The organism is Mesorhizobium sp. M0074, from assembly GCF_040322975.1.
In the GTDB taxonomy this organism is placed as follows: Bacteria; Pseudomonadota; Alphaproteobacteria; order Rhizobiales; family Rhizobiaceae; genus Mesorhizobium.
Genome location: NZ_JAMYUM010000003.1, coordinates 223,923 through 279,744 on the forward strand (window position 1 = coordinate 223,923; position 55,822 = coordinate 279,744).

The following is a 55,822-nucleotide window of genomic DNA, read 5'->3' on the forward strand; positions in this document are numbered from 1 at the left end:
ACGGCATGTATTGGCGCGGCCATCGCGGCTATCGCGAATATCGTCGCGGCTATCGCCGTCACGGCGATTTCTGGTTCCCGCTGGCTGCGTTTGCTACCGGAGCGCTGATTACCGGCGCGATCGTCAACCAGAATCGTGTCTATCGTGGCGATGCCCACGTGCAGTGGTGCTATGATCGTTATCGGAGCTATCGCGCTTCTGACAACACTTACCAGCCCAACTACGGTCCGCGCCGGCAGTGCCGGTCGCCTTACTGAGTCCCAGATTAGAGGCTGCAAGCCCGCGCCCGAAACGGCGCGGGTTTTTCATTAGTGCGAATCCCGGGGCTCGGGGCATCCCTGCCTATTGCGTACTTAGCGTCCTGCGCACAGCGTGGCGCCAACCGGCCAGCTTGGCCGCACGTGTCGAAGCATCCATGTCCGGCTTGAACCGGCGCTCGAGCGCCCAACTCCTGGCGAATTCCCGCGCCTTCGGCCAGACACCGGCCTTCGAGCCGGCCAGCCATGCCGCACCGAGTGCTGTCGTCTCGAGAATTGTCGGCCGGTCGACCGGCGCATCGAGAATGTCGGCCAGCCGCTGCATGGTCCAGTCCGACGCCACCATGCCGCCATCGACCCTGAGCACGGTCTTGGCCGAGGCGGCCTTCCAGTCCTTGCGCATGGCGTCAAGCAGGTCGCGTGTTTGGAACGCGACTGATTCCAGTGCCGCGCGGGCAAATTCCGCCGGCCCCGAGTTGCGGGTCAGCCCGAAGATGGCGCCGCGCGCTCCGGCATCCCAGTGCGGTGCCCCGAGCCCGACGAAAGCCGGCACAAGATAGACGTTCTGCGTCGGATCGGCTTCCGCTGCCAATTTGCCGCTATGCTCGGCCTTGCCGATTACCTTGATGCCGTCGCGCAGCCATTGCACGGCGGCGCCCGCGATAAAGATCGAGCCTTCCAGAGCGTAGGTGGTCTTGCCGTTCAGCCTGTAGGCGATGGTGGTCAAAAGCCGGTTCTTCGAACGCACCAGATCGCTGCCGGTGTTGAGCAGCGCGAAGCAACCGGTGCCGTAGGTGGATTTCATCATGCCTGGCTCGAAACAGGCTTGGCCGATCGCCGCCGCATGCTGGTCGCCGGCCACACCGAGGATTCTGATCTGTGCACCAAACAGGCTTTTGTCGGTGATTCCAAAATCATCGGCACAATCTTTCACCTGCGGCAGCATTCTTGCAGGTATGCCAAGAATGGCCAGCAGCTCGTCGTCCCAGGCGTTTTGTTCGATGTTGTAGACCAGTGTGCGCGAGGCGTTGGTGGCGTCAGTGGCGTGGACCTTGCCGCCGGTCAGCCGCCAAATCAGGAAACTGTCGATGGTGCCGGCCAGCAGCTCGCCCTTCTCGGCGCGTTTTCTTGCGCCCTTCACCTTGTCCAGCATCCAGGCGATCTTGGTGCCGGAGAAATACGGATCGAGCAGCAGGCCGGTCTTTTTCGTGAATTTCTTCTCCAGTCCCAGCTTCTTCAATTTCTGGCACAGCGGCGCGGTGCGGCGGTCCTGCCAGACAATCGCGTTGTGGATCGGCTTGCCGGTCTCCTTGTCCCAGATGACGACGGTTTCGCGCTGGTTGGTGATGCCGATCGCCGCGACATCCGCCGCATTGCGGCCGGCTGTCTTCAGCGCAGCCTCTACCGTTTCCACGACACTCGACCAGATCTCCTCGGGATCGTGCTCGACCCAGCCGGAGGCCGGATAATATTGCGTGAATTCCTTTTGCCCGCTGCCGACGACCATCATCTTGTCGTCGAACAGGATCGCCCGGCTCGATGTCGTCCCCTGGTCGATTGCAAGGATATATCCGGTCATTCTCTCTCCCGTCGAAGCGAATTCAAGGTGCTACGATGTCTCGACGCCAGATGGCGCGGAGCCGTTCACGCAAACAGGGGAGACGGCAACATGCCGCCTCCCCTGAGCATGGCGATGCGGGCGCGGACGCCCGCATCAAACGGTCCTATTGCTGCCAGCTCTTCACCAGCTCGTCGTAGTTGATGGTGACCGGCTTTTCCTTCTCGTTCTCGATCTTGAGCTGAGGAGCGAGATTGCCCTTCTTGACCGCGTCCGTATTCCAGTAGGCGAGGTCATGCTCTTCGGCCATCTTCGGGCCGATATCGCCCTGGACGCCCGACTTCTCGATGCGGCTCATCACCTTTTCCTGCTCGCCGCAGAGCGAGTCCATCGCTTCCTGCGCGCTCTTGGCACCCGACGAAGCATCGCCGATCGCCTGCCACCAGAGCTGTGCCAGCTTAGGATAGTCCGGCACGTTGGTGCCGGTCGGCGACCACTGGACGCGCGCCGGCGAGCGGTAGAACTCGATCAAGCCGCCGAGCTTTGGCGCACGTTCGGTGAAGCTCTTGTCGTGGATCGTGCTCTCGCGGATGAAGGTCAGGCCGACATGGCTCTTCTTCACGTCGACCGTCTTCGAGGTGACGAACTGCGCGTAGAGCCAGGCGGCCTTGGCGCGGTCGGTCGGCGTCGACTTCATCAGCGTCCAGGAACCGACGTCCTGATAGCCGAGCTTCATGCCGTCCTTCCAGTAGACGCCATGCGGCGACGGCGCCATGCGCCATTTCGGCGTGCCGTCGTCGTTCAGCACCGCCTTGGCGCTGGCGTCGACCATGCTGGCGGTGAAGGCGGTGTACCAGAAGATCTGCTGGGCAACCGCGCCCTGCGCCGGAACTGGCCCCGATTCGGAGAAGGTCATGCCTTGGGCTTCCGCCGGTGCATAGGCCTTCAGCCAATCGAGGTACTTCTGGATGGCATAGACAGAAGCCGGACCATTGGTGTCGCCGCCGCGCGCCGTGCAGGAACCGACCGGACGCGAATTCTCGTCGACCTTGATGCCCCATTCGTCGACGGGCAGACCGTTCGGAATGCCCTTGTCGCCATTGCCGGCCATCGACAGCCAGGCGTCGGTGAACCGCCAGCCGAGCGACGGGTCCTTCTTGCCATAGTCCATATGGCCGTAGACCTTCTTGCCGTCGATCTCACGCCCGGTGAAGAACGCTGCAATGTCCTCATAGGCCGACCAGTTCACCGGCACGCCGAGGTCGTAGCCGTATTTGGCCTTGAAGTCCGCCTTGTTCTTCTCGTCGTTGAACCAGTCGTAACGGAACCAGTAGAGGTTGGCGAACTGCTGGTCGGGAAGTTGGTAGAGTTTCTTGTCGGGCGCGGTGGTGAACGAAGTGCCGATGAAATCCTTCAGGTCGAGATTCGGGTTGGTGACATCCTTGCCGTCGCCTGCCATCCAGTCGGTCAGGTTGCGCACCTGCTGGTAGCGCCAGTGCGTGCCGATCAGATCGGAATCGTTGACCCAGCCGTCATAGAGGTTCTGGCCGGTCTGCATCTGGGTCTGGATCTTCTCGACGACGTCGCCTTCCTGGATGACGTCATGCGTAACCTTGATGCCGGTGATGGCCGTAAAGGCCGGCGCCAGCACCTGCGATTCATACTGATGCGTGGCGATGGTTTCGGAAACCACCTTGATATCCATGCCGGCGAAAGGTTTCGCGGCATCGATGAACCATTGCATCTCGGCTTCCTGGTCGGCGCGCGAAAGCGTCGAAAGGGGCCCGATTTCCTTATCGAGGAAGGCCTTGGCCTCGTCCATTCCGGCATAGGCATTGCTTGCCCCGAGCAACAGGACAAGCGCAGTTGTTGATGTCAAGAATTGCCGTCGCATGTATTTCCTCCACTGTTAAAGTTCAAAGTGCGATCTGGATCGGCGGCCGGCACGCCGCCGTTCCAACAGTTTCCCCCTCTATACGTAGCGGAACACGCCGACGGCGTAGACCACGGAGAGAGCGAGAGCCCACCACAGATTGGGTCCGACTAGACCCAGCCAAGCGAGATGGATAAAGGCGCTGCCAAGCAGCGACAGGAACAGGCGGTCGCCACGCGTCGTTTCGAACCGCAGCACGCCGACGCGCGGATTGCCGCCCGGCGAGACGTATTCCCACACCGCCATGCCGCAAAGCAGCAGAAAGATGGTTCCAAAGAAGGCCGCGGTCGGCCACGTCCAGGCCATCCACGAAAAATCGAGGTTGGACGAGAGGTTAAATCCCCACAGTCGGATATTAGCCGGATCGCTGAAGCCTACCGTTATTGCCACGAAATCGATTTGAAGTGCCACCCAGGCCACGACGACCAGGGCGAGAAGCAGCACGGCCCACCACCATGGGCTTCTGTCGACCTGCTCCATCATACCCTCCCCAGGGCAAAGCCCTTGGCGATGTAGTTGCGCACAAACCAGATGACGAGCGCGCCGGGAATCAGCGTCAGCACGCCGGCTGCGGCGAGCAGCCCCCAATCCATGCCGGCGGCCGAAACGGTGCGGGTCATGGTCGCGGCGATCGGCTTGGCATCGGTTGTCGTCAGCGTACGGGCGATCAAGAGCTCCACCCACGAGAACATGAAGCAGAAGAAGCACGCGACGCCGATGCCGCTCGCAATCAGCGGCATGAAGATCTTGATGAAGAAGCGCGGGAACGAATAGCCGTCGATATAGGCGGTCTCGTCGATCTCCTTGGGTACGCCCGACATGAAGCCTTCGAGGATCCACACCGCCAGCGGCACGTTGAACAGGCAATGCGCCAGAGCCACGGCGATGTGGGTGTCGATAAGGCCGAAGGCCGAATAAAGCTGGAAGAATGGCAGCGCGAACACCGCCGGCGGCGCCATGCGGTTGGTCAGCAGCCAGAAGAACAGATGCTTGTCGCCGAGGAAGCGATAGCGCGAAAAGGCATAGGCAGCAGGCAGTGCCGCAGCCACCGAAATCACCATGTTCATAACCACATAGGTGATCGAGTTGATGTAGCCAGAGTACCAGGACGCGTCGGTGAAGATGGTGCGGTAATTCGCCAATGTCGGTGCGTGCGGGTAGAGCGTCAGCGACGAGACGATCTCGCCATTGGTCTTGAAGCTCATATTGATGAGCCAGTAGATCGGCAAAAGCAGAACGATGATGTAGAGCGTCGGCACGATCCACCACCAACGCGACTCCTCGCCGCGACGGCGCATCAGCCGTGCGATCTCGTCCTGCCGTAGCGTGCTGGCGAGCCCTTCCGAAGCTGTCGTCTCGCTCACCCTATCGGCTCTCTCTTCGGTGCGGCTCATCTCAACGCTCCGCGTCGTAATTGGTCATCACGGTGTAGAACACCCATGACAACAACAGGACGATAAGGAAGTAGACCAGCGACATCGCCGCCGCCGGGCCGAGGTCGAACTGGCCGAGCGCGGTCTTGACGAGATCGATCGAAAGAAAGGTCGTCGAGTTGCCGGGTCCGCCGCCGGTCACCACGAACGGTTCGGTGTAGATCATGAAGCTATCCATAAAGCGCAGCAGCACGGCGATCAGCAGCACGCGGTTCATCTTCGGCAGCTGGATGTAACGGAACACCGCCCAGCGCGAGGCACCGTCGATCTTGGCCGCCTGATAAAAGGCATCCGGGATCGAGACCAGGCCGGCATAGCAGAGCAGAACGACGAGGCTGGTCCAATGCCAGACGTCCATGATGATGACCGTGACCCAGGCGTCATATGGGTCTTGCACATAATTATAGTCGATGCCGAGCGCGTTGACGTAATAGCCGAGCAGGCCAATGTCGTTGCGCCCGAACACCTGCCAGATGGTGCCGACGACGTTCCACGGGATCAGCAGCGGCAACGCCATCAAAACAAGGCAAACGGGCACGCCCCAACCCTTCTTCGGCATATTGAGCGCAATGAAGATGCCGAGCGGCACTTCGATCGCCAGGATGATGAAGGAGAAGACAAGGTTGCGGATCATCGCCTGCCAGAAGCGGCTGGAGGAAAGCAGTTCCTCGAACCATTCCGTGCCGGCCCAGAAGAAGACGTTATTGCCGAAAGTGTCCTGCACCGAATAATTGACGACCGTCATCAGCGGTATGACCGCCGAGAACGCCACCAGCAGCAGCACCGGCAGCACCAGGAACCAGGCTCTGTTGTTCCAGGTCTTTTCCACTTCAGGCCCCCATCTCGATGCGCCAGGAATCGGCATAGATGTTGATGCCGGCCGGGTCGAACCGCACCTTCGGATCAGCCGGAACTGTCTCGTCCTCGCCGATGACGGCGGCGATCTCGCGTCCTTCGAGATTGGCACGGACCACCTTGTGGCGGCCGACGTCCTCGACCTTGCTGACCCGGACGGCCATGCCCTGGCTGCCCAGGCGAACATATTCGGGACGGATGCCGAGCTCGATGGCGCCGCCGCCCGCCTTGGGCACGCCCGGCAGTTCGATCTGCTGCGAGCCCAGCTTCGCTGTCTTGCCGTCGATCGCCACCGGCATGACATTCATGCCGGGCGAGCCGATGAAATAGCCGACAAAGGTGTGGCGCGGGCGCTCGAACAGCTCCGCCGGTGTGCCGATCTGCACGATTTCGCCGTCATACATGACGACCACCCTGTCGGCGAAGGTCAACGCCTCGGTCTGGTCGTGCGTGACATAGACCATGGTGTAGCCGAAGCGGCGGTGAAGCTGCTTCAACTGCGAGCGCAGCACCCATTTCATATGCGGGTCGATGACGGTCAAAGGCTCGTCGAACAGGATGGCATTGACGTCGGAGCGCACCAGCCCGCGTCCGAGCGAGATTTTCTGCTTCTGGTCGGCGGTCAGTCCGCGCGCCTTTCGTTTGGCCATATCGGCCAGCCCGGTCATCTCCAGCGTCTCGCGCACCTTGCGGTCGACGTCGGCCTCCGGCACGCCGCGATTGCGCAGCGGGAACGCCAGATTGTCGTAGACGGTCATCGTGTCGTAGATCACCGGGAACTGGAAGACCTGGGCAATGTTGCGCTCTTGGGTCGACAGATTGGTCACGTCCCTGCCGTTGAACAGCAGCTGGCCATGCGAGGGATGCAGCAATCCCGAAATGATGTTGAGCAGCGTGGTCTTGCCGCAGCCGGATGGGCCGAGCAGCGCATAAGCGCCGCCATCCTCGAACGTGTGGTGCACTTCCTTCAGCGCGAAATCGGCATCCGTGCGCGGGTTCTGCAGATAGGAGTGGCGGATATGATTGACATCGATGCGCGCCATCGCTTCCTCCTAAGCCGCCAGCTTCGGCGCGGCCACGGCGCGGCCGTGCTCGTCGAAGACCATGATGTGGCGCGGGTCGATGAACACCTCGACCTCCTCGTCCGGCTCGAAGTCGCGAATGCCGTGGGTCAGCATGACCCAGCGCGCATCGGCAAAATCGAGATGGATGAAGCTTTCCGATCCGGTGATCTCGGTGATCGTCACCTTTGCGCGCACCGGCACTGCGGCGGCGTTGGGTCGATCGAGGGACAGATGATGAGGCTGGAAGCCGATCGTATAGATCGCATCGGCAATGCCGAAGAGTTCGGCCGGCACCGGCAACTTCACGCCGCCCTCGAGCAGGAAATCCAGGCCCTTCTTGGCAAGCACGATGGTGTTGAGCGGCGGATCGGCGAAGGTTCTCGCCGTCACCAGATCGACCGGTTTGCGGAACACTTCGATGGTCGGCCCGAACTGGGTGATGCTGCCCTCGGAAAGCGTCGCCGTGTTGCCGCCGAGCAACAAGGCCTCGTGCGGCTCGGTCGTGGCATAAACAAAGATTGTACCGGCGGCCGCGAAGACTTTCGGCAGTTCCGCGCGTAATTCTTCACGCAGCTTGTAGTCGAGATTGGCGAGCGGCTCGTCGAGCAGCACGAGGCTGGCATTCTTGACGATGGCGCGGGCCAGCGCGGTGCGCTGCTGCTGGCCGCCCGACAGACTGAGAGGCGTCCGGTCGAGATAGGGCGTTAGTTTGAGAAGGGCGGCGGCATTGCGCACCTCCCTGTCGATCGTTGCCTGATCCGTGCCGGCCACCCGCAGCGGTGAGGCAATGTTTTCGTAGACCGTCATCGCCGGATAATTGATGAATTGCTGGTAGACCATGGCGACGTTGCGCTTTTGCACCGGCATGCCGGTGACATCCTTGCCATCGAACCAGACCGAGCCCGAGGTCGGCACGTCGAGGCCCGCCATCAGCCGCATCAGGCTGGTCTTGCCGGAGAGCGTCGGCCCGAGCAGGACGTTGAGCGAGCCGTGCTGAAGCGTCAGCGAGACGTCGCGGATATGTTCCGCCGCACCCACCGTCTTCGTCACGTTTCTCAGTTCAAGCATGATGCCTCCTCCCAGGCTTTCTGCATCAGTCGGCCGTTCCTATTCGGCAGCCGCTACGTGCTGCCGGCTTATTCCGCGCATGAACTCGTCGAGCACTGCCGCCTGCTCACGGCTGAGACGCAGGCCGCGCTTGGTCCGGCGCCACAATACATCCTCGGCAGTCATCGCCCATTCGTTTTCGACTAGGTAGCGCACCTCGGCTTCGTAGAGATCGGCGCCGAAGTTGCGGCCAAGATCGACGTTCGACTTGGCGAGGCCCAGCAGCTTCCTTGCGCGGGTGCCGTAGAGCCGGGTCAACCGGCGGGCCAGCCGGGCGTCGAGGAACGGGTACGCCGTTTTCAGTTTCGCCACCTCGGCATCGAAGCCGGTGACGGGAAAGTCACCGCCGGGCAGCGGCGCGTTTGCCGTCCATGGTTTGCCGCGCTTGCCGAGAAAACCCTCGATCTTCTCGAGCATCGATTCCGACAATCGGCGGTAGGTCGTGATCTTGCCGCCAAAGGCGTTGACGATCGGGGCGGCACCCTCGCCTCCATCGGCCTTCAGCACATAGTCTCGGGTGGCTTCCTGCGCCTTTGAGGCGCCATCGTCGTAGAGCGGTCGCACCGCGGAATAGGTCCAGACGATATCCGACGGCTTGACCGGCTGCGCGAAATATTCGCTTGCCGCAGCGCAGAGATAGTCGATCTCGGCGTCATTGATCCTGACGTTGTGCGGATCGCCGGGATAGTCACGGTCGGTCGTGCCGATGAGCGTGAATTCGTCCTCGTAAGGGATGGCGAAAATGATGCGCCCGTCCTTATTCTGAAAGAAATAGGCGCGTGGGTCGTCGAATTTCTTGCCCACGACGATATGGCTGCCTTGTACGAGGCGGACATTGTGCACGTCGTTCAAGCCGACGGTGGCCGACAGCACCTGATCGACCCACGGGCCGGCGGCATTGACCAGCAGCCGCGCCTTGACCTCCTCGGTATGGCCGGTCCGCACATTTTCAAGCCTGACCGTCCAGAGATTGCCTTCGCGGCGTGCGCTGACGACCTTTGTTCGGGTTCGAATGGTTGCGCCGCGCTCGGCAGCGTCGCGGGCGTTCAACACAACCAGCCGGGCATCGTTGACCCAACCGTCCGAATATTCGAACGCCTTTCGAAACAGCGGCTTCAGCGGCTTGCCGGCCGGATCCTTGGCCATGTCCAGCGTTTTCGTCGGCGGCAGCAATTTGCGCCCGCCAATATGGTCGTAGAGGAAAAGCCCGAGCCGGATGAGCCAGGCAGGACGCAGTCCCTTGGCGTATGGCAGCACGAAGCGCATCGGCCAGATGATATGCGGCGCGTTCCTCCACAGGACCTCGCGTTCCATCAGCGCTTCCCGCACCAGGCGGAATTCGTAGAATTCGAGATAGCGCAAGCCGCCATGGATCAGTTTGGTCGAGCCGGAAGAGGTCCCGCTGGCCAGATCGTTCATCTCGGCAAGAAAAACCGAAAAGCCACGTCCAACGGCATCGCGGGCGATGCCGCAGCCATTGATGCCGCCACCGATGACGAAAATGTCATGAATCGGTGATGCGCTCAAAGAATCCTCCCTCGATTTCGCATTGCAGCATTTTTGGGTTCTTGCGAAACCGTAGAGGAATTATTTCGAAATGATAACGAATGTCAAACGAAATATGATAGGCGGAAGATGCCGCTACGGCATCTCTAGGATAGCGACGTTTCGATCAGCTGAACTTCTGCCTCCTGGCAGATCTTACGCACCGACGGGATGTCGCAACGATCGGTGATAAAGGTGTTGACCTGCGACAGATGGCCGATGCGGACGGGCGCGGTGCGCTCGAATTTGGTCTGGTCCGACACCAGGATCACATGTCGGGCGTTGGCGATGATCGCCTGAGCCACCTTCACCTCGCGAAAATCGAAGTCGAGCAGTGCGCCGTCATGGTCGATGGCCGAGGCGCCGATCACCGCAAAATCGACCTTGAACTGCCTGATGAAATCGACCGCGGCCTCGCCGACCACACCGCCGTCGGAACCGCGCACGACACCGCCGGCGATCACGACCTCGATCGAAGGATATATGCGCATCCTGTTGGCAACATTGATGTTATTGGTGATGACCATCAGGCCGCTGTGATCGAGCAGCGACTTGCTGACAGCTTCCGTCGTTGTCCCGATATTGATGAACAGAGACGCGTTGTCGGGGATCAGCCGGGCTGCTGCGCGGCCGATCGCCTCCTTCTCCTCGGCGGCGATCTTGCGCCGAGCCTCATATTCCATGTTCTCGATGCCGGAGGGGAACAATGCCCCGCCATGGATGCGGGACAAAAGCCGTTGGTCGCAGAGATCGTTGAGATCCTTGCGGATCGTCTGCGGCGTCACGTTGAAATGCGTCGCCAGCTCCTCGACCAGTACGCGGCCATGGTCCTTGGCCATCTGGATGATTTCGGAATGACGCGGCGACAGATACATCTAGCAACCTCTCATTTTCGTTTTTCTCGTCTATAGCTGAAAACGAAAGCCATGAACAGGTATGGGCCGGCTAATGAAAATCGGGCGACTGCAGAGAGAAAAGCTCCGGCGCAATCTCGACGAGGGTATCAACTCAGCCCCCGCGCGATCTCAGTGATGACCTCGAAAGCAGTATCGACGTCCGCCGCAGTCGTTTCGAACTGCCCGACCTGAAAGCGGATCGCCACCTGCCCGTCCACCCGGGTCTGCGTCAGGTAAATGCGGCCGTCATCGTTGATCGCGTTGACCAGCCGCAAATTGTGCTCGTCAAGGCCGATTCCCGCAGCCGCGAGATGGCGGAATGAGAACAGCGACAGCATCGGTTGCGTGACGATCTCCAAATCCGGTTCCCGAGCCAGCCGCGCGGCGAGGCTCTCGCTCCAGGCAACATGGTTGCGGATCATGGTCCGCAGATTTTCCAAGCCATGCGCACGCAGCAGGAACCAAAGTTTCAGCGCGCGGAATCTTCGGCCGAGCGGCACCGACCATTCGGAGTAGTTGATGACCCCGTCGCGGCCATGCGTCTTGAGGAATTCGGGCTTGATCGCCAGCGTGCGGACCAGATCTTCCGGCTGGCGGATGAACTGCATCGAGCAATCGAACTGTGCCCCCAACCATTTATGCGGGTTGAAGACGATGGAATCGGCATTTTCGGCGCCGGTCCAGAAATGCCGGAACTCGGGGCAGATCATGGCGGAGCCGGCCCATGCGGCATCGACATGCAGGTAGAGCCCGTGCCGCTTCGCCACCTCGGCAACAGCCGCCACATTGTCGGTGCCGCCGGTACTTGTGCCGCCGACGCTGGCGATGATGCCCGCCGGCAGCATGCCGTTTTCGCGGTCGGTAACGATCGCGGCTTCCAGAGCCGCCGTCTGCATGGCGCGGAAGCGTCCGGCGACCGGAATGCGCACGAGGTTCGCCTCGCCGATCCCCGACACCCAGATCGCCCGGTCGATGGAAGTATGGACCTGGTCGGAAGAATAGATCCGCACGACCGGCTGCCCTTGCAAGCCGTTCTTGTTGCCTTGCCAGTCGAGCGCGCGCTCGCGCATGGTCAGCACGGCGGCAAGCGTCGCCGATGAAGCCGAATCCTGCATGACGCCGGAAAATCCCTCCGGCAAACCAAGCGCCTGCCGCATCCAGTCGACGACCCGCGTCTCGAGCTCGGTTGCCGCCGGCGAGGTCTGCCAGAGCATGCATTGCGCGGCCATCGCGGAAACCAGATACTCGGCCACGACTGAGACCGGTGCCGCATTGGCCGGGAAATATGCGAAGAAACGCGGATGCTGCCAGTGCGTCATGCCAGGCAGGATCTTTTGTTCGAAATCGGCGAAGATTGCCTGCATCGTTTCACCGTCTTCCGGCGGCGCGGCATCGACGCTTTTGAAGATTTCGCCCGGCTCGACAAGCGGCCGCACCGGTCTCTCGCGAAGGCTGTTTCTGTAGTCGACGCCCCATTCAGCCGCTCGCAGCGACCACTCGCGGAATTCGTTGCTATTCATCTTCTTCGCCTCCGTGGCGCCTCATCGAGCCGCGATCAAAGAGCACGAAAAACGAAGGTTTTCATTCGGGAAAATCAGGCAGACTGGCAAAGGCGGTCTTCAGCGCGTTCGACCAGCTATCCGAGATCGTACGATAATATTGATCGTCCTGGGTTATTCGCTTTTTGAGGCCGACCTTGAAAGTGTCCTTTTCATAGAACAGCAGGTCGAGCGGCAGGCCGACCGACAGGTTCGACTTCAGCGTCGAGTCGAACGACACTAGCAGCAATTTCACCGTCTCGGCGAAACTCATCGTCCTTTCATAAGCGCGGATAATGATCGGCTTGCCGTATTTGGTCTCACCGATCTGGAAGAACGGCGTGTCGTCGGTCGATTCGATGAAATTGCCTTCCGGATAGATCATGAACAGGCGCGGCGCGCTGCCCTTGATCTGACCGCCGAGGATGAAGGAGGCGTTGAAGTAGGAATCCGCCTTTTCGCCAGCCGGCGACGAACTGGCGATGACCTCCTTGACGGTGTCTCCGACCAACCGGACTGTCTGGTACATGGAGGGCGTTTCGAGCAGCGTGGCACGGCGCTCCGCCACTGCCTTGGTGCGTTCGTCGAGCAGGCTGACCACGGCCTGCGTCGTCGCCAGATTGCCGGCCGACATCAAAACGATGACGCGCTCGCCCGGCTCTTCCCAGACATGCATCTTCCTGAAGGTCGAGATCGAATCCATGCCGGCGTTGGTGCGCGTGTCCGACATGAACACGAGCCCGCGATCGATCTTCAGGCCGACGCAATAGGTCATCGAATCTCTTTGGCAACAATCTTGCCGGGGATTACTGCTCCACGGTGACGGTGACCGCAAGCTGTTCTTCCGCCTGTCCCAGCCGAATTCCAGATACCGGCGTGGCGTCGCGATAATCGCGGCCGGTCGCCACCTTCACATAACGCTCGTCCGGAGAAATGCCGTTGGCGACATCGAAGGCGACCCAGCCGAGGCCCGAGACATGCGCCTCGGCCCAAGCGTGGCTTGCCGCCTGCTCGATCGCCGCATCCATCATCAGGTAGCCGCTGATATAGCGGGCCGGAAAATCCATGGCACGCGCCGCGGCAACGAAGATGTGGCTGTGGTCCTGGCAAACGCCGGTCTTGAGCGCCAGGGCCTCTTCGGCCGGCGTCGTCACGTTGGTGGTGTCCGGCGTATAAGCGACGCGCTCGCCGATCACCGCCATCAACCGGTGCAGCCTTTCGATGTCGGTACCCTTGCCGACCGAGGCAGCAAGCTCGCGAATGCCGCTGCCGATCGTCGTCAGCGGCGTTTCCTGGCCGAACAGCCAGAGCGGCGCGAAACCCTGGTGCGGTCCGCAGACGCCAGCGGTGTCGCGCGTCACCACTTCGCCGGCTGCTTCGACGGTGATGAAGTCGCGCTCGCCCTCGACGCTCAACAGCCGGGTATCATTGCCGAAATGGTCGGTGAAGCGCACTTCCTCGCGTGCGCCTTCGATCTTCAGCGCCCAGGACAGTACCGTCTGGGTGCGCCCGTTCACCGGGAGCAGCCGCAAACGCTGCAACAAATAATGCACCGGCGCATCGTAGCGGTATTCCGTCCGGTGGGTGATCTTCAGCCGCATCGCACTCGTCCCTGGAGCATGAGCTTTTCCGAAAACCGGTCTCCGCTTTTTGGGGTCATGCTCAATAGAACCTGTAATCCTGCGCGATCTCGTCGCCGAGCCTGGTGTTGTCGCGGATGAAATTGGCCAGGAATTCGTGCAGGCCGGCGTCGAAAATATCCTTGATCGACCCGGCCGTCAGCATGGCCTGGGTCTTGGCAGCCGTCGCATGACAGGCGTGGCGCTCCCCATAGTCGTCACCCAGGAATTTGAGATGCTCCGTCAGGAAGCGGTAGCAAAAGGTCAGCGAGCGCGGCATGCGGACGTTGAGGATCAGATAATCGGCGATGTTGCTCGGCTTGTAGTCGGCATCATAGACCCAGCGATAGGAACGGTGCGCCGACACCGAGCGCAGGATCGATTCCCACTGGTAGTTGTCGAGCGTCGAGCCGACCCAGGAGATCGACGGCAACAGCACATAGTATTTCACATCCAGGATGCGCGCGGTGTTGTCGGCGCGTTCGACATAAGTGCCGAGCTGCGAGAAATCGAAAATCTCGTTGCGCAGCATCGTGCCGTAGAACGAGCCGCGGATCAGCGCCGTCTCGCGCTTGATTGCGTCGAGTGCGTTGGGCAGGTCGCGCTCGTCGATCGGCTTGGCCAGCATCCGCTTCAGCGACATCCAGGCTTCGTTGATGCTTTCCCAGGTTTCACGCGTCAGTGCCGTGCGCACCATGCGGGCATTGTTACGGGCCGTTTCGATAGACGACATCGTGCTCGACGGGTTCGATGTGTCGCGCAGCAGATAGTCGGCGACATTGGCGGCGGTGTAGTCGGAATATTTCTGCGTGAAGCTGGCGTCTGAACCGGCGCTGAGCAGCACCGAATTCCACTCCTCCGAAGCGTTCTGGGTACGAGTCAGCGCCATGCGCAGGCCGGCATCCACCAATCGCGCCATGTTTTCCGCCCGCTCGATGTAGCGGTTCATCCAGTAGAGCCCGTTGGCGGTGCGGCCGAGAAGCATGTCAGGCGGTCCTGTGGTGAATAGTGAAAGGTGAATGGTGAATGGTGACTATCCAGATTCCAGGGCGCGATTCCGCGCGCTTCACTTCAGGGCATTTCACCAACATCAACGACCCATATCCTTATCTATTCACTATTCACTATTCACTATTCACTATTCACCATTCGCTATTCCCTACTCGCTACTTCCACTCTAATCATCCAACACCCACGTATCCTTCGTGCCCCCGCCTTGCGAGGAATTGACGACCAGCGAGCCTTCCTTGAGCGCTACTCGGGTCAGCCCGCCGGGCACGATCTGGATACGGTCGGAAACCAGCACATAGGGGCGCAGATCGACATGGCGCGGCGCCAGCCCCTTGTCCGTCAGGATCGGACAGGTCGACAGCGCCAGCGTCGGCTGAGCAATGTAGTTCGACGGTTTTGCCGCGAGCTTTTTGGAAAAATCCTCGCATTCCTTCTTGGTCGCCGCCGGACCGACCAGCATGCCGTAACCGCCGGACCCGTGGACCTCCTTGATAACCAATTCATCGATGTGCTCGAGCACGTATTCCAGGCTGTCCGGCTCCGAGCAGCGCCAGGTCGGGATGTTGCCGAGCATCGCCTTGCGGCCGGTGTAGAATTCGACGATCTCGGGCATGTACGAATAGATCGCCTTGTCGTCGGCGATGCCGGTTCCCGGCGCATTGGCGATCGTGATGTTGCCGGCGCGGTAGACGTCCATAATGCCCGGCACGCCAAGTGCCGAGTCGGGGCGGAAGGTCAGCGGATCGAGGAACGAGTCGTCGACACGCCGGTAAAGCACGTCGATCTGCTTGTAGCCCTCGGTGGTGCGCATCGCGACATGGCCATCGACGACGCGCAGATCCTGCCCCTCGACAAGCTGCACGCCCATCTGGTCGGCAAGGAAAGCATGTTCGAAATACGCCGAGTTGAAGCTACCCGGCGTCAGCACGGCAATGGTCGGCGCGCCCTTGGTGCTTTGCGGCCGCACTGCCGCCAGGGACTGGCGCAAGAGCTGCGGGTAATTCTCAACCGGCCGCACCTTGATCTGCTGGAACAGCTCGGGGAAGAGCTGCATCATCGTCTCGCGATTCTCCAGCATGTAGGAGACGCCGGACGGCGTGCGCGCATTGTCCTCCAGCACGTAGAACTCGTTCTCGCTGATGCGTACGATGTCGACGCCGATGATGTGGGTATAGACGCCGGCCGGCGGCCGCACCCCGATCATCTCGGGCAGGAACGCCTCGTTCTTGGCGATCAACTCCTTCGGCACCCGGCCGGCGCGCAAGATCTCCTGGCGATGGTAGATGTCGTCGAGAAAGGCGTTCAGCGCCTGGACGCGCTGCTCGATGCCTTGCGTCAGCCGTCGCCATTCATTGCCCGAAATGATGCGCGGAACGATATCGAAGGGTATCAGCCGCTCCGATGCTTCCTGCTCGCCGTAGACGGCGAAAGTGATGCCTGTCTTGCGAAAGACGCGTTCGGCGTCCTGCATCTTCTCGGTAAGTCTGGCCGGGTCCTGTTCCTTCAGCCAGCGATCGTAAGCCGAATACGGTTTTCTCAGCCCGGAAACTTCCGGAAGCATTTCATCGAACGCTGCCAATCGCATACTCCCCTGTGGCGCCATTTCACTGGCCTCGCTGGAGAAAATCAAGCGCAATCGGTGATTTGTTGGGCGCCGGCGATCAGTATATCGCACTTGCCTAAAATTAAGGCAGCACCAATAGGGCCTTGATCAGGCTTTGCCTGGTGTCCGGGCAGATGCCGGATGCGGATCAAAAAGCGCGAAAGGTGACGACCGTGAACGTGTCCTTGATGCCCGGGAGAATCTGCACTTTCTCGTTGACGAAGTGGCCGATGTCTTCCTCGTCGTCGACATAGAATTTGGCGAGCAGGTCGTAGTTTCCGGCTGTCGAGTAGATTTCCGAAGCAATCTCGGCATCGGCCAGGGCGCTGGCAACGTCGTAGGCCTTGCCCAGATCGCACTTTATCTGCACGAAAAATGCCTTCATTGCCTGGTCCTGCTCACATCGCACGCTCTAGGTATAATCGAGCGGCCCTTGTGGCAGACTGCCGTTCGCCTTTCAAGCATCGGCAATCGCTCAGGCTGTTCTCGCCTCGACAATGCTTTCTCGGCTCGGACACGGACTGCCACGCCGAATGTTTGCGCTCGGCTGAAACCCTGAAGCACTGCAAAGCGTATGGTATTATGTACCTTCAGGCAGCGATTTCTCAGGGACAACGGAGACAGGCCATGCGCCGCGCGTTTTTCGCATTCGCAGTCGTTCCATTCATTTTCGCATCCCAGGCCTTTGCTGGCGACGCCGAAGTCAAAGCGGCGCAGACGGTCATCGATGGGCAGTTGAGGGCCTTCATCGCCAATGACGGAATGACGGCCTACAGCTTTGCCGCACCGAATGTGAAACGCATCTTTCCGACCGTCGATACCTTCATGAACATGGTGACAAAAGGCTATCTGCCGGTGCGCCAACCGCAGACCTACTCCTTCGGCAAGGTTCGCGAGACGAGCCCGACCTCGATCATCCAGCAAGTGCTGATCGTCGGCCCGGATGGCAAGGACTACGAGGCGGTCTACACGCTCGAACTACAGCCTGACGGCAGCTTTCGGATCACCGGCTGCAGCCTGCGTGCGTCCACGTCGCTCAGCACCTAAAGGGGTGTTTCAATCCTGTCGCCGGTAGAGCGTCCAGCTCAGGCCTGAAAACCCCCAATGCCTCGACGCATCGGCCCGTTCATAGGCCAGAGCGCATGCGGCCGTCGGTTCGACATGTTCGGCTTGTTTGTCCACGTCCCCCTCGAGGACCAGCCAGGCGGGCCGTTCGGTGCACATCCCGTCGTCTGGAACCAGCAATGCCCGACGATCCATTCGCGCCGCAAAATAGTCGACGACAATGGGGGTGCGGAAATTGCCGTCGCTGGCATAGGTGGTTGCGCCGTTCCTGGTCATTTCATCGACGATAGCGGCGTAGGAGCCGCGTCCATATTGATAGAACTGAAGCAGCGACGAAATGCTTCCACTCACCACGATCGCCAGCGCTCCCATCGCAAGTAGCCTTGCAGTCCCGCGAGCATCCAGGCCGCGGCCAATCATCTCGCCGGCCCAGAGCAGCAGCAATGTTCCGCTGATGATGAAATAGCGTGGGAACTCGAGGTTGGGCAGATGCGCCGCCGCCATGAGCAAAGGCAGTCCGATAATCCCGATCGCATAAAGGCTGGCTCGGCGACCGCGCCAGACACCGGCGGAGAGGCCGACAAGACAGCAGGCGGCAACGATGTAGGGCCCGTCACCGAACCAGGGTGGCAGCCCGAACAGAGAGCGGATCATCCCGCCATAGCCCTGCGCGAAGGCGGCAATCGAGAACGGCGAAACACCACCGACACTGAAGCCGAACAGCCTGCCGCCGACAAACACGCCGACAGCCAGCGGCAGCACGGCAAGCAAGCCCGGCAGGAAGATCGACGCCAGGTCCGCAACGACACGGCCGACCTTCGCCGTACGCTGCCAGGCGAGCCAGGCGGTCCATATTGCGAGGACCGCCACCATTCCGATCATGGTGAGGTGGCACAGGAAGCCGAAAAGGATCGCCGCTGCCAAGGCCACGCCAGACCACCGTCTACTGTCGAGCCGGCGCTCCAGAAAAATGACCGAAAGCAGCGTGAACAGCACAAGGCCGGCATAGCCGCGCGCCTCCGAGCCGTAATGGATCATTGGGTAGCTCACGGCAAACAACAGGCTTGTGGCAATCATCGCCTGTCGTCCGCGCGATGCGGCGCTCGCTGCCGCCGCACCGATCGTGGCAACACCTAATGCTATCGACAGACCTCGCTGGATCAGCGGCGAAGCATCGGGGCCAATGAGATAGAGATAGACCGAGTTGAGGAAATGATTGTTGTCGTGATTGACGCGCCAGAATATCTGGTCGATCGAGGTCAGCGGCTCGATCAGCGCAAAGCTCCAGATCTCGTCCAGCCAAAGGTCGCCGCGCGCGCCAAGTAAGCGCAAGACCAGGCCGGTCACTGCGATCGCCAGAGCGGCAAGCAACGACCCCGCCGTCCATTGCTGGACAGCCACGGAAGGCGAAGGCTCGGCGATGCCGTTCGTCCGCACCGTCGTGCCAGGAACTGAAACTTGCCCCGAAACGAACAGGTTCTTGATCCTCGCCCGATGTCGTCCGGCAATGCTTATTAGGCAGTCGTTTCAAAACAGTTCATGGAAGGGGCAACTCCTCCCTGGAGCCGGATTCCTGGCGAGCATGCCTACCGGACGGCGAGGTCACCGTTTGCCCATTGCTGCGTGATGATCTCGGCTTGTTCGGCGAACCTGCCAGCCTCGATCGCTTCACGAATGTCGCGCATCAGCTGCTGGTAATAGGACAGATTGTTCCAGGTCAGGAGCATCGCCCCAAGCGCCTCTTGCGAGCGCACCAGATGGTGCAAATAGGCCCGCGAATAGTCGCGTGCGGCCGGGCAGTCGCTTTCCTCATCGAGCGGACGCGGATCGTCGGCATGGCGGGCGTTGCGCAGATTGACCTTGCCGCGCCGTGTGTATGCAAGGCCGTGGCGCCCTGCCCGCGTCGGCATCACGCAGTCGAACATGTCGATGCCGCGCGCCACCGACTTCAAAATGTCGTCCGGGGTGCCGACGCCCATCAGGTAGCGCGGCCGGTCAGCCGGCAGCTCCGGGCAAGTGATGTCGAGCATCTCCAGCATCACCGCTTGCGGCTCGCCGACAGCCAGCCCGCCGATCGCGTAGCCCTTCAGCTCCATTGCCTTCAGCGCCTGCGCCGAGCGCAGCCGCAGATCCGGCACGTCGCCGCCTTGCACAATGCCGAACATCGCCTTGCCGGGCTGCTCGCCGAATGCCGTCTTGCAACGCTCGGCCCAGCGCAACGACAACTCCATGGCACGCTCGATCTCGTTCTGCTTGGCCGGCAGCGCTGTGCATTCGTCGAGCTGCATCTGGATGTCGGAATCGAGCAGCCCCTGGATCTCTATCGAACGCTCCGGCGACATCTCGTAGGCGCCGCCGTCGATATGCGAACGGAAGGTAACGCCGTTCTCGGTCAGTTTCCGCAGCTTCGACAGCGACATCACCTGGAAGCCGCCGCTGTCGGTCAGGATTGGATGCGGCCAGCGGGCGAATTCATGCAGGCCGCCGAGCCGCGCCACGCGCTCGGCGCCGGGTCTCAGCATCAGGTGGTAGGTGTTGCCGAGGATAATGTCCGAGCAGACGCCGCGCACCTGATCCATATACATGGCCTTCACCGTGCCGCCGGTGCCGACCGGCATGAAGGCAGGCGTGCGGATTTCGCCGCGCGGCATGGTGATTACACCACGCCGCGCCCTGCCGTCGGTCGCCAGCACCTTGAAGGTGAATGCGTTAGTCATTGAATGCGTTAGTCATTGAATTCCCTAGCCATCGAACTCTTTGTCGAATACCGGCGCGTCCGGAGCCTGCTTATCGAGTGATTGCCGGTAGCGGATGCAGCCGCGCATGAATTTCGGCCACGGTGGCACGGCAATCGCCGGCTCGGTCTTTTCGGGCAAAAGCGACCAGAGGTCGGGATGATGCCAGCACAGATCATGGCCGGTGGCGTCGCGGTGTTGGCGGATTCCGGCGCGCAGTTTCCTGACCTCGGTGATCAAGGCTTCGCGGCCGAAGGTTTCCAGGTCATCGTCCATTACTATCCTCCCTGAACAGAAGACTTGCGTCTCCATAGGAATAAAACCTGTAGCGGTTCTCGATCGCATGCGCATAGGCCGCGCGCATCGTCTGCAAACCGCAGAAGGCCGAAACCAGCATGAACAGCGTCGAACGCGGCAGATGGAAATTGGTCATCAGCATGTCTGCGGTCTTGAAGCGATAGCCGGGCGTGATGAAGATGTCGGTCGGGCCTGACCATGCTGCCAGCCTGCCGTCCTCGCCAGCCGCGCTCTCCAACAAGCGCAGCGATGTCGTGCCGACGGCGATAATGCGCCCTCCTTTTGCTTTCGCCGCATTCAGCGCCTCGGCGGTTTCCGGGCTGACCGAACCGGTTTCGGCGTGCATCTTGTGGTCGGCGGTGTCGTCCGCCTTCACCGGCAGGAACGTACCGGCGCCGACATGCAGCGTGACGAAACGGCGCTCTATGCCCTTGGCGTCGAGCGTCGCAAACAGCTCCGGCGTGAAATGCAGCCCTGCCGTCGGCGCGGCCACGGCGCCCTCCTCCTTGGCATAAATGGTCTGGTAATCGCTGCGGTCGCGTTCGTCGTCGTCACGCTTGGAAGCGATGTAGGGCGGCAGCGGGATGTGGCCGACGGCATGCAGCGCCTCGTCGAGGAACGGACCTGACAGGTCGAAGCCGAGCAGCACCTCGCCACCTTCTCCCTTCTCGATCACTGTCGCGTCGAGCTGGCCGAGAAAGCAGGAATTGGCGTCATGACCGAAATGGATGCGATCGCCGGCGGCGATGCGCTTGCCCGGACGCATGAAGGCGAGCCACCGGTCGGGCGCCATCCGCATATGCAGCGTGGCTTCGACCTGCGCTGCTGCTTCGCCGCGCCGCCTGATGCCCTTCAATTGTGCCGGAATGACCTTGGTGTCGTTGAAGACCAGCACATCACCGGCCTTGAGCAGGGCCGGCAGGTCGCGCACCGTCCGGTCTTCGAGCCCCTCACCCGGCCTGACCACCAGCATCCTGGCACTGTCGCGCGGCTCGGCTGGGCGAAGCGCGATGCGCTCCTCCGGCAGATCGAAGTCGAAAAGATCGACGCGCAAGAAATCCCCGCCTCAAGGTTCCGGGCAGGTCACCGCCCAGGCGCCGACACTGTCTATGCTCAGCGTACCGCCCATTGCGAAGCTGGACTGCTCGCTGGCCTTGACCAGCCGCAATTTGGCGACGATCGAGCTGAGGCCCTCATCAGTGAGATCGATCAGCATGCGCTCGTCGTCTTCGAATGCCTGTCCAACGATGACTTTCGTTGAGCCTGCCTGTCCGTCCGTGGTCCATGTCTTGCCGCCGGCATCCAGCCACACACGAGCCACCGCAATGACGGCCGTGTGTCCCATCAAAACATCAATCGATGCCGCGCCGCCGTCGGCGCTGCAGACGATCGATTCCGTTGCCAGCGCCGGAGTGGCCGCCGCGACGAGCACAAATGCGATGGCCGCGACAGCCCGGCCGGTCATTTCACGTCGGCCGCGACCTTGAGCGACACGATCTTGTCAGGATCCTGCACCGGTTCGCCGCGCTTGATCTTGTCGACGTTGTCCATGCCTTCGATGACCTGGCCCCATACCGTGTACTGGCGGTTGAGGAAGGCGGCATCGTCGAAGCAGATGAAGAACTGCGAATTGGCCGAGTTCGGGTTCTGCGAGCGCGCCATCGAGCAGGTGCCGCGGCCGTGGTTGGTGTTGGAGAACTCGGCCTTCAGATCGGGTTTGTCGGAACCGCCAGTGCCGGCGCGCGATGGCGCGAAAGACGGCTTGTTGGAATTGCCGAACTTCACGTCGCCGGTCTGCGCCATGAAGCCGTCGATGACGCGGTGGAAGACCACGCCGTCATAGGCGCCTTCGCGCGCCAGCTCCTTGATACGGCCGACATGGCCGGGCGCCAGATCTGGAAACAATTCGATGACGACCTTGCCCTTGGTCGTGTCCATGATAAGCGCGTTCTCGCGGTCCTTGATTTCGGCCATGTCAGAAATATCCTTTTGAACAATTGGGGTTACTTGCCGTCCGCGGCGATGCGCACCTTGATCATGCGATCGGGGTCGGTCACCGTCCCGTTCTGCGCCTCGTCGCCTTTCTTGATGTGGTCCACCAGCTCCATGCCGCTGACGACATTGCCAACGATGGTGTACTGGCCATCGAGCGGCGGTGCCGGCGCGAACATGATGAAGAATTGCGAATTGGCGGAATTCGGATCGTCGGAGCGGGCCATGCCGACCACGCCGCGCTGGTAGTGCTCGGTGCTGGAGAATTCGGCCGGCAGGTCAGGAAGATCGGAGCCGCCGGTGCCGACAGCGTCGGCATTGAAGCCGCTCTTCATGTTGCCGAACTTGACGTCGCCGGTCTGCGCCATGAAGCCGTCGATGACGCGGTGAAAGGCGACGTTGTCGTAGGCGCCCTGGCGCACCAGCTTTTTGATCTGCGCGACGTGCTTCGGCGCAAGGTCGGGCCTCAGCGCGATGGTCACGTCGCCGTCCTTCAGCGTTACGATCATGGTGTTTTCCGGATCGGCGGCAAAGGCCGACACGGATGCGGTCACAAGACCGGCAAGCACGGCAAGCAAGAAGGCAAGCTTTTTCAGCTGCATGGGATCTTTCTCCGAATATCTTCGTTCATGCATGTCGTTACCCAAAGCCGGGTTCCACTTTTGGGTGACATGCATTTATTTCGCGAATTTGGCGGTGAGCGCGCCGGCCACGGCCGCCGGCACGAAGGGGCGGATGTCGCCTCCCATCGAAGCTATCTGGCGCACAAGTGTGGCGGTAATGGTGCGCACTGAAGGGCTGGCGGGCAGGAACACGGTCTGCAGCTCCGGCGCCATGGTCTCGTTCATGCCGGCCATCTGCATCTCATAGTCAAGATCGGTGCCGTCGCGCAGGCCGCGGATGATGATCGAGGCGCCATGCTTCCTGGCCGCATCGATCACCAACCCGTCGAAGGCGACTACTTTGATACGCGCACCGTCGCTGCCGAATTCCGCCTTCGCGGCCGTTTCGATCAGGCCAATCCGTTCCTCGAAGGAAAACAACGGCTTCTTGCCGGGATGGATGCCGATCGCCGCATAGATTGTATCCGCCACGGCCAGCGACGCCTTCAGCACGTCGAGATGGCCGTTGGTCAGCGGGTCGAAAGAGCCGGCATAAAGGGCGATGCGTTCGGTCATGGCAGGTGCTTCTAGCGAGCCTCTCCCCTAAAGGCAAATCCGATCGCCAGCCCGCCCCATGAACCTTTTGGCCGACGTGAACGACAGATGAATGTGCCGCTCACAACAGCTTCACGCAGTGTTCACTAAGTTGCAGCTGCAGAAGATGAAACCAAACACCCATCTAATCGTTGTTAGGCGCAGGAGAACACGCACATGCTGATCTACATGCTCGCCACCGCAATGACCGTCGCCATGCTGATCGCTACCGTATTCGGGTTGCATCAGGAAGCACAGCGCGTCCGCGCCAAGGCCAATACCAAGCGGTTCGAAGGCTTCGGCAACCGCAAGCCTTATCGCCACTTCTAGATTGCGGGTGTCTTCACACACCGGCCCATAGGGCTGGCGCCGTCGTGGCAAACTCACTCGACGGTAGTATCAGGCTCCCTACCTTCGGCATCGGCAACAGCGCCGCTTTCAGCATCGACACTCTCTTCGATCTCTTCATCCGCTTGCGGTTCTGAAATTCGCTCCACCGAAACGACCTTCTCGCCCTCTGCGGTATTGAAGATGGTAACGCCCTTGGTGGCGCGGCTGGCGAAACGAATGCCGTTCACTGGAACACGGATAACGGTGCCGCCATCCGAAACCAGCATGATCTGATCGTCATTGCCGACCGGGAAGGTCGCCACCAGGCGGCCGATTTCGGCCGTTTTCGAGACGTCGGTGGCGCGAATACCCTTGCCGCCACGGCCAGTCAGGCGGAAATCGTAGGACGATGAACGCTTGCCGTAGCCATATTCCGTCACCGTCAACACGAACTGCTCGTGCGCCTTGAGGAATTCATAGCGGTCGTCGGAAAGCTCCGCCTCTTCGCCGACCTCTTCATTGGTGAGCTGGATTTCTTCCTCCTCGCCGGCCGCGATGTCAGCAGCGAGCCGGCGTTCGGCCACCACCCGCTTGAGGTAGGCGGCACGCTCCGCCGGCGGCGCATCGACATGCTCGATCACCGCCATCGAGATCACCCGGTCGCCATCGGCCATCGCAATGCCGCGCACGCCGACCGAATTGCGGCTCTGGAAGACGCGTACGTCGCTGACCGGAAAGCGGATGCACTGGCCGGAACTTGCCGTCAAAAGCACGTCGTCATTGTCGGTGCAGGTCTCGACGCCGAGGATCTCGTCGCCTTCCTCGTCCAGCTTCATGGCGATCTTGCCGTTGCGGTTGACCTGGACGAAGTCCGACAGCTTGTTGCGACGCACGGTGCCGCGCGTGGTGGCAAACATGACGTCGAGCTCGCCCCAACTCGTCTCATCCTCCGGCAGCGGCATGATCGTGGTGATGCGCTCGCCCTGTTCGAGCGGCAGCATATTGATCAGCGCCTTGCCGCGCGATTGCGGGTTGCCGATCGGCAGGCGCCAGACCTTTTCCTTGTAGACGATGCCGCGCGAGGAGAAGAACAGCACCGGCGTGTGCGTGTTGGCGACGAACAGCCGGGTGACGAAATCCTCTTCCTTGGTCGACATGCCGGAGCGGCCCTTGCCGCCGCGGCGCTGCGCCCGGTAGAGCGACAGCGGCACGCGCTTGATGTAGCCGGAATGGCTGACCGTGACGACCATGTCCTCGCGCTGGATCAGGTCCTCGTCTTCCATGTCCGCCCCGCCCTCGGCAAGCTCGGTGCGGCGCGGCGTGCCGAACTCGTCGCGCACGGCGATGAGCTCGTCCTTGACGATCTGCTGGACGCGGGCGCGGGACGAGAGAATGTCCAGGTAGTCCTTGATCTCGTCGCCGATCGTGTTCAGCTCGTCGGCGATCTCGTCGCGGCCGAGCGCGGTCAGGCGCTGCAGGCGCAGTTCGAGGATGGCGCGCGCCTGCTCCTCGGAGAGATTGTAGGTACCGTCCTCGTTGATGCGATGGCGCGGGTCGTCGATCAGAAGAATCAGCGATTCCACGTCGCCCGAAGGCCAGCGCCGCTCCATCAACTGCTCGCGCGCCGTCTGCGGGTCCGGAGCGCTGCGGATCAGCTTGATGACTTCATCGATGTTGGCAACAGCGATGGCAAGGCCGACCAGCACATGGGCGCGGTCGCGCGCCTTGCGCAGCAGGAATTTCGTGCGCCGGCTGATCACCTCCTCGCGGAAGGCGACGAACGCCTTCAGCATGTCGGTCAGCGTCAGCAATTCCGGCTTGCCGCCGTTCAGCGCCACCATGTTGGCACCGAAGGACGTCTGCAGCGGAGTGAAGCGGTAAAGCTGGTTGAGAATGACATCGGCGACGGCGTCGCGCTTCAGTTCGATGACGACGCGGTAGCCCTGGCGGTCGCTCTCGTCGCGAATGTCGGAAATGCCTTCGATGCGCTTGTCGCGCACCAGCTCGGCCATCTTCTCGATCATCGACGCCTTGTTCACCTGATAGGGAACCTCGGTGATGACGATCGATTCACGATCGTTGCCGCGCGCCTCGACGTTGACGCGGCCGCGCATGACGATGGAGCCGCGGCCGGTCGAATAGGCGCTGTAGATACCGGAGCGGCCGAGCACGATGCCGCCGGTCGGGAAATCCGGCCCCGGAATGATCTCCATCAGTGCCGGAAGGTCGATCGCCGGATTATCGATGAGGGCAATGGCGCCGTTGCAGACCTCGCCCAGATTGTGCGGCGGGATGTTGGTAGCCATGCCGACGGCGATACCGCCGGAGCCGTTGACCAACAGGTTCGGAAAGCGCGCCGGAAGGACTTTCGGTTCGCTGCCCGACGCATCGTAAGTGTCCTGGAAATCGACGGTGTCCTTGTCGATGTCTTCCAGCAACTCATGCGCGACCTTGGTCAGCCGCGATTCCGTGTAGCGCATCGCCGCCGGCGGATCGCCGTCGATCGAGCCGAAATTGCCCTGCCCGTCGATCAGCGGCACGCGCAGCGACCAGTCCTGCGCCATGCGCACCAAAGCGTCGTAGATAGAGGCGTCGCCATGCGGATGGTATTTACCCATCACGTCGGCGACCGGGCGTGCCGATTTCACATATTTGCGGTTCCAGTGATAGCCGCTCTCATAGGCGGCGTAGAGGATGCGGCGATGCACTGGCTTGAGGCCGTCGCGCACGTCCGGCAGCGCACGGCTGACGATCACGCTCATGGCGTAATCGAGATAGGAGCGCTGCATCTCCTCGATGATGGATATCGGCTCGATGCCGGTGGGGCCGCCGTCGGCGCCGCGCGGTGTCTTTTGGTCGGTCAAATTGGATCACAATCTAATCAGGAATCACTTGGTGCTTATATAGGAAGCCGGCCCGAAACTCCAACAATCGCGGCAGTTTTCCAGTGTGGTTTTTAGCGGCAAATTCAAAAGGATAAACCAATTGCGACGATATGGCCGTGGCACCCTTTCACGGGCGTCGCCGGCGGGCGCGATAAGTACCCGGCGCCTCGCCCATCAGCCGCCGGAAACGGCGGTTGAAGGTCGACAGATCGTTGAACCCCGCCGCAAAGGCGATCGCCGAAATCGTCTGATCTGACGTCCGCAGCCGCACGGCTGCCCTGTGCAGCCGCGCTCTCAGCAGGAACTGGTAGGGCGTCATGCCGGCGACGTGCCGGAAGGTGCGCAGGAAATGGTAAGGGCTGGTGGCGGTCTCGTCGGCGAGTTCGGCAAGGGAGATCGGCCGGTCGGCATCGACTTCGATGCGCCGCACCGCTTCGGCAACACGCTTCTGGTCAGGGCGGCTCGGCGTCCGTCCCCGATCCGTGGCGCTGCAAGCCGCTGTCACCGCGGCACCGGCAATGCGCAGGGCGAGTTCCTCGAACGCGCCGGTGTCGGCCATCTCGCGCGCCGCCTCCGCTTCGGCAAGCAGCGGCACCAGCGCCGGCAAGGGCGGCAGGCGCGGCGTGCCGAAATCGAGCGTCTTCGTGCCCGGCACGTCGGCGACGATCCGCTCCATATAGGCCGGTCCGAAATGGAAGGAGAGGCAGCGGTCGCCGGCGCCATGCTCGTGACCGCATTCATAGCATGTGCCGGGATTGCCGAGCAGGAGCGCGCCCGGCGCCAGCATCGCCGTGCCCTCGCGCGCACGATAGCGGAAGGTGCCGTTGGTTACGGCGGCAACGCAGAAATCCCGATGCTCCTCCTCGAATGGCCTGTCGGCGGCGCTGGCGGTGCAGATGACATCCGACACCTGCCAGCCTCGGCCCGACGCCAGCCTGTGCGCGCTCGTCGTCATCGCCGAAACATAGCAACTTTTCCCAAGCGCAGAACCCCTGTCGGCCTCTATGCTTGCCGGTCTCCTGACAAGATGAGAGCGAAGCCATGTCCAATTCCTTTGCCAAGGCCCTGCACAGCGATGGGCCCGTACCGGCCCTTGCCGAGAAACTGAATCTTTATGGCCGCTTCGTCGGCGCCTGGACGTTCGACGCCACGCGCCATCTCGAGGACGGTCAGGTGCTGACCGGGCGCGGCGAAGTGCATTTCGGCTGGGTGCTCGAAGGCCGCGCGATCCAGGACGTATGGATCCTGCCTGCCCGTGACGCCGGCCCCTCGCCCTCGCTCGGCAAATGGACCTTCTATGGCACGACGTTGCGCGTCTACGATCCCGGCGTTGACGCCTGGCACATCTTCTGGAGCGATCCGCGCAATCAGTACTACAGCCGCCAGCTCGGCCGTGCCGAGGGCGACACCATCATCCAGCAAGGCGCAGACGGCACCGGATCTGCTGTGCGCTGGAGCTTTTCGCGCATCACCGAAAATTCGTTCCGCTGGCTGGGCGAACGCTCACAGGACGACGGCGCCACCTGGCGTCTCGAAGTCGAGTTTCTGGCGCGCCGGGCCGTCAGCCCCTGATCCGCGCGGTTTCCACTGCCTCCGCTTTGCTCTACCAATCCCGTTATCCGGCTTTGCCGGCGGGGAGGGTCAGCATGCCGAGCTTCGACAGCCTGTTCAACGCCTTCGTCACCATACTGGTGACGATCGATCCGCCCGGCCTGGCGCCGCTCTTCCTCGCCGTGACCCGCGGCATGAACCGCGAGGAGCGCAACCAGGTCTCCGTGCGCGCGTCGGTCATCGCCTTCCTGGTAATGGCGTTGTTCGCAATCGCCGGCGCGTCGATCCTGTCAGTCTTCGGCATCACTCTGCCGGCCTTCCGCGTCGCCGGCGGCTTTCTGCTGTTCTTCATCGCCTTCGAAATGGTGTTCGAGCGCCGACAGGACCGCAAGGAGAAGATCGGCGACGTCGCCATCACCAGGGACATGATCCACAACATCGCCGCCTTTCCGCTGGCGATCCCGCTTATTGCCGGTCCCGGCGCGATTTCGGCGACCGTCCTGCTCTCAAGCTCGTTTCAGGGTTTGGGCGCGCAGACAGCCCTTGTCGGCATCATCGCCATCTGCCTCGTCATCACCTACCTGGTGTTCGTGCTGTCAGAGCGCATCGACCGTATCCTCGGCCAAACCGGCCGTTCGATCCTGACAAGGCTGCTCGGCGTCATCCTGGCGGCGCTCGCCGTACAGTTCGTCGCCGACGGCATCAAGGCGCTGATGGCGACGTAGGAACAGCCCTACTTCGCTGTCGTTTCAATGACTTCGAAGTCGTGGGTAATCTCGGCAGTCTTGGCCATCATTGCCGAGGCTGAGCAGTATTTCTCGATCGAAAGCCCGATCGCCCGCTTCACCTTGTCGTGTGATAGCGCCCGGCCCTTGACGACAAAATGCATGTGAATGCGGGTGAATACTCTGGGATCGGCTTCTGCACGGTCGGCATCGAGTTCGACTACGCAATCTTCGACCGCCTCGCGCCCCTTTTCGAGGATATGGACCACGTCATAGGCCGAGCAGCCGCCGGTGCCGATCAGCACCAGTTCCATTGGGCTCGGCCCCGGCGTCTTGCCCTCCGGCCCGAACGCAGTGCCTAGCACCAGCTTGTGCCCACTGGCGGACTCGCCAACGAAAGTGCGCTCCTCGACCCATTTGACCCTTGCCTTCACCTGATACGTCCTTTCACCGCTCAAACGCACAACGTCCCGAAAATCCAAGACAGATTTTCGGGACGCCATTTCGTGGCCAAGGTGCCGGCGCTTTTCGCCGCAAGGGCAGTCCGCCCCGAGAAATCAGAACGGGATTTCGTCGTCCAGCTCGCGCGACGAACCACCGCCGCCGCCCTTGTTGGCGCCACCGCGATTGAAACTTTCGCCCGGGCCGGACTGGCCGAAATCGGAACCGCGGCTCGCACCACCACCGGCATAGTTGCCGACCTGGCCCCCGCCCTCGCCCCGCGCATCGAGCATCTGCAGCTCGCCGCGGAATTTCTGCAACACGACTTCGGTCGTATAGCGGTCATTGCCGGTCTGGTCCTGCCATTTGCGCGTCTGCAGCTGGCCCTCGACATAGACCTTCATGCCCTTCTTCAGATACTGCTCGGCCACCTTGGCGATCTGGTCGTTGAAGATCACGACATTGTGCCACTCGGTCTTTTCCTTGCGCTCTCCGGATGTCTTGTCGCGCCAGCTTTCCGACGTCGCGATGCGGATGTTGACGACCGGGTCACCCGAATTCAAGCGGCGGATTTCAGGGTCCGCCCCGAGGTTGCCCACCAGAATGACCTTGTTGACGCTACCCGCCATGATACTTCTCCGCGCTCATCCGAAACCGAATTTTTGTCGCCGCACCTTACAGGCTATGGACAATCCCTGCCTGCCGTCGCTGCCTTTTCCCACAAGGTTTTTGTTCTCTTTTCGTTCTATAGGAGAGGCCCTGCACTGTCAATAGTTGTCAGTAAGAAGTAGTGTCTTGGCGTCGAATTTCCACAGACCATGGGATCGAGGCGAACGCATGAAGATGGTTGCGCATGACGATCAGCCGCAAGAAGAATGGCGAGCGGGAGTAAAGACCCGCATGCATGTCTCGGCCTGCAACGGCGCAACTCAACTTTGCATATTTGAACAATGGGTCGAACCCACGGTTGGCGCCCCGACACATTGGCATCCGGTCGAGGAAGTGCTTACCGTCATCGCTGGCAGGGCCGAGATGTGGATCGACGAAGAGCATCTCGTCTTGACTGCCGGACAGTCGCTTGTTGTTGCCGCGCACAGGCAACATGGCTTCCGCAACGTCGGCTCCGAATTGCTTCATATTCATGCTGTGCTCGCGTCACCAGTTTTCGAGGCGACGTTCAACGGATCCCCCGACATGGTGAGACGCTGGCTTCCAGCGAGTTTGTAAAACCTCGCCTGTCTTAAAAAACACCGCCTGTCTTAAAAAACACGGCTTGCCAAACCGATAAGTATTGACTTATGCTTTCGGCATGATCGAAGCAGACATTTTTCGGGCACTAGCGGATCCAACGCGTCGCGCCGTCTATGAGCGGCTCGCCGACGGCGAGATGACGGTATCGGAACTGCGCACTGGCATACCGGTATCGCAGCCGGCGGTATCGCAACATCTCGCAGTGCTGCGCGGCGCCGGCCTCGTGGTCGAGCGCCGAGCCGGTCGCAACGCCTATTACCGCGTCGATCCGGAGGGGCTTGCGCCACTGCTCGGCTGGATCGAACGCTACCGTGCGTTCTGGCCAGAGCGCATCGAAAGGCTCAAGACGGTTTTGAAGGACATGGACCAATGACCAGCCGAGGCAAAGAACGCGCCGAAATGGCCGCAGACAAGATCGAGTTCGAGTGCGAGCTGCCCGAACCGCCGGAAAAGGTGTGGCGGGCGCTGACGGTGCCGGACCTGCTCGCGGCCTGGATGATGCCGAACGACATCAAGCCCGAAATCGGCAACCGCTTTGCCTTTAAAGCGCCGAATGCGCCGATCGAGTGCGAAATCCTCGACGCGGATCCCGGACGGCTGCTGCGCTATTCCTGGCGGGAGCGGCCGGCGCCCGGCGATACGCAGGTGCCGCCCGGCAGCCCCCTGGACAGCGCAATGAACGACAGCCCAGTGGACAGCATCGTCACCTTTACGCTCGACCGCACCGTTTCCGGCGGCACGCATCTGCGCATCGTCCATGATGGTTTTGCTCGGGCAGCAGTGCCGGAGATCGCGATGGCAGGCGCCGGTTGCCGGCTTTCCTTTGAAGCGCGCACTCCCAGGCACAAGCAGATCGCCGCAAACGCCCCGCGCCTCTTCCTGCGCGCGGCCTGAACGACAACAGTCAACGGAGACAACCGATGAGCGGCCTTGCCAATCTGGTGCCGATGGTGATCGAGCAGTCGAGCCGCGGCGAACGTGCCTTCGACATATTTTCGCGGCTGCTGCGCGAGCGCATCGTCTTCATCAACGGGGCGATCGACGACGGCACCTCGGCGCTGGTCTGCGCCCAGCTTCTGTCGTTGGAATCCGACAATCCCGACAAGGAGGTCTCGCTCTACATCAACTCGCCGGGCGGCGTGGTGACCAGCGGTTTCGCCATCTACGATACGATGCAGTATATCAGCTGCCCGGTCTCCACGGTTTGTATGGGCTTCGCCGCCTCGATGGCCTCGTTCCTTTTGATGGCCGGCACACCGGGGCGGCGCATCGCGCTACCCAACACCAGCATCGTGCTGCATCAGCCTCTCGGCGGTTTCCAGGGCCAAGCCTCCGATATCCAGCGCCATGCCGAGGGCATCCTTCGCACCAAGCGGCGCATGACCGATCTTTACGCCCGCCATTGCGGCCGCACCTACGAAGAAGTGGAACGCACGCTCGACCGCGACTTTTTCATGACCGCGCAGGAGGCCAAGGATTGGGGCCTCGTCGACCATGTTTTCGACACTCGCAAGCAGGCCGCATGAACGAGCCGGGCCGGCGGACGGAACTGAGGCGATTGAGCGCCCGCAATTTCAGCGCCATCGGTCTGGTCTTGCCGCTATCGCGGCACTATAGTCCGGCGATGACCGCCAGCCGCTCATCCAGCCTGTTATGCCTTGCCATCGCTACCGTAGCCGGCACGAACATGCTGGTGGGTATGGCACTTGCCCAAGATAATTCGACGTCTTCGCAAAAGGGCGCCCTGCCCGGTGTGACCAGCGATTATCGCATCGCCGAGCCAGCGCCGCAGCCTGAGCCTGACGACGTGGCTCCAGGCAGCGGCAACGGCACCTTCAAGATTGGCGATACCGACGTTCGGATTTCCGGCAGCATCACCATCGATGTCGCTACCGGCGGGATCAGGCCCTCCAGCCGCTAAGTTCGCCTGGTGTGAACCACAAATATTGCGCTTCAAACGAACAGCCCCGCCATTGCGTTTGCAACTGACGGGGCTTCTTGGATCTGAAATCCAAATTGCCGGGAGTGTACTGCCGGCATTTTATTTCGGATGCTTCGCGGCATTCAGCCGACGATCCGACTAGCAGTCTCTGATTTTATGGGGATCAGCAGGTCCGTTTGGCGGGCAGCGAAAACGCCTGACCCTGGCCACTTATACCTGCCGCGGCTCCAGCGGCACGTGGAGCCTCAACGAACAATCCGGTGGAGTCATGCCTCTGCTCTCCTTCTGTTGGTTGCGACTGTCGTCGTCGAAGCGCTCATCGCATAACCCGCGGCGTCTCGCAGGCTAGCCCCAGGCCGCGAGGCCATCGAAAGACGGCCGGCTTCGTTGACGTCTGGAGTCTGCCCCCACGGTGCAGGGACGTCAACCTTGAATAGCCGATTACCGAAAAATGTGATCGCAAGACGTTTTGGGAAGCCGGCCCCACGGGCAGCTTTTGTCAGGAGCGTGTTCGGCCTTTGTTCTTTCCGCTTGCCCGTTCGCGCGAAAGGCGGTTAAACGCTTTGGTCGAGAGTTGTGGCGTCTCTCGAAAAGGCGGCGAAATTGCCTACATAGGGGGTGGTCGGGAAAACCCGCCCATCCCACGAATTCCAGATTCTGAGGCGGCGACCGGCGATGGCCGACCATAAATATCTCTCCATTCGCGGGGCACGCGAACACAATCTGAAGAATGTCGATCTCGATCTGCCGCGTGACAGCCTGATCGTTATGACCGGCCTGTCGGGATCCGGCAAGTCGTCGCTTGCCTTCGACACCATCTATGCCGAGGGCCAGCGCCGCTATGTCGAGAGCCTTTCGGCCTATGCGCGGCAATTCCTCGAAATGATGCAGAAGCCGGACGTCGACCAGATCGACGGCCTGTCGCCGGCCATCTCCATCGAGCAGAAGACCACCTCGAAGAACCCGCGCTCGACGGTCGGCACCGTCACCGAGATCTACGATTATATGCGGCTTTTGTTCGCCCGCGTCGGCATCCCCTATTCGCCGGCCACCGGCCTGCCGATCGAGAGCCAGACGGTTTCGCAGATGGTCGACCGGGTGCTTGCGGTCGAGGAAGGAACTCGGCTGTTCATCCTGGCGCCGATGGTGCGCGGCCGCAAAGGCGAGTACCGCAAGGAACTGCTTGAGCTGCAGAAGAAAGGTTTTCAGCGCGTCAAGGTCGACGGCGTCTTCTACGAGATCGCCGACGTGCCGGCGCTGGACAAGAAGTACAAGCATGACATCGACGTTGTGGTCGACCGCATCGTCGTGCGCGGCGATCTGGCGACGCGGCTCGCCGATTCCATCGAGACCGCGCTGAAGCTGGCCGACGGGCTGGCGGTGGCGGAATTTGCCGACAAGCCGCTCGACGCCAGCCAGACCGGCGAGGATTCGGTCAACAAATCGAAGAACGAGACGCATGAACGCATGCTGTTCTCGGAAAAGTTCGCCTGCCCGGTATCCGGCTTCACCATTCCCGAGATCGAGCCCAGGCTATTCTCCTTCAACAATCCGTTCGGCGCCTGCCCGACCTGCGACGGGCTCGGCAGCCAACGCGCCATTGATGCCAGCCTGGTCGTGCCCGACGAGAATGTCTCGCTGCGCGCCGGCGCCGTCAGCCCTTGGGCGAAGTCGAGCTCGCCCTACTATGCGCAGACGCTGGAAGCGCTGGGCGTTGCCTATGGCTTCAAGCTCGGCGACAAGTTCAAGGATTTGAGCGAGGAGGCAAAGCAAGCCGTCCTGCACGGCACCGGCGAGCGCGAAATCACCTTCCATTACGATGACGGCCTGCGCTCCTACAAGACGACGAAAACCTTCGAGGGCGTCATCCCCAACCTCGAGCGCCGCTGGAAGGAAACCGAATCCGCCTGGATGCGCGAGGAGATCGAGCGCTTCATGTCGGCCACGCCCTGCCCGGCCTGCCGCGGCTATCGGCTGAAGCCCGAGGCGCTCGCGGTCAAGATCGCCGGCAAGCACATTGGCGAGGTCACCGAGCTGTCCATCCGCAAGGCCGACCAGTGGTTCACCGATCTGCCCGCTTCGCTCAACGACAAGCAGAACGAGATTGCGGTGCGCGTGCTCAAGGAAATCCGAGAGCGGCTGCGCTTCCTCAACGATGTCGGTCTCGACTATCTGACGCTGTCGCGCAACTCCGGCACGCTTTCAGGCGGTGAGAGCCAGCGCATCCGTCTCGCTTCGCAGATCGGCTCCGGCCTGACCGGCGTACTTTACGTGCTGGACGAGCCGTCGATCGGTCTGCACCAGCGCGACAATGCCCGCCTGCTCGACACGCTGAAGCATCTGCGCGACATCGGCAACACGGTCATCGTCGTCGAGCACGACGAGGACGCCATCCTGCATGCCGACTACGTCGTCGATATCGGTCCGGCGGCCGGCATCCATGGCGGCCACATCATCGCCCAGGGCACGCCGCAGCAGATCATGGCGACGCCCGCTTCGATCACCGGCAAATACCTGTCGGGCGAGCTTGAAGTGGCGACGCCGGCAGCGCGGCGCGAGGCCAAGAAGAACCGCCGGCTGAAGGTCGTCGGCGCGCGCGGCAACAACCTGAAGAACGTCACCGCCGAAATCCCGCTCGGCACGTTTACCGCCGTCACCGGCGTATCCGGCGGCGGCAAGTCGACCTTCCTGATTGAGACCCTGTTCAAGGCGGCGTCGCGCCGCATCATGGGCTCGCGCGAGCATCCGGCCGAGCACGACCGCATCGAGGGGCTGGAATTCCTCGACAAGGTCATCGACATCGACCAGTCGCCGATCGGGCGCACCCCGCGCTCCAACCCTGCCACCTATACCGGCGCCTTCACGCCGATCCGCGACTGGTTCGCCGGCCTGCCGGAGGCCAAGGCGCGCGGCTACCAGCCGGGCCGCTTCTCGTTCAACGTCAAGGGCGGCCGCTGCGAGGCCTGCCAGGGCGACGGCGTCATCAAAATCGAGATGCACTTCCTGCCCGACGTCTACGTCACCTGCGACGTCTGCCACGGCAAGCGCTACAACCGCGAGACGCTCGACGTCCTGTTCAAGGGCAAATCAATCGCCGACGTTCTCGACATGACGGTCGAGGAAGGCGTCGATTCCTTCGCCGCCGTGCCCGGTGTGCGCGACAAGCTGGAGACGCTGAAACGGGTCGGCCTCGGCTACATCCATGTTGGCCAGCAGGCAACGACTTTGTCGGGCGGCGAGGCGCAGCGCATCAAGCTTGCCAAGGAACTGTCGCGCAAGGCGACCGGCAAGACGCTCTACATTCTCGATGAGCCAACCACCGGCCTGCATTTCCACGACGTCGCCAAGCTGCTTGAAGTGCTGCACGAGCTGGTCGACCAGGGCAACACGGTCGTTGTCATCGAGCACAATCTAGAGGTGATCAAGACCGCTGACTGGGTGCTCGATCTTGGCCCCGAAGGTGGTGACGGCGGCGGCGAGCTGGTAGCGTCCGGCACGCCTGAGGACATCGTTCGCGAAAAACGCAGCTATACCGGGCAGTTCCTGAGGGAATTGCTGGAGCGGCGCCCCGGAGGCAAGCGCGAAGCGGCGGAGTGATGGCAAAGAACGGTCTCATCACGGTCCAAAGCCGCTTCGGCGTGGCCGAGACGATCGATCGCCTGGTCGGGACTGTGGAAGGTGCAGGATTGCTAGTCTTCGCCCGCATTGACCACGCCGCCGGTGCGCGCAGTGTCGAAGCTTCTCTGCGTCCGACCCAGCTTCTGATTTTTGGCAACCCGAAAGGCGGCACGCCGCTGATGCAGGACCGGCAGCTTGCCGGCATCGATCTGCCGGTCAAGGCACTGGCTTGGGAGGACGAGCAAGGCAAGGTCTGGCTCTCCTACAATGACGCGCACTGGCTCGCTGAGCGCCACGGCTTGGGCGACGCCAGTCGCAATGCCGTCGCCGCGATAGCGGCCGGCATGGACAAGGTGATTGCGGCCGCTGCCGGCGCGGGCCAGTTTTGATCATGAGAGCCGCTCGGGCCGATGATCTCCCCACGGTGATCTCGCTCACCACCGACGCCTACGCGCCCTACACTGCCCTGTTCGGAGCGCCGCCGATCCCCGTCACCGAGGACTATGCGCCGCGCATAGAACGCGGCGAGGTCTGGCTTTCGGAGCAGGACGGACAGCCGGCCGGCTTGATCGTTCTGGAACGACATGCGGACCATACAATGATCTTCAGCGTCGCCGTTGCGCCCGCCTTTCAGGGCAAGGGTTTCGGCATCGGGCTGCTCGATTGGGCCGAGCAACAGACGCGCTTGTGGAGCTTGCCTGAAATCCGACTCTACACCAATGCCAGAATGGAACGGAACGTTTCGTTGTATAAGGCCTACGGCTTTCGCGAAACGGGTCGCCGGCCCAATCCATATCGGCCAGGATGGACGATCGTCGACATGGCGAAAGCCGTCGAGACGACCGCCATCGCGTGATCCTTTTCTGCAAACCGGGAGGACGACCATGACTCAATCAGGAACAATCCGCGCCGGCATGGGCGGCTGGACCTTCGAGCCGTGGGACACGTCCTTCTACCCGGACAAATTGTCGAAGGCCAAGCAACTGCATTATGCCAGCCGGCAGGTGCCCACTATCGAGGTCAACGGCACCTATTATTCGAGCTTCAAGGAGCCGACCTTCGTCAAATGGGCCAACGAGGCGCCGGATGGTTTCGTCTATTCGCTGAAGGGCAACCGCTTCGTCACCAACCGCCGCGTGCTCGGCGAGGCCGGGGAATCGATCATGCGCTTCCTCGGGTCGGGCGTCGCGACACTTGGCGACAAGCTCGGGCCGATCCTGTGGCAGTTCGCGCCGACCAAGAAATTCGACCCGGACGATTTCGAGGCCTTCCTCAAGCTGTTGCCGGAAAAGCAGGACGGCGTTGCGCTGCGCCACGCGGTCGAGGTGCGCAACGACAGCTTCGTCGTGCCGGAGTTCGCCGCCTTGGCGCGAAAGCACAAGGCCGCCATCGTTTATGCCGACCACGCCAAATATCCGGGGATTGCCGACGTTACCGGCGATTTCATCTATGCGCGGCTGCAGACCGGCAGCGACGACAATTCCGATTGCTACACGCCAAAGGCGCTCGACGAATGGGCGGCGCGCGCAAAAACCTGGGCGGAAGGCAAGGTGCCGGCCGACCTGTCGCGCGCCGATCCTTCAACCGACGCGCCGGTCAAGCCACGCGATGTGTTCGTCTACTTCATCACAGAGGGCAAGGTCCGCGCTCCATTCGGCGCCATCGCGCTGATGAAGCGGGTCGCAGGCTGACGCCCCGCTGTCGGTGGTCCGCCTGGCCGGGTCCTCAATTACCGGCTATGCGGCGCGCTCGTCCGGACGCCGATCAACCCTGACGATCTCGTTGAAAGCATCGAGATCGACATAGAAGACCTTGGTGATCTCCGCGATGAGTTCGTCGTGGTCATACCCCTGCGATTTCAGAATGTTGATGGCTGTCAGGATATCGACGCGCTCCGTGAGCCGTCGTTTCTGGTAGTCCTCGACATAGCGCTCCATCGACTGGCCCTGGCTCCCAAGCACCCGAAATGTTGGACGACAACAGATCGCTGGAAGGGCTTGCGCGCAAGCGTGCCGACGCGGGCCGCGCCTTCCCCTGATCTGCCAAGTTGAAACTGGTACGGAAAGCGGCCGACTCACCAAGGCCAAGCAAAATCTAGCACGCAATCTGCAGCGCGCCAGAGTTGCAAAATAATGGAATCAATAAGAATTCAGACAGTCAGGAATTTGCGGACGTCCGCCCGGTCGAGATCCTCGGCGGGGCCGGTATGGACGATCTGACCGCGGTCCATGATGTTGACCTCGTCGGCCAATTCCCGGCAGAAGTCGAGATATTGTTCGACCAGAAGCACGGCGATACCGGCCTGGTCGCGCAGATAGCGGATGGCGCGGCCGATGTCCTTGATGATCGACGGCTGGATGCCTTCGGTCGGCTCGTCGAGCACCAGCAGCTTCGGCCGCATCACCAGTGCCCTGCCGATGGCAAGCTGCTGCTGCTGGCCGCCGGAAAGATCGCCGCCGCGGCGCGCGAGCATCTGCTTCAGCACCGGAAACAATTCGAAGACGTGACCGGGAATGTTGCGATCGGCGCGCTTCAACGGCGCAAAACCCGATTCGAGGTTTTCCCGCACCGTAAGCAGCGGAAATATCTCCCTGCCCTGCGGCACGAATGCGATGCCCGACCGGGCGCGATCATACGCCGCGCTCCGGTCGAGCGCCTTCCCCTCGAAGGCAACGCTTCCGCTCGTCAGCCGGTGATGGCCGACGATCGATCTCATCAAACTGGTCTTGCCGACGCCGTTGCGGCCGAGCACGCAGGTGATCTTGCTGGCGCCGGCCTTCAGCGAGACGCCGCGCAGCGCCTGGGCAGCCCCGTAGTGCAGCGTGGCATTGGAGACTTCGAGCATGGTCAGCGCTTTCTCCAACGCGTGAAGAACGAAAGGTCGAAATGATGGAACGGAACGCGCCAGACCATGTTCATCTCCCCAGATAGACTTCGACGACGCGCTCGTCGGCCGAAACGAAGTCGAGACTGCCCTCGGAAAGCACCGAGCCTTCGTGCAGGCAGGTGACCTTGACGCCGAGCTCGCGCACGAAATGCATGTCGTGCTCGACGACGATGACAGAATGGTCGCGCGCGATGTCCCTGAGCAGCCGCGCGGTTTCCTCGGTCTCGGCGTCGGTCATGCCGGCAACCGGTTCGTCGACCAGCAGCAGCTTCGGATCCTGCGCCAGAAGCATGCCGATCTCGAGCCATTGCTTTTGGCCGTGGCTCAGATTGGCGGCGAGTTCGTCACGCTTGTCGCCAAGCCGAATGATGCCGAGGATGTCGTCGATCTGCCGCACGTCCGCGGCCGAGCGACGATGGAACAGTGCCGGGAAGATCGAGCGCGGGCCTTTCAGCGCCAGCATCAGATTGTCCTCGATCGTGTGGCTTTCGAAGACCGTTGGCTTCTGGAATTTACGGCCGATGCCCATCATGGCGATTTCGGCCTCGTCGTGTTTGGTTAGGTCGACCTCACCGTTGAAGAAAACTTCACCCGCGTCGGGCCGCGTCTTGCCGGTGACGATGTCCATCATCGTCGTCTTTCCGGCGCCGTTGGGGCCGATGATCGCCCGCATCTCGCCCTTGTCGAGCACCAGCGAAAGGTTGTTGATAGCGCGAAACCCGTCGAAGGAAACCGACACGCCGTCGAGATAGAGGATGGTGTTGCTCTTCGACATCAGGCCATCACTCCGCCGGCTGCGGTTCGGCGCCGGAGGCCGACCAGTCGCCCGGCCTTCTCGCCGCCGAGCGGTCGGTTTTCGGCGGCACCGGCGCATCGGGATCGATGCCGACTTCCTCGGCAACCGAGGCCGCCCGCAGCGCCTTGGCGTTGCCGCGCCAGGAATCCCACATGCCGATGATGCCCTTGGGCAGGAACAGCGTGACGGCGACAAACAGTCCGCCCAGCGCAAACAGCCAGAATTCCGGCAGCACGCCGGTGAACCAGGATTTACCGGCATTGACCAGAAGCGCGCCGATGATCGGCCCGACGATGGTGCCGCGCCCGCCGACGGCCGCCCACACCACCACCTCGATCGAATTGGACGGCTCGAATTCGCCAGGGTTGATGATGCCGACCTGCGGCACGTAAAGCGCACCGGCGATGCCGGCCATCACCGCCGACACGGTGAAGGCGAACAGTTTGACGTTCTCCGCCCGCCAGCCGAGAAAGCGCGTGCGGCTCTCGGCATCGCGCACCGCCATTAAAAGCTTGCCGTACTTGGAACCGACGATTGCCCAGGTGACGAAGACGGCAAACGCCAGCATGACGGCGCTGGCCGCGAACAGCGCCGACCGCGTCATGTCGGCCTGCACGTTGAACCCTAGAATGTCCTTGAAATCAGTTAGGCCGTTGTTGCCGCCGAAACCCATGTCGTTGCGGAAAAACGCAAGCAGCAGCGCATAGGTCATCGCCTGGGTGATGATCGACAGGTAGACGCCGGTGACGCGGCTGCGGAAGGCAAACCAGCCGAAGACGAAGGCGAGCAGGCCGGGCACCGCAAGCACCATGATCGCGGCAAACCAGAAATGGTCGAAACCATACCAGAACCATGGCAATTCCTTGTAGTTAAGGAACACCATGAAATCCGGCAGCAGCGGATTGCCGTAGACGCCGCGCGAGCCGATCTGGCGCATCAGATACATGCCCATCGAATAGCCGCCGAGTGCGAAGAAGGCGCCGTGGCCGAGCGAGAGGATGCCGCAATAGCCCCAGACGAGATCGAGCGCCAAGGCGAGCAGTGCGTAGCAGAGGTATTTGCCGGTGAGCGCGACGATATAGGACGGCACGTAAAACGCACTTGTCGGCGAGACCGCAAGATTGAGCAGCGGCACGACGATTGCAACCGCCAGCAGGATGAAGATGGTGATGGCGACGCGGCGGTCGGCGCCGGCGGCAAAGAAGCGTCCCGTGATCATGCTTCCACCGACCTGCCCTTTAGCGCGAACAGACCGCGCGGGCGTTTCTGGATGAACAGGATGATCAGCACCAGGACGACGATCTTGCCGAGCACTGCTCCGGCATAAGGTTCGAGGAACTTGTTGACGATGCCGAGCGAGAAAGCGCCGACCAGCGTGCCCCAGAGATTGCCGACACCGCCGAAAACGACGACCATGAAACTGTCGATGATGTAGCCGCGGCCGAGATTGGGCGAGACGTTGTCGATCTGGCTGAGCGCGACACCAGCGATGCCGGCAATGCCGGAGCCGAGTGCAAACGTTAGCGCATCGACCCAAGGCGTCCTGATGCCCATCGAGGCGGCCATGCGGCGATTGGCGGTGACGGCACGCATCTGCAGCCCCCAGGGCGTGCGTTTCATCACGTAGAGCAGCACAGCGAACACGCCGAGCGCGAATACGAGGATCCAGAGCCGGTTCCAGGTCACGGCAAGCTGGCCGATATTGAACGAGCCGGACATCCAGGACGGGTTGCCGACCTCCTGGTTGGTCGGCCCGAAGATGGTGCGTACGGCCTGCTGCAGGATCAGCGACACACCCCATGTCGCCAGCAGCGTCTCCAGCGGCCGTCCATAGAGGAAGCGGATCAGCCCGCGCTCGATGACAAGGCCGACGAGCGCCGCCACCAGGAAGGCCAGCGGCAGGGCGATGACCAGCGACCAGTCGAACAGACCGGGAAAGGAATTACGGATAACCTCCTGCACGACGAAGGTCGTGTAGGCGCCGAGCATGACCATCTCGCCATGCGCCATGTTGATGACGCCCATGACGCCGAAAGTGATGGCAAGGCCAATCGCCGCCAGCAGCAGCACCGATCCAAGCGATATGCCGTACCAGATATTCTGGCCGGCATCCCACAGCGCCAGCGTCGAATTGATGTTGGCGATCGCAGCCGTCGCCGCGTCTTTCACCGCACCTTCGGAACTGGCCTCGACCGACGTGAGCAGCGACACCGCATCGCGGTCGCTGCGCGCACCGATGAGCGCGATTGCCGCCAGTTTGTCGGCCTCCGGCCTGTCGGAAACGAGAACCGACGCGGCGCGGGCCTGTTCTAGCAGCGCCTTGACGCTTGCCACGCTCTCATTGGCGATGGCGGTGTCGAGCGGCTCGATGTTTGCCGCGTCGGGCGTTTTGAACATGGTGTCGGCGGCGGCAATGCGCACGGCCGGATCCTTTGAGCCAAGCGTCAGCGTGCCCAATGCATCGCGAATGACGCGGCGCAGCGTGTTGTTGACCTTGATCTTGCTGATGTCGGCCTTGGCAGCTTCGCCCGATCTTTCGCCGGTAAGCGCATCGAGCAGCTCGATGCCGTCGCCGCTCTCCTTGCCGACAAAGACCAGTGAATCGGCCTTGCGCACGTAAAGGCTGCCCTCCGCAAGCGCGGCAAGCGGCCGTTCTACGGCCGGATCGCCGGAAGCCGCAAGCTCCCGCACCACGGCTTCTATCGCCGGAAAATTGGCGGCGGTGGCGAATTTGGCGATGACCACGCGCAGATCTGCTTCGCTGGCGTTCGACGGCAGCAGCGTCCCCTGGAGAAGGAGCAGCATCAGGCCAATCGCGCGGATCAGGATCATTGGTTTCTGGTGGCTCTTGAAGATTGAATGTCGCCTCCGGGCAGGCTGGAGGAGGAGCCTGCCCGGAGGCTTGCGGGTCTGGGAGGACAGACCGGGAGGATCAGTTGGTTCCCTTGCCGCCGCATTTGCCGGTGGCAACGTTGAAGTTGCCGCAGGACAGAGGCGCGCGCCAATCGGAGATCAGGTCCTTGGAGTCAGGCAGATAGTCGGACCACTCGTCGCCCATCACCAGGCCCGGCGTCTGCGAGACGGTTTCGAACTGGCCGTCGGCCTGGATTTCGCCGATCAGCACCGGCTTGGTGATGTGATGGTTCGGCATCATCGTCGAATAACCGCCGGTCAGGTTCGGCACCGAGACGCCGACCATGGCGTCGATGACCTTGTCCGGATCGGTGGTGCCGGCCTTCTCGACCGCCTTCACCCACATGTTGAAGCCGATATAATGGGCTTCCATCGGGTCGTTGGTGGTGCGCTTGTCGTTCTTGATGAATTTGTGCCAGTCGGCGATGAACTTCGCGTTCTCGGGCGTGTCGACGCTCTCAAAATAATTCCAGGCGGCGAGATGGCCGACCAGCGGCGCGGTGTCGAGACCGGCAAGCTCTTCCTCACCAACCGAGAAGGCCATGACCGGAATGTCCTCGGCCTTGATGCCCTGGTTGCCGAGTTCCTTGTAGAACGGCACATTGGCGTCACCGTTGACGGTCGAGACGACGGCGGTCTTCTTGCCGGCCGAACCGAATTTCTTGATCGCCGAGACTTCGGTCTGCCAGTCGGAGAAGCCGAACGGCGTGTAGTTGACCATGATGTCTTCGGCGGCAACGCCTTTCGCCTTCAGGTAGGCTTCGAGGATCTTGTTGGTGGTGCGCGGGTAGACGTAGTCGGTGCCTTCGAGCACCCAGCGCTTCACCGAACCGCCATCCTCGCTCATCAGATAATCGACGGCCGGAATGGCCTGCTGGTTCGGCGCCGCACCGGTGTAGAACACGTTGCGCTCGCTTTCCTCGCCTTCGTACTGGACGGGGTAGAACAGGATGTTGTCGAGCTCGCTGAACACCGGCAGCACCGATTTGCGCGACACCGAGGTCCAGCAGCCGAACACCGCGGCGACCTTGTCCTTCGAGATCAGCTCGCGCGCTTTTTCTGCGAACAGCGGCCAGTTGGAAGCCGGATCGACGACCACCGCCTCGAGCTTCTTGCCGAGCAGGCCGCCCTTGGCATTCTGCTCTTCGATGAGCATCAGCATGGCGTCCTTCAGCGTCGTCTCCGAGATCGCCATGGTTCCCGACAGCGAATGGAGGATGCCGACCTTGATGGTGTCGTCGGCCGCCCTGGCGGGAATGCTCATCAGCAGGCCGGCGGTGACCACGCCGGCCGAAAACATTTTTGTTATTGTCGAGAAACTGCCCCTCATACTTTTAAACTCCCAAGCTGGTTAACTGCATCGGAACAGGACCATGCAACGGCTGTGCCAATCACCGGCGAAAGATCGGAGTGTTTGAGATTTCCCAGCCCTGTCAGTCGGTTAATGTATTAGCCGCAGGAGATGAACCTCCCCTGCCAGGTTTGAAATGAGAAAAGATCACTCGTATCAGCCTAAGTTTTACTCACATATAGGCCAATGCCCGAATTTTGAGCAGCATCATATGAGCGCTGGCGAGGATTGCAGCGCCGCAGCGAAATGAGGCAAGTTCGAACCCTTAACGGGGGACTCCATGGCCTTCAGAGCTTCTTGCATTTTCACCGCCATGCTTCTGCTGGCGGCGACGACCGTAGCGCGCGCCGGCTTCAGCGACGGCAAGCTGCCGGACGGCTCCTATCATTGCGAAGTCTATCTGCTTGGCATGTTCCTCAGCCTCGGCGACATCACCATCAAGGGAAACGTCTATAGCGGTCCGGTGAGCTTCGGCATCGCGCCGCAAAGCTACAATTACCAGATGGATGCAGACGGCGTGATCACCTGGCTGGGTCCGCTGGGCGGCTACACCAGTGGCGGCAACTCGATCTCGCTTACGCAGGCGACGCTGGAAAGCGGAACCACCCCGTCCTTCGATATCATCATGAAGCAGCCAGACGGCGCCTTTACCGCCTCGACCTGCACGAAGCGTTGAAAAGTACGGAACCTGGCGAGGTTCCGTACTCCGAAGTAGAAGCCGCCTAGCTCTCCGCCGCCATGTCGAGCGCCAGCCGGGTCATATCGGTGAAAAGGCCCTGGCGTTCGGAATAGTCGGTCTGCTCGCCGGTTGCCACATTGTCGACGACGGTCAGGATCGACAGCGCCCGGGCGCCGAAATCGGCCGCAATGCGGTAGAGTGCGCTGGTTTCCATATCCACGGCGAGCGCCCCCTGTGCCTGTGCTTCGGCAAAGCGTTCGCGCCCCAGCGGATGATAAAAAATGTCGCTGCAGATCGTCAGCCCGGCCCGATGGTCGATCCCGAGTTCCGAAGCCCGGGCCAACGCCTGGGCCAACAATGCAGGATCGGGGCCGGCATCGGCACGATAGAGCCCAAAAACCTGGCCGCTCTCCGCATTTTCGCCGCGCACCGATTGTGCGATCACCAGGCTGCGCAGCGCCATCTCGGCGGTCAGGCCGCCGCAGGTGCCGGTGCGGATCAACGTTTTCGCACCGTAGAAATCCAGCAGCTCGTGCACGTAGACCAGGAATGACGGGACGCCGATGCCGGTGGACTGGACGCTGACAGGCTTGCCGCGAAACAACCCGGTAAAGCCGAGCGCGCCGCGGCGGCGGTTGACGCAGCGCGACGCTTCCAGAAAGGTCTCCGCCATCCATTCAGCGCGCTGCGGGTCGCCCGGCAGCAGCACCGTGCTTGCGTAGTCGCCTTTGCTAGCCTCGTTGTGTGGCGTCACGGCATGCTTCCAAAACCCGTCGCCCGTTTCGCCTGCAATCATGGCAGTCTCACGACATTGCGCAAGCGGAGCGTTGGAAGGGTCAGGATTCCAGCATGTCCTTTACGATCGTGGCCAATTGCTTGAGCGAAAACGGCTTCGGCAAGAAGCCGAAATGCGCGTCGGCCGGCAAGTTCTTGGCGAACGCGTCTTCGGCATAGCCGGACACGAAGATAAACTTGATGTCGGGCTGCCGTTTGCGCAATTCGCCAAGCAGCGTCGGGCCATCCATTTCCGGCATCACCACGTCCGACACCACGACGTCGACCTTGCCGCCGAGCGCTTCGTAGACTTCAAGCGCCTCGACGCCCGACGACGCCTCGTGGACGGTGTAGCCGCGCGATTTCAGCGCCCGCATGCCGCCCATGCGCACGGCGTCCTCGTCCTCGACCAGCAGCACCGTGGCCGAGCCCGACAGATCCTTGGCTGAGTCGGCGATCTTGGCAGGGGCGGCCGGCACTTCTCCAGCCTCGCCCGCCTTCCTTGCCTCCGCAATGTGCCGCGGCAGGAAGATGCGGAACACGGATCCCTTGCCGACTTCGGAATCGCAGAAGATGAAGCCGCCTGTTTGCTTGATGATGCCATAGACCATGGACAGGCCGAGGCCGGTTCCCTTGCCAACCTCCTTTGTCGTGAAGAAGGGCTCGAAGATCTTTTTCAGCACATCAGGCGCGATGCCGCTGCCGCTGTCCTCGACCTCGACCAGCACATAGTCGGCCGGAGTAAGTTCGCGGTAGGAAAAGGTCTTGCACTCTCCGGCGCTGACGTTGCGGGTGCGTACGGTGAGCTCGCCGCCGGCCGGCATCGCATCGCGTGCATTGACCGCCAGATTGACCACCACTTGCTCGAATTGCCCGATATCGACCCTGACCGGCCACAGGTCGCGGCCATGGTCGATTTTGAGCTTGATGTCGTTGCCGACCAGCCGGGCAAGCAGCATCCTTAGATCTGCGAGCACGTCGGTCAGGTTGAGCACCTCCGGCCGCAGCGTCTGCTTGCGCGAGAAGGCCAGCAACTGCCGCACCAGCGAGGCCGCCCGGTTGGCATTCTGCTTGATGTTCATGATGTCCGGGAACGACGGATCGGACGGCCGGTGGTTGGTCAAAAGCAGGTCCGAGGCCATGATGATGGCGGTCAGCACATTGTTGAAATCATGCGCGATGCCGCCGGCGAGTTGGCCGACCGCCTGCATCTTCTGGCTCTGCGCCATCTGGCCCTCGAGGGCCTTTTGCTCAGTGGTCTCCACGGCATAGACGATGGCCGATTCCTCGGCGCCCTCGCCACCGGTACCGTCTGCGACCGCGTTGACGTAGAAGCGTATGTGGCGCTCCTCATTGCCGGGCAGCACCGTATCGATCGGCTCGATGTCAGCCTGTTGCTGGCGTGCCTTTTCAAAGGCCGCGGCGAAAGCCGGCCGGTCGCGCTCGTGGATCACCGTATCCAGCCGCACACGCCGATCGACCGCATCGCGGTCGACGACCGAGGAAAACAGCGACAGGAACGGCGCATTGGTGCGCAGGATGCGGCCGGCATGGTCGACGCCGGCTATCGCCATCGGCGTCGAGTTGAAGAACCGCGTGAAGCGTATTTCCGATGCGCGGAGGTCGGCCGAAGCGTCCTCGCCTTGCGTCCGGTTGAGCACGATGGTGCGAGTCGGGCCGTTGAGCCCCTCTCGGCTGGCCGAGACACGATGCATGAAGCGCACCGGCAGCGCCTCGCCGGTCATCGTCGTCAGATCGAGGTCGATAACGGCATTGCGCGTGGTACCAGCGTCGGCCTTGACCGAACGGACCAGCGCCATGCCGTCGCCGGCGACGATCTCCGGCAGCGTGATGGCGCCGGGAGTGAAGCTGGCCAGGTCGATGCCCAGCCACTCCGCAAGGGTCGCGTTGATATAGGTGACGCGGCCTTCCTGGTCGGCCGAAAAGAAACCGGCCGGCGCATGGTCGAGGTGATCGATCGCCTTTTGCAGGTCGAGAAAGAACCGCTCCTGCTCGGCCCGTTCCTGCGAGATGTCGGCAAGCTGCCAGGCAAGCATGGGCAGCCGCTGGCCGGGAACGCTGAAGGCGCGGGCCCGAACGCGGTACCAGCGAGCGCCCGGTTCGGCGCCTGGCCGAATGGACTGCGCGAGCCGAAACTCGCCGTCGCCAGGCTGGCCATCACGCAGGCCGGACGCCAGCCGGTATATGGTCACCGAGGCCTCGGGAACGTCTGAAAGCAAACCTTCGACGGTCTTGAGGTCGGCGGCCGACTCGGCACCCGTCATATCGGCATAGGTCCGGTTGGCGTAGATGATACGGCCTTTGGTGTCGGTGACCAGGAGACCTTGCGACATCGAATCGACGAAAGCTTTCGACAGTTCGTCGCTTGTCGAGCGCGGCGTGATGTGCACGAAGCCGATCGCAGTGGCGAATAGAAAGCCGACGCCGATCATCGCCAGCACGCCAAGCATGCCGAGCAGGAATGGATCGCCAAGGCGCTCGCGGAAAAGGCCGAAGACGATCGCTGCCCCAGTCAGGACGACGATGAAGACGATGAGCCGGGTGACCGCTCCCGGCCGCGTGTTCTGGTCGACGATAGGTACCGGATAGAAATCGCCGCGCGCTTCCTTGGCCATGTGCCCCCTGCTCGTGAATTCCGGTGTCGGTTGAATCATATTCTCAGGGTTGGGAAAAGGCCCGGCTGCAGATGTCCGTTAAAAATGACGCCGTTCGGCTCCCGGCGTTTCAAGCTGTTCACGAAGCGTGAAAGGCAACTTGCGGTGGCCTGCCGCAACAGTCTAGTGTCGCCTCTCTTCGAAAGCTGATTTTGGGGGAACCAATGCTGCAATGGCTGGATGGCGTGGCGGGTCCTGGTTATGCCGCAGCAATCCTATGGACGTTTGCAGTACTTGTCCTTCTGCTCATCATTCTTCTTATCATCAGGCTGGTCCGCAGCCTGACGTTCGGGACATTCGTCGCCGGCGGCAGGAACCGCAAGACGCGGCTGGCTGTCATGGATGCCACAGCGGTCGACAGTCACCGGCGGCTGGTGCTGGTGCGCCGCGACGATATCGAGCACCTGCTCTTGATCGGTGGTCCGACCGACGTCGTCGTCGAGCGCGACATCAGGCTCTCGGCGCTGCGGCGCCCGGCATTGACCGGAGACAACGGCCACCAGCCGGCAGCAAGGTCGGCTTCGATCACAGCCGCGCCGGCGAGGCAAGCGCCACCGCAGCCGGCAGGCGTAACCGCGACCCCTGTCCGAGCCCGCCAGACGGCGACGATGCCGGCAACAATGCCGGCGCCGGCGCCGAAACCGGCATCGAACGTCACGCCGTTGCCAAGTTATGGATCCGTCAACGCCAATGCCTCGCGGCATGCGCAGCCGCCGGCAAGGCAGGACCCCCCGGCAAGATACGAGCCGCCGGCACAGCACGAGTCGATTGACGATGCGCTGATGAAGGAGCTGGAGGTTTCCCTCGACGAGCCACGCTTCAGCCAAACGCCGAGCAAGCCGGTGGCGAAGGCGTCGCCCTCTCTCGACGACGAGATGACGAAGCTCCTCGGCGAGTTGTCCAATCAGAAAAGATAGGCCGATAGCGAACGGCCAATGAAAATGGCCGGAAAACCGGCCATTTTGAACGCTTTACCGATGCCGCTGTTTTTCCCGGCGACTCAGTCGTCGCGGTAGACCTTCTCGCGCCGCTCATGGCGCTCCTGTGCCTCGATCGACAAGGTGGCGATCGGGCGCGCGTCGAGCCGCTTCAGCGCGATCGGCTCGCCCGTCTCCTCGCAATAACCGTAAGTGCCTTCGTCAAGGCGCTGGAGGGCCGAATCGATCTTGGAGATGAGTTTTCGCTGGCGATCGCGGGCGCGAAGTTCGATGGCGCGGTCGGTTTCCGAGGAGGCGCGATCGGCGAGGTCGGGGTGGTTGGCGTTTTCCTGCTGCAGGATTTCGAGAGTTTCGCGCGCTTCGCGCAAGATGTCGTTCTTCCAGGTGACGAGCTTCATGCGAAAGTAGGATTTCTGCCGCTCGTTCATGAACGGCTCGTCTTCGGAGGGTACGTAATCGGCGGTAACGATGTCGTTCATTCGACTCACCCAACAAACCCCAAATTTGGCGCCTATATATTCGCGGACCGAAAGCTGCACAAGGTCAATCGACGACAGTTTCACGCAATTGTTAGTCTCGGACAAACCACCATCGGCGATGCCCTTTTTGCGAAGAATACGACCGAATTCGTACATGATTCGCTATGCTTGAGGGTCGCTTGCCATTGCGCACGGAGCTCTTCTGATGGCAAATCCTGCGGCGTGCTGACGGGTTCGGTGCCCGGCACAACGGGGATCCGGTGACCAGACTTTACCTGCTGAGGCATGCGAAGGCCGGCTGGGCGCTGCCTGGCGTGGCTGACTTCGACCGCCCGCTCGATCCATCCGGCTTCGCCGATGCCGAAGCGATGGGCGTGCTGATGCGTTCCCGCAAATACGCACCGGCCCGCACCCTTTGCTCAAGCGCCAAGCGCGCCCGCCAGACGCTGGAAAGCTTGGCTGGCCATACGGACACGGGCCGGGTGCTGTTCTGTGACACCCTCTACAGCGACGATGCCGCCGCGTACCTCACTGCCATCCGGCAGAATGGCGGGCTGGAGGCCCTGCTCGTCATCGGCCACAATCCGATGATCGAGGATCTCGCCATGGCGCTCTCAGGCGACGGCGACGAGACCGCGCGGGCCATGCTGAACCACGGCTTCCCGACCTCCGCACTTGCGGTGGTCCGGTTCTACGGCAGTCTTGCCGAGGCTGCGCCGGGCGCCGGCTATCTCGAAGCCTTCCTGACGCCTGCCGATATCTGAGGCCATTTCAAAGCCGCCCATCAAAGCCTATATCGGATCCTGACCGGCCCGCGAGAACAGATTTTGGCATCATCGCTGACGACTTTCACCGACGAGGCGAAGATTGCCTTGGATACGTTGTCAGGCCGCGCTGCCGGGCTTTTCGCTCCGTCGCTGCGTCTTGGCGTGACCGGGCTGTCCCGCGCCGGCAAGACGGTGTTCATCTCGGCCCTTGTGCACAATCTGGTCCATGGCGGACGCTTGCCGCTGTTTGAGGCACAAAAATCTGGGCGCATCGCCCGGGCTTTTCTCGAAGAGCAGCCGGACGACGCGGTACCACGCTTCCTGTACGAGGATCACATCGCAGCTCTTGTCGACGACCGCATCTGGCCGGATTCGACGCGTGCGATTTCCGAACTGAGGCTCACCATCGAATACGAATCGGCCTCTGGCTGGAGCCGCATGTTTTCCGCCGGCAAATTGTCGGTCGACATCGTCGATTATCCCGGCGAATGGCTGCTCGACCTGCCGCTGCTCGGCAAGTCCTACGCCGATTTTTCGCGTGAGGCCTTCGAGATGGCCGTGTTGCCGGTGCGTGTCGACCTTTCGCGGGAATGGCGGGCGCTCTCCAATCCGGTCGACCCCAACGCCGAGGCCGACGAGATGACGGCGCGCCGTCTCGCTGAGAGCTTCGCGGCCTATCTCAAGGCCTGCAAACTCGACGAGCGGGCGCTTTCGACCTTGCCGCCCGGCCGCTTCCTGATGCCCGGCGATCTTGAAGGCTCGCCCGCTCTCACCTTCGCGCCGCTGCCGAATCTGGGCGGCCGGCGCGCCCGCTCGGGATCGCTGCAGGCTATGATGGAGCGGCGCTACGAGGCTTACAAGACGCATGTCGTCAAACCGTTCTTTCGCGAACACATCACGCGTCTCGACCGCCAGATCGTGCTCATCGACGCATTGCAGGCATTGAATGCCGGCCCCGGTGCGATGGCCGATCTGGAGCGCGCGGTCACCGAAATCCTGTCCTGTTTCCGGCCCGGCCGGGGCAACTTCCTGACCGACGTGTTTTCGAGGCGCATCGACCGCATATTGGTGGCCGCGACCAAGGCCGACCATCTGCACCACGAAAGCCACGACCGCCTGCAGGCCATCGTGCGGCGGCTAGCCGACCGAGCCGTGGCGCGGGCGAATTTCACCGGCACCGACGTCGACGTCGTCGCCATGGCGGCCATGCGCGCGACCCGTGAAGGCACGGTCAAGCAGGGCCGCGAGACTTTGCCGGTCATTATCGGCACGCCATTGCGCGGCGAAAAAATCAACGGCGAAACCTTTGACGGAAAGACCGAAACAGCCATATTTCCCGGGGACTTGCCGGAGAAAGTTGATGCGTTATTCGACGTTTCCGAATCGGCCCGCCGGCAGAACAATGACGACCCCGCGATCCGCTTCGTGCGCTTTCGCCCGCCGAAACTCGAGCGCACCGCCGAGGGCGTCACGCTGTCGCTGCCGCATATCAGGCTCGACCGCGCGCTGCAGTTCCTGATCGGAGATCATCTCGCATGAGTGCGCCCCGCAGACCGGCGGCCTTTCGCATAGAGCCGGAGCCCCAGCAGAAGGAAGATTCGACGGCTCACCATGCTGCGTCCGAGGCCGCGCCGGCGCGAAAGCCGCGTACCGTGACGGCGGATCTTGCCGTGGTCACACCGGCGGAGATCGACGTCTTCGACGAGGCTGATATCGTCGCTGCCGAACCGCCGCCGGCGATTGCGCCGCGAAAACGTTCGCCGCTTGGCAGCCTGTTCTTCGGCGCGCTGGGCGTTCTGGTTTCGTTCGCCGTCGGCCTCTGGACCGACCAGCTGATTCGCGACCTGTTCGAGCGCGCCGAGTGGCTGGGCTGGCTGGCTGCCGCTATGGCCGCGATCGCCATCCTGGCGCTTCTGATCATCCTCGTGCGCGAATTCATGGCGATTGCCCGCCTTGCCGAGGTCGAAAAGTTGCAGAAGCGGGCGCTCGATGCGATTGCCCGTGACGATCCGAAGGCCGCCCGCGCCGTGGTCGACGAGTTGTCGGTCTTTGTCTCGGCCAAGCCTGAAACCGCGGCCGGCAGGCGCTCGCTGGCCGAATTGCGCGGCGAGATCATTGACGGCGGCAATCTGGTACGGCTGGCCGAGATCGAGATACTCGGCCCGCTCGATGCCCGCGCCAGGGTGATGATCCTCGAAGCGGCGAAGCGCGTCTCCCTGGTGACCGCGGTCAGCCCCCGCGCGCTGGTCGACGTCGCTTATGTCGTGTTCGAAGCCGGCCGGTTGATTCGCCGGCTGTCGGAGCTTTATGGCGGCCGCCCCGGCACGCTTGGCTTTTTTCGCCTGGCGCGCAGCGTTCTGGCCCATCTCGCGGTCACCGGGTCGATCGCCGTCGGCGACAGTTTCGTCCAGCAGATCGTCGGCCACGGCCTTGCCGCCCGGCTCTCGGCCAAGCTCGGCGAAGGCGTCGTCAACGGCATGATGACTGCGCGCATCGGCATTGCAGCGATGGAAACCGCAAGGCCCCTGCCCTTTTACGCGGTCAGGCGGCCCGGATTGGGCGATTTCCTCTCCGCGCTGACCTCCTTTGCAGCAAAGAAAGAAAAAGAAACATCCGCTTCCGGAACGTGACTATTGCCTTGGGGTGACAAAGCATTAACCAATCTTGTCCATGGTCGGAAGCGTCCAAACCAGTCTCTTTGTTGCCGGGTGTCGTCGATGAAAAGCGTTATTCTGTCCAGCGGGCTGCCCGTGGCGCTCGCGCTTGTCTCAACCGTCGGCATTGCCGGAAAGACCTCGGCGGCGGAACCGGACAAGCAGTTCTTTCGATCGGTCGAAGGCAAATGGGTCGGCCCCGGGGAAATCGTTGCCGGCAAATACAAGGGCACGAAATTCACCTGCAGCTTCATCGGCTCGACGCCTGACGGCAAGGTCGGCATGTCGCTCGACGGCGGCTGCCGGGTAGGCATGTTCACCCAGCAGATGTCGGCAACGATCGAACACAAGGGCCGGCAGGGCTACAAGGGCAGCTTTATGGGCGGGGCCGCCGGCTCCGGCCTCGACATTATCGGCGGCAATGTCGTCGATGTGCACAAGGTGGTTTTCACCATCAATCGCAATCAGTTGCGCGGCGTGATGCAGGCGCTTGTCCCCGACGACAATTCGATGACGGTGACCGTTGCCGTGCGCGTCGACCAGCAGCTGGTCCCGGTCATCGGCATGAAGTTGAAGCGGGTCGATACGGTAGAAGTTGGCTCCATCTCTCCGAACTGAGCCCCGGCATGAAAAAAGGCGGCAGACAAACGGCGCCGCCCTCTTTGACATGCAAATGGGCGCTCAGTCCTTGATCGCGGCAATCACTTCGTCATAGGCCTTGCAGGCCTCAGCCGCTGTCGTGCCGCTCTGATATTTGGTTGTGACCGCCTGGACCTTGGCCCCGAGGTCGGCTGCCTTGGCCGGATTTTTGGTAATCGCAGCCTGAAGTGCCGCAGTCATGTCCTGGGCCTTCTTGGTCAGCATCTCGGTCGTGCACTCCGGCGCCTTCGAACAGGCAGAACCGGCAAGTGCCGCGATGCCAACGGCAAGCAGCAAAAACGTCTTCATGTCAGTCATCTCCTCAAAAAAGGGCCGCGACTTGATCGTCGCTCGCCCTTCACTGGCCGAAGCCGGGCGTCCTTAGCGCCGGATTGCTGGAACAAGCAACGCGCGGGAGCCCATTATCCTGTTCGGTGCGCCTGCAATATCGCCTTCACAACGCGCCGGATTCGCACTGTTCGATCCGCCCCGAAGCCCCTATCTTGGCCGCTTGTTGCAAGAGAGCGGAACGGCAGGCATGGCGGCAGAGGCATCGAACGGCGATCTGATCCAGGTGGTGGCGCTGCTCGCCGCCGGCGTCGTTGCGGTGCCGATCTTCAGGCGCATCGGACTTGGCTCCATCCTCGGCTATTTGACGGCCGGCGTCGTGATCGGTCCGTTCGGGCTGCGCATCTTTTCCGAATCGGAAGCCATTCTTCATGTCGCCGAACTCGGCGTCGTCATGTTTCTGTTCATCATCGGGCTGGAGATGCAGCCGTCACGGCTATGGGGCCTGCGCCGCGAGATTTTCGGGCTTGGCGCGCTGCAGGTCGGCGTCTGCGCGGTCCTGCTGACCGGCGTCGGCCTTGCGGGAGGTTTCCCGATCGCGCAATCCTTCGTCGCCGGCGCCGGTTTCGTACTCACCTCGACGGCAATCGTCATGCAATTGCTGGAAGAACGCGGCGAACTGGCCACGCCCAAGGGCCAGCGCATCGTCTCGGTCCTGCTTTTGGAAGACCTGGCCATCGTGCCATTGCTGGCGCTGATCGCCTTCCTCGCGCCGGGCGGCGCCGATATGAGCCTGTCGGATCGGTTGACGGAGGTCGGCATCGGCCTTGCCGCGATCGTCGGGCTGGTGCTTGCAGGACGCTATCTGCTCAATCCGTTCTTCCGTATCCTGGCGGATGCGCGCGCCCGTGAGGTGATGACCGCAGCCGCCCTTCTGGTCGTGCTCGGGTCGGCGCTCGCCATGCAGCTTTCCGGCCTGTCGATGGCCATGGGCGCCTTCCTGGCCGGCGTGCTTTTGTCGGAATCGACCTTCCGCCATCAGCTGGAGGCCGACATCGAACCGTTCCGCGGCATTCTGCTCGGGCTGTTCTTCCTCGCCGTCGGCATGTCGCTCGACCTGCATGTGGTCGTCGTCAACTGGCAGCTCATTGCCATCTATGTCGTCGCCTACATGATGATGAAGGCGATCGGCATCTATATCGTCGCCCGCATTCTCAAAACCGGCCACCGGGAAGCGCTCGAGCGCGCGGTCTTCATGGCGCAAGGCGGCGAATTCGCCTTCGTCCTCTATTCCGCAGCGGCGGCTGTCGGTATCATCGATAGCCAGGCCAATGCGATGCTGACCGCCATCGTCATCATTTCCATGGTGCTGACGCCCTTAGCGATCATAGCATTGCGGTATCTGACGCCACGCGACGAGCAGTCGCTTGAAGGCGTCGATGTCGCCGACGGCCTGACCGGCAGCGTGCTGATCATCGGCTTTGGCCGGTTCGGCCAGATCGCCAGCCAGCCGCTTTTGTTGCGCGGCATCGACG

58 protein-coding genes (2 of these 58 only partly in view) are annotated in these 55,822 nt (G+C 62.0%); 21 read left to right on the forward strand and 37 right to left on the reverse strand.

All coding sequences use genetic code 11. The features are described from left to right. A protein-coding gene (locus tag NKJ73_RS06240) for a BA14K family protein (RefSeq protein ID WP_352568814.1) crosses the window boundary here: on the forward strand, window positions 1–257 show its 3' portion. It extends 220 nt beyond the left edge of the window; 257 of the gene's 477 nt are visible here — the last part of the coding sequence; its start codon lies beyond the left edge, outside the window; its stop codon occupies window positions 255–257. Window positions 258–342: 85 nt separating this feature from the next. On the opposite strand, the gene glpK is transcribed toward NKJ73_RS06240, so the two are convergent. From glpK to NKJ73_RS06315, 15 genes are all read right to left on the reverse strand, one after another. After that, window positions 343–1,836, reverse strand: a complete 1,494-nt coding sequence (gene glpK, locus NKJ73_RS06245; RefSeq protein ID WP_352568714.1) for a glycerol kinase GlpK — start codon at window positions 1,834–1,836, stop codon at window positions 343–345. Between the two features lie 145 nt (window positions 1,837–1,981). After that, window positions 1,982–3,709, reverse strand: a complete 1,728-nt coding sequence (locus NKJ73_RS06250) for an ABC transporter substrate-binding protein (protein WP_352568715.1) — start codon at window positions 3,707–3,709, stop codon at window positions 1,982–1,984. Window positions 3,710–3,787: 78 nt separating this feature from the next. Further along, window positions 3,788–4,054 carry a DUF2160 domain-containing protein gene (locus tag NKJ73_RS06255; RefSeq protein WP_031193610.1) on the reverse strand — a complete coding sequence of 89 codons (267 nt, stop codon included), beginning with the start codon at window positions 4,052–4,054 and terminating at the stop codon, window positions 3,788–3,790. 173 nt (window positions 4,055–4,227) lie between these two features. Then, the gene (locus NKJ73_RS06260) at window positions 4,228–5,142 is read right to left on the reverse strand and encodes a carbohydrate ABC transporter permease (protein WP_352448784.1); all 915 of its coding nucleotides are present in this window, start codon (window positions 5,140–5,142) and stop codon (window positions 4,228–4,230) included. Window position 5,143: 1 nt separating this feature from the next. Beyond that, entirely contained in the window at window positions 5,144–6,010 is an 867-nt protein-coding gene (locus tag NKJ73_RS06265) for a carbohydrate ABC transporter permease (protein ID WP_023674893.1), read from the reverse strand. Window position 6,011: 1 nt separating this feature from the next. After that, window positions 6,012–7,079: an ABC transporter ATP-binding protein gene (locus NKJ73_RS06270; RefSeq protein ID WP_352568716.1), complete on the reverse strand. Its 1,068-nt coding sequence runs from the start codon at window positions 7,077–7,079 to the stop codon at window positions 6,012–6,014. A 9-nt stretch (window positions 7,080–7,088) separates the two neighbouring features. Beyond that, window positions 7,089–8,168 carry an ABC transporter ATP-binding protein gene (locus tag NKJ73_RS06275; RefSeq protein WP_254817350.1) on the reverse strand — a complete coding sequence of 360 codons (1,080 nt, stop codon included), beginning with the start codon at window positions 8,166–8,168 and terminating at the stop codon, window positions 7,089–7,091. A 39-nt stretch (window positions 8,169–8,207) separates the two neighbouring features. After that, window positions 8,208–9,734, reverse strand: coding sequence for a glycerol-3-phosphate dehydrogenase (gene glpD, locus NKJ73_RS06280; protein WP_352568717.1), 1,527 nt, complete (start codon window positions 9,732–9,734; stop codon window positions 8,208–8,210). A 125-nt stretch (window positions 9,735–9,859) separates the two neighbouring features. After that, window positions 9,860–10,627: a DeoR/GlpR family DNA-binding transcription regulator gene (locus NKJ73_RS06285; protein WP_023674889.1), complete on the reverse strand. Its 768-nt coding sequence runs from the start codon at window positions 10,625–10,627 to the stop codon at window positions 9,860–9,862. 128 nt (window positions 10,628–10,755) lie between these two features. After that, a complete protein-coding gene (locus tag NKJ73_RS06290) occupies window positions 10,756–12,168 on the reverse strand; it encodes a pyridoxal phosphate-dependent decarboxylase family protein (RefSeq protein WP_352568718.1) in 1,413 nt (470 codons plus the stop codon). A 61-nt stretch (window positions 12,169–12,229) separates the two neighbouring features. Then, the gene (locus NKJ73_RS06295) at window positions 12,230–12,961 is read right to left on the reverse strand and encodes a proteasome-type protease (protein ID WP_254817354.1); all 732 of its coding nucleotides are present in this window, start codon (window positions 12,959–12,961) and stop codon (window positions 12,230–12,232) included. 31 nt (window positions 12,962–12,992) lie between these two features. Further along, complete coding sequence (locus tag NKJ73_RS06300; protein WP_352455718.1) at window positions 12,993–13,787, reverse strand: transglutaminase family protein; 795 nt, start codon at window positions 13,785–13,787, stop codon at window positions 12,993–12,995. A 61-nt stretch (window positions 13,788–13,848) separates the two neighbouring features. Continuing rightward, complete coding sequence (locus NKJ73_RS06305; RefSeq protein WP_023674885.1) at window positions 13,849–14,790, reverse strand: alpha-E domain-containing protein; 942 nt, start codon at window positions 14,788–14,790, stop codon at window positions 13,849–13,851. 192 nt (window positions 14,791–14,982) lie between these two features. Then, window positions 14,983–16,395 carry a circularly permuted type 2 ATP-grasp protein gene (locus NKJ73_RS06310; protein ID WP_352568719.1) on the reverse strand — a complete coding sequence of 471 codons (1,413 nt, stop codon included), beginning with the start codon at window positions 16,393–16,395 and terminating at the stop codon, window positions 14,983–14,985. A gap of 172 nt (window positions 16,396–16,567) precedes the next feature. Next, entirely contained in the window at window positions 16,568–16,804 is a 237-nt protein-coding gene (locus tag NKJ73_RS06315; RefSeq protein WP_023674883.1) for an Lrp/AsnC ligand binding domain-containing protein, read from the reverse strand. Between the two features lie 242 nt (window positions 16,805–17,046). On the opposite strand from NKJ73_RS06315, the gene NKJ73_RS06320 reads away from it, so the two are divergent. Further along, window positions 17,047–17,466 (forward strand): DUF4864 domain-containing protein, encoded by a 420-nt coding sequence (locus NKJ73_RS06320; RefSeq protein WP_352568720.1) that lies wholly within the window; start codon window positions 17,047–17,049, stop codon window positions 17,464–17,466. A 9-nt stretch (window positions 17,467–17,475) separates the two neighbouring features. On the opposite strand, the gene NKJ73_RS06325 is transcribed toward NKJ73_RS06320, so the two are convergent. From NKJ73_RS06325 to coaD, 8 genes are all read right to left on the reverse strand, one after another. Then, the gene (locus tag NKJ73_RS06325) at window positions 17,476–18,921 is read right to left on the reverse strand and encodes a glycosyltransferase family protein (RefSeq protein ID WP_352568721.1); all 1,446 of its coding nucleotides are present in this window, start codon (window positions 18,919–18,921) and stop codon (window positions 17,476–17,478) included. A 149-nt stretch (window positions 18,922–19,070) separates the two neighbouring features. After that, entirely contained in the window at window positions 19,071–20,201 is a 1,131-nt protein-coding gene (gene tgt / locus NKJ73_RS06330) for a tRNA guanosine(34) transglycosylase Tgt (protein ID WP_352568723.1), read from the reverse strand. Window positions 20,202–20,225: 24 nt separating this feature from the next. Continuing rightward, window positions 20,226–20,495 carry a hypothetical protein gene (locus tag NKJ73_RS06335; protein ID WP_352568724.1) on the reverse strand — a complete coding sequence of 90 codons (270 nt, stop codon included), beginning with the start codon at window positions 20,493–20,495 and terminating at the stop codon, window positions 20,226–20,228. Next, entirely contained in the window at window positions 20,485–21,570 is a 1,086-nt protein-coding gene (gene queA / locus NKJ73_RS06340) for a tRNA preQ1(34) S-adenosylmethionine ribosyltransferase-isomerase QueA (RefSeq protein ID WP_352568725.1), read from the reverse strand. The genes NKJ73_RS06335 and queA overlap by 11 nt, the downstream gene beginning before the upstream one ends. Window positions 21,571–21,582: 12 nt before the next feature. Beyond that, window positions 21,583–21,981: a hypothetical protein gene (locus NKJ73_RS06345; protein ID WP_352568726.1), complete on the reverse strand. Its 399-nt coding sequence runs from the start codon at window positions 21,979–21,981 to the stop codon at window positions 21,583–21,585. Then, window positions 21,978–22,490, reverse strand: a complete 513-nt coding sequence (locus NKJ73_RS06350) for a peptidylprolyl isomerase (RefSeq protein WP_352568728.1) — start codon at window positions 22,488–22,490, stop codon at window positions 21,978–21,980. The genes NKJ73_RS06345 and NKJ73_RS06350 overlap by 4 nt, the downstream gene beginning before the upstream one ends. A gap of 29 nt (window positions 22,491–22,519) precedes the next feature. Then, entirely contained in the window at window positions 22,520–23,110 is a 591-nt protein-coding gene (locus NKJ73_RS06355) for a peptidylprolyl isomerase (RefSeq protein WP_352471695.1), read from the reverse strand. A gap of 75 nt (window positions 23,111–23,185) precedes the next feature. Beyond that, complete coding sequence (gene coaD, locus NKJ73_RS06360) at window positions 23,186–23,686, reverse strand: pantetheine-phosphate adenylyltransferase (RefSeq protein WP_352568729.1); 501 nt, start codon at window positions 23,684–23,686, stop codon at window positions 23,186–23,188. Between the two features lie 195 nt (window positions 23,687–23,881). On the opposite strand from coaD, the gene NKJ73_RS06365 reads away from it, so the two are divergent. Then, window positions 23,882–24,034 (forward strand): hypothetical protein, encoded by a 153-nt coding sequence (locus NKJ73_RS06365; protein ID WP_254817366.1) that lies wholly within the window; start codon window positions 23,882–23,884, stop codon window positions 24,032–24,034. Between the two features lie 53 nt (window positions 24,035–24,087). Here NKJ73_RS06365 and gyrA read toward each other — a convergent pair whose 3' ends face one another. Both gyrA and NKJ73_RS06375 read right to left on the reverse strand, forming a co-directional pair. Then, complete coding sequence (gene gyrA / locus NKJ73_RS06370; protein WP_352568730.1) at window positions 24,088–26,898, reverse strand: DNA gyrase subunit A; 2,811 nt, start codon at window positions 26,896–26,898, stop codon at window positions 24,088–24,090. Between the two features lie 148 nt (window positions 26,899–27,046). After that, window positions 27,047–27,874, reverse strand: coding sequence for a helix-turn-helix transcriptional regulator (locus tag NKJ73_RS06375; RefSeq protein WP_352568731.1), 828 nt, complete (start codon window positions 27,872–27,874; stop codon window positions 27,047–27,049). 86 nt (window positions 27,875–27,960) lie between these two features. Here NKJ73_RS06375 and NKJ73_RS06380 point away from each other — a divergent pair, with 86 nt between their 5' ends. Beyond that, window positions 27,961–28,491, forward strand: coding sequence for a hypothetical protein (locus tag NKJ73_RS06380; protein ID WP_352455708.1), 531 nt, complete (start codon window positions 27,961–27,963; stop codon window positions 28,489–28,491). A gap of 74 nt (window positions 28,492–28,565) precedes the next feature. Beyond that, on the forward strand, window positions 28,566–29,195 hold the full coding sequence (locus NKJ73_RS06385) for a MarC family protein (RefSeq protein ID WP_023674869.1): 630 nt from the start codon (window positions 28,566–28,568) through the stop codon (window positions 29,193–29,195). Between the two features lie 8 nt (window positions 29,196–29,203). Here the strand turns inward: NKJ73_RS06385 and NKJ73_RS06390 are convergent, their stop codons facing one another. Both NKJ73_RS06390 and NKJ73_RS06395 read right to left on the reverse strand, forming a co-directional pair. Then, window positions 29,204–29,629 carry an OsmC family protein gene (locus NKJ73_RS06390; protein ID WP_352455706.1) on the reverse strand — a complete coding sequence of 142 codons (426 nt, stop codon included), beginning with the start codon at window positions 29,627–29,629 and terminating at the stop codon, window positions 29,204–29,206. A 123-nt stretch (window positions 29,630–29,752) separates the two neighbouring features. Beyond that, window positions 29,753–30,265: a single-stranded DNA-binding protein gene (locus tag NKJ73_RS06395; protein ID WP_023674867.1), complete on the reverse strand. Its 513-nt coding sequence runs from the start codon at window positions 30,263–30,265 to the stop codon at window positions 29,753–29,755. Window positions 30,266–30,473: 208 nt separating this feature from the next. On the opposite strand from NKJ73_RS06395, the gene NKJ73_RS06400 reads away from it, so the two are divergent. The 9 genes from NKJ73_RS06400 (at window position 30,474) to NKJ73_RS06440 (ending at window position 38,138) form a co-directional block, all read left to right on the forward strand. Further along, window positions 30,474–30,863 (forward strand): cupin domain-containing protein, encoded by a 390-nt coding sequence (locus NKJ73_RS06400; protein ID WP_352568732.1) that lies wholly within the window; start codon window positions 30,474–30,476, stop codon window positions 30,861–30,863. An 82-nt stretch (window positions 30,864–30,945) separates the two neighbouring features. Then, window positions 30,946–31,260 (forward strand): ArsR/SmtB family transcription factor, encoded by a 315-nt coding sequence (locus NKJ73_RS06405; protein WP_352568733.1) that lies wholly within the window; start codon window positions 30,946–30,948, stop codon window positions 31,258–31,260. Then, window positions 31,257–31,781, forward strand: a complete 525-nt coding sequence (locus NKJ73_RS06410; RefSeq protein ID WP_352568734.1) for an SRPBCC family protein — start codon at window positions 31,257–31,259, stop codon at window positions 31,779–31,781. The genes NKJ73_RS06405 and NKJ73_RS06410 overlap by 4 nt, the downstream gene beginning before the upstream one ends. Before the next feature lie 26 nt (window positions 31,782–31,807). Further along, window positions 31,808–32,413 (forward strand): ATP-dependent Clp protease proteolytic subunit, encoded by a 606-nt coding sequence (locus NKJ73_RS06415; RefSeq protein WP_352502501.1) that lies wholly within the window; start codon window positions 31,808–31,810, stop codon window positions 32,411–32,413. Further along, window positions 32,410–32,808: a hypothetical protein gene (locus NKJ73_RS06420; RefSeq protein ID WP_352568735.1), complete on the forward strand. Its 399-nt coding sequence runs from the start codon at window positions 32,410–32,412 to the stop codon at window positions 32,806–32,808. Before NKJ73_RS06415 ends, NKJ73_RS06420 begins: the two co-directional genes overlap by 4 nt. 696 nt (window positions 32,809–33,504) lie before the next feature. Beyond that, window positions 33,505–36,426: an excinuclease ABC subunit UvrA gene (uvrA, locus tag NKJ73_RS06425; protein ID WP_352568737.1), complete on the forward strand. Its 2,922-nt coding sequence runs from the start codon at window positions 33,505–33,507 to the stop codon at window positions 36,424–36,426. Continuing rightward, entirely contained in the window at window positions 36,426–36,836 is a 411-nt protein-coding gene (locus tag NKJ73_RS06430; RefSeq protein ID WP_352568738.1) for a DUF302 domain-containing protein, read from the forward strand. Before uvrA ends, NKJ73_RS06430 begins: the two co-directional genes overlap by 1 nt. Then, complete coding sequence (locus tag NKJ73_RS06435) at window positions 36,833–37,303, forward strand: GNAT family N-acetyltransferase (RefSeq protein WP_352568740.1); 471 nt, start codon at window positions 36,833–36,835, stop codon at window positions 37,301–37,303. The genes NKJ73_RS06430 and NKJ73_RS06435 overlap by 4 nt, the downstream gene beginning before the upstream one ends. A gap of 28 nt (window positions 37,304–37,331) precedes the next feature. After that, window positions 37,332–38,138 carry a DUF72 domain-containing protein gene (locus NKJ73_RS06440; protein WP_352568741.1) on the forward strand — a complete coding sequence of 269 codons (807 nt, stop codon included), beginning with the start codon at window positions 37,332–37,334 and terminating at the stop codon, window positions 38,136–38,138. A gap of 45 nt (window positions 38,139–38,183) precedes the next feature. On the opposite strand, the gene NKJ73_RS06445 is transcribed toward NKJ73_RS06440, so the two are convergent. The 6 genes from NKJ73_RS06445 to urtA form a co-directional block, all read right to left on the reverse strand. Further along, window positions 38,184–38,384, reverse strand: coding sequence for a hypothetical protein (locus NKJ73_RS06445; RefSeq protein WP_023674857.1), 201 nt, complete (start codon window positions 38,382–38,384; stop codon window positions 38,184–38,186). A gap of 212 nt (window positions 38,385–38,596) precedes the next feature. Then, the gene (gene urtE, locus NKJ73_RS06450; protein WP_352568743.1) at window positions 38,597–39,292 is read right to left on the reverse strand and encodes an urea ABC transporter ATP-binding subunit UrtE; all 696 of its coding nucleotides are present in this window, start codon (window positions 39,290–39,292) and stop codon (window positions 38,597–38,599) included. Window positions 39,293–39,362: 70 nt separating this feature from the next. After that, window positions 39,363–40,109: an urea ABC transporter ATP-binding protein UrtD gene (gene urtD / locus NKJ73_RS06455; RefSeq protein WP_023674855.1), complete on the reverse strand. Its 747-nt coding sequence runs from the start codon at window positions 40,107–40,109 to the stop codon at window positions 39,363–39,365. A 7-nt stretch (window positions 40,110–40,116) separates the two neighbouring features. Then, window positions 40,117–41,349 (reverse strand): urea ABC transporter permease subunit UrtC, encoded by a 1,233-nt coding sequence (gene urtC, locus NKJ73_RS06460; protein WP_352568744.1) that lies wholly within the window; start codon window positions 41,347–41,349, stop codon window positions 40,117–40,119. Beyond that, complete coding sequence (gene urtB, locus NKJ73_RS06465) at window positions 41,346–42,962, reverse strand: urea ABC transporter permease subunit UrtB (protein ID WP_352568745.1); 1,617 nt, start codon at window positions 42,960–42,962, stop codon at window positions 41,346–41,348. Before urtB ends, urtC begins: the two co-directional genes overlap by 4 nt. Window positions 42,963–43,062: 100 nt before the next feature. Continuing rightward, window positions 43,063–44,373 (reverse strand): urea ABC transporter substrate-binding protein, encoded by a 1,311-nt coding sequence (gene urtA / locus NKJ73_RS06470; RefSeq protein ID WP_023674852.1) that lies wholly within the window; start codon window positions 44,371–44,373, stop codon window positions 43,063–43,065. A 301-nt stretch (window positions 44,374–44,674) separates the two neighbouring features. Here urtA and NKJ73_RS06475 point away from each other — a divergent pair, with 301 nt between their 5' ends. Beyond that, on the forward strand, window positions 44,675–45,070 hold the full coding sequence (locus tag NKJ73_RS06475) for a hypothetical protein (RefSeq protein ID WP_023674851.1): 396 nt from the start codon (window positions 44,675–44,677) through the stop codon (window positions 45,068–45,070). 46 nt (window positions 45,071–45,116) lie between these two features. Here NKJ73_RS06475 and NKJ73_RS06480 read toward each other — a convergent pair whose 3' ends face one another. After that, the gene (locus NKJ73_RS06480; RefSeq protein WP_023674850.1) at window positions 45,117–45,827 is read right to left on the reverse strand and encodes a purine-nucleoside phosphorylase; all 711 of its coding nucleotides are present in this window, start codon (window positions 45,825–45,827) and stop codon (window positions 45,117–45,119) included. An 82-nt stretch (window positions 45,828–45,909) separates the two neighbouring features. Further along, on the reverse strand, window positions 45,910–48,483 hold the full coding sequence (cckA, locus tag NKJ73_RS06485; protein ID WP_023674849.1) for a cell cycle histidine kinase CckA: 2,574 nt from the start codon (window positions 48,481–48,483) through the stop codon (window positions 45,910–45,912). A gap of 203 nt (window positions 48,484–48,686) precedes the next feature. Here cckA and NKJ73_RS06490 point away from each other — a divergent pair, with 203 nt between their 5' ends. Then, the gene (locus NKJ73_RS06490) at window positions 48,687–49,439 is read left to right on the forward strand and encodes a hypothetical protein (protein ID WP_352568747.1); all 753 of its coding nucleotides are present in this window, start codon (window positions 48,687–48,689) and stop codon (window positions 49,437–49,439) included. Between the two features lie 83 nt (window positions 49,440–49,522). Here the strand turns inward: NKJ73_RS06490 and dksA are convergent, their stop codons facing one another. After that, window positions 49,523–49,939: an RNA polymerase-binding protein DksA gene (gene dksA / locus NKJ73_RS06495; protein ID WP_023674847.1), complete on the reverse strand. Its 417-nt coding sequence runs from the start codon at window positions 49,937–49,939 to the stop codon at window positions 49,523–49,525. A gap of 260 nt (window positions 49,940–50,199) precedes the next feature. On the opposite strand from dksA, the gene NKJ73_RS06500 reads away from it, so the two are divergent. The 4 genes from NKJ73_RS06500 (at window position 50,200) to NKJ73_RS06515 (ending at window position 53,978) form a co-directional block, all read left to right on the forward strand. Further along, entirely contained in the window at window positions 50,200–50,703 is a 504-nt protein-coding gene (locus NKJ73_RS06500; RefSeq protein ID WP_352568748.1) for a SixA phosphatase family protein, read from the forward strand. Window positions 50,704–50,766: 63 nt separating this feature from the next. Further along, the gene (locus NKJ73_RS06505; protein ID WP_352568749.1) at window positions 50,767–52,245 is read left to right on the forward strand and encodes a YcjX family GTP-binding protein; all 1,479 of its coding nucleotides are present in this window, start codon (window positions 50,767–50,769) and stop codon (window positions 52,243–52,245) included. Next, window positions 52,242–53,336: a YcjF family protein gene (locus NKJ73_RS06510; RefSeq protein WP_352568750.1), complete on the forward strand. Its 1,095-nt coding sequence runs from the start codon at window positions 52,242–52,244 to the stop codon at window positions 53,334–53,336. Before NKJ73_RS06505 ends, NKJ73_RS06510 begins: the two co-directional genes overlap by 4 nt. Window positions 53,337–53,423: 87 nt before the next feature. Beyond that, window positions 53,424–53,978: a hypothetical protein gene (locus NKJ73_RS06515; RefSeq protein WP_352568751.1), complete on the forward strand. Its 555-nt coding sequence runs from the start codon at window positions 53,424–53,426 to the stop codon at window positions 53,976–53,978. Window positions 53,979–54,041: 63 nt separating this feature from the next. Here NKJ73_RS06515 and NKJ73_RS06520 read toward each other — a convergent pair whose 3' ends face one another. Next, complete coding sequence (locus tag NKJ73_RS06520; RefSeq protein WP_352568752.1) at window positions 54,042–54,308, reverse strand: hypothetical protein; 267 nt, start codon at window positions 54,306–54,308, stop codon at window positions 54,042–54,044. Window positions 54,309–54,537: 229 nt separating this feature from the next. On the opposite strand from NKJ73_RS06520, the gene NKJ73_RS06525 reads away from it, so the two are divergent. After that, a protein-coding gene (locus tag NKJ73_RS06525) for a monovalent cation:proton antiporter-2 (CPA2) family protein (RefSeq protein ID WP_352568753.1) crosses the window boundary here: on the forward strand, window positions 54,538–55,822 show its 5' portion. Its footprint extends 551 nt past the window's final position; 1,285 of the gene's 1,836 nt are visible here — the first part of the coding sequence; it begins with the start codon at window positions 54,538–54,540; its stop codon lies off the right edge, out of view.

Excerpts from the sequence above, each read along its gene's own strand:
- NKJ73_RS06440 (WP_352568741.1), top strand. The coding sequence starts at position 37,332 with ATGACTCAATCAGGAACAATCCGCGCCGGCATGGGCGGCTGGACCTTC.
- urtA (WP_023674852.1), bottom strand. The coding sequence starts at position 44,373 with ATGAGGGGCAGTTTCTCGACAATAACAAAAATGTTTTCGGCCGGCGTG.
- urtC (WP_352568744.1), bottom strand. The coding sequence starts at position 41,349 with ATGATCACGGGACGCTTCTTTGCCGCCGGCGCCGACCGCCGCGTCGCC.
- NKJ73_RS06405 (WP_352568733.1), top strand. The coding sequence starts at position 30,946 with ATGATCGAAGCAGACATTTTTCGGGCACTAGCGGATCCAACGCGTCGC.
- NKJ73_RS06260 (WP_352448784.1), bottom strand. The coding sequence starts at position 5,142 with ATGAGCCGCACCGAAGAGAGAGCCGATAGGGTGAGCGAGACGACAGCT.
- NKJ73_RS06385 (WP_023674869.1), top strand. The coding sequence starts at position 28,566 with ATGCCGAGCTTCGACAGCCTGTTCAACGCCTTCGTCACCATACTGGTG.
- NKJ73_RS06345 (WP_352568726.1), bottom strand. The coding sequence starts at position 21,981 with ATGACCGGCCGGGCTGTCGCGGCCATCGCATTTGTGCTCGTCGCGGCG.
- NKJ73_RS06490 (WP_352568747.1), top strand. The coding sequence starts at position 48,687 with ATGCTGCAATGGCTGGATGGCGTGGCGGGTCCTGGTTATGCCGCAGCA.
- NKJ73_RS06255 (WP_031193610.1), bottom strand. The coding sequence starts at position 4,054 with ATGGCCTGGACGTGGCCGACCGCGGCCTTCTTTGGAACCATCTTTCTG.
- NKJ73_RS06285 (WP_023674889.1), bottom strand. The coding sequence starts at position 10,627 with ATGTATCTGTCGCCGCGTCATTCCGAAATCATCCAGATGGCCAAGGAC.
- glpK (WP_352568714.1), bottom strand. The coding sequence starts at position 1,836 with ATGACCGGATATATCCTTGCAATCGACCAGGGGACGACATCGAGCCGG.
- NKJ73_RS06400 (WP_352568732.1), top strand. The coding sequence starts at position 30,474 with ATGAAGATGGTTGCGCATGACGATCAGCCGCAAGAAGAATGGCGAGCG.
- NKJ73_RS06475 (WP_023674851.1), top strand. The coding sequence starts at position 44,675 with ATGGCCTTCAGAGCTTCTTGCATTTTCACCGCCATGCTTCTGCTGGCG.
- coaD (WP_352568729.1), bottom strand. The coding sequence starts at position 23,686 with ATGACCGAACGCATCGCCCTTTATGCCGGCTCTTTCGACCCGCTGACC.
- NKJ73_RS06335 (WP_352568724.1), bottom strand. The coding sequence starts at position 20,495 with ATGGACGATGACCTGGAAACCTTCGGCCGCGAAGCCTTGATCACCGAG.
- NKJ73_RS06415 (WP_352502501.1), top strand. The coding sequence starts at position 31,808 with ATGAGCGGCCTTGCCAATCTGGTGCCGATGGTGATCGAGCAGTCGAGC.
- urtD (WP_023674855.1), bottom strand. The coding sequence starts at position 40,109 with ATGTCGAAGAGCAACACCATCCTCTATCTCGACGGCGTGTCGGTTTCC.
- NKJ73_RS06305 (WP_023674885.1), bottom strand. The coding sequence starts at position 14,790 with ATGCTTCTCGGCCGCACCGCCAACGGGCTCTACTGGATGAACCGCTAC.
- urtE (WP_352568743.1), bottom strand. The coding sequence starts at position 39,292 with ATGCTCGAAGTCTCCAATGCCACGCTGCACTACGGGGCTGCCCAGGCG.
- NKJ73_RS06520 (WP_352568752.1), bottom strand. The coding sequence starts at position 54,308 with ATGAAGACGTTTTTGCTGCTTGCCGTTGGCATCGCGGCACTTGCCGGT.
- NKJ73_RS06270 (WP_352568716.1), bottom strand. The coding sequence starts at position 7,079 with ATGGCGCGCATCGATGTCAATCATATCCGCCACTCCTATCTGCAGAAC.
- NKJ73_RS06395 (WP_023674867.1), bottom strand. The coding sequence starts at position 30,265 with ATGGCGGGTAGCGTCAACAAGGTCATTCTGGTGGGCAACCTCGGGGCG.
- NKJ73_RS06250 (WP_352568715.1), bottom strand. The coding sequence starts at position 3,709 with ATGCGACGGCAATTCTTGACATCAACAACTGCGCTTGTCCTGTTGCTC.
- tgt (WP_352568723.1), bottom strand. The coding sequence starts at position 20,201 with ATGACTAACGCATTCACCTTCAAGGTGCTGGCGACCGACGGCAGGGCG.
- NKJ73_RS06510 (WP_352568750.1), top strand. The coding sequence starts at position 52,242 with ATGAGTGCGCCCCGCAGACCGGCGGCCTTTCGCATAGAGCCGGAGCCC.
- NKJ73_RS06445 (WP_023674857.1), bottom strand. The coding sequence starts at position 38,384 with ATGGAGCGCTATGTCGAGGACTACCAGAAACGACGGCTCACGGAGCGC.
- NKJ73_RS06420 (WP_352568735.1), top strand. The coding sequence starts at position 32,410 with ATGAACGAGCCGGGCCGGCGGACGGAACTGAGGCGATTGAGCGCCCGC.
- NKJ73_RS06380 (WP_352455708.1), top strand. The coding sequence starts at position 27,961 with ATGTCCAATTCCTTTGCCAAGGCCCTGCACAGCGATGGGCCCGTACCG.
- NKJ73_RS06365 (WP_254817366.1), top strand. The coding sequence starts at position 23,882 with ATGCTGATCTACATGCTCGCCACCGCAATGACCGTCGCCATGCTGATC.
- NKJ73_RS06275 (WP_254817350.1), bottom strand. The coding sequence starts at position 8,168 with ATGCTTGAACTGAGAAACGTGACGAAGACGGTGGGTGCGGCGGAACAT.
- dksA (WP_023674847.1), bottom strand. The coding sequence starts at position 49,939 with ATGAACGACATCGTTACCGCCGATTACGTACCCTCCGAAGACGAGCCG.
- NKJ73_RS06375 (WP_352568731.1), bottom strand. The coding sequence starts at position 27,874 with ATGACGACGAGCGCGCACAGGCTGGCGTCGGGCCGAGGCTGGCAGGTG.
- urtB (WP_352568745.1), bottom strand. The coding sequence starts at position 42,962 with ATGATCCTGATCCGCGCGATTGGCCTGATGCTGCTCCTTCTCCAGGGG.
- NKJ73_RS06300 (WP_352455718.1), bottom strand. The coding sequence starts at position 13,787 with ATGCGGCTGAAGATCACCCACCGGACGGAATACCGCTACGATGCGCCG.
- NKJ73_RS06350 (WP_352568728.1), bottom strand. The coding sequence starts at position 22,490 with ATGGCCGAAATCAAGGACCGCGAGAACGCGCTTATCATGGACACGACC.
- NKJ73_RS06320 (WP_352568720.1), top strand. The coding sequence starts at position 17,047 with ATGCGCCGCGCGTTTTTCGCATTCGCAGTCGTTCCATTCATTTTCGCA.
- NKJ73_RS06430 (WP_352568738.1), top strand. The coding sequence starts at position 36,426 with ATGGCAAAGAACGGTCTCATCACGGTCCAAAGCCGCTTCGGCGTGGCC.
- cckA (WP_023674849.1), bottom strand. The coding sequence starts at position 48,483 with ATGGCCAAGGAAGCGCGCGGCGATTTCTATCCGGTACCTATCGTCGAC.
- NKJ73_RS06290 (WP_352568718.1), bottom strand. The coding sequence starts at position 12,168 with ATGAATAGCAACGAATTCCGCGAGTGGTCGCTGCGAGCGGCTGAATGG.
- NKJ73_RS06295 (WP_254817354.1), bottom strand. The coding sequence starts at position 12,961 with ATGACCTATTGCGTCGGCCTGAAGATCGATCGCGGGCTCGTGTTCATG.
- NKJ73_RS06315 (WP_023674883.1), bottom strand. The coding sequence starts at position 16,804 with ATGAAGGCATTTTTCGTGCAGATAAAGTGCGATCTGGGCAAGGCCTAC.
- uvrA (WP_352568737.1), top strand. The coding sequence starts at position 33,505 with ATGGCCGACCATAAATATCTCTCCATTCGCGGGGCACGCGAACACAAT.
- NKJ73_RS06515 (WP_352568751.1), top strand. The coding sequence starts at position 53,424 with ATGAAAAGCGTTATTCTGTCCAGCGGGCTGCCCGTGGCGCTCGCGCTT.
- NKJ73_RS06410 (WP_352568734.1), top strand. The coding sequence starts at position 31,257 with ATGACCAGCCGAGGCAAAGAACGCGCCGAAATGGCCGCAGACAAGATC.
- NKJ73_RS06355 (WP_352471695.1), bottom strand. The coding sequence starts at position 23,110 with ATGCAGCTGAAAAAGCTTGCCTTCTTGCTTGCCGTGCTTGCCGGTCTT.